General features: G+C 53.2%; 58 protein-coding genes (2 of these 58 running past the window's edge). 21 read left to right on the top strand and 37 right to left on the bottom strand.

From position 1 onward, the window contains the following. On the top strand, positions 1-86 hold the 3' end of the coding sequence (locus tag WKJ04_RS08600; RefSeq protein ID WP_337841658.1) for a RidA family protein. Its footprint begins 259 nt before the window's first position; the window shows 86 of its 345 coding nt (coding positions 260-345); its start codon lies off the left edge, out of view; its stop codon occupies positions 84-86. 19 nt (positions 87-105) lie between these two features. Here the strand turns inward: WKJ04_RS08600 and WKJ04_RS08595 are convergent, their stop codons facing one another. From WKJ04_RS08595 to WKJ04_RS08575, 5 genes are all read right to left on the bottom strand, one after another. Then, positions 106-873 (bottom strand): alpha/beta hydrolase-fold protein, encoded by a 768-nt coding sequence (locus WKJ04_RS08595; protein ID WP_337880043.1) that lies wholly within the window; start codon positions 871-873, stop codon positions 106-108. Continuing rightward, positions 873-1031: a hypothetical protein gene (locus tag WKJ04_RS08590; protein ID WP_337880042.1), complete on the bottom strand. Its 159-nt coding sequence runs from the start codon at positions 1029-1031 to the stop codon at positions 873-875. Before WKJ04_RS08590 ends, WKJ04_RS08595 begins: the two co-directional genes overlap by 1 nt. Positions 1032-1105: 74 nt before the next feature. After that, entirely contained in the window at positions 1106-1459 is a 354-nt protein-coding gene (locus WKJ04_RS08585) for a hypothetical protein (RefSeq protein WP_337880041.1), read from the bottom strand. Between the two features lie 136 nt (positions 1460-1595). Further along, the gene (locus WKJ04_RS08580) at positions 1596-2864 is read right to left on the bottom strand and encodes an amidohydrolase family protein (protein WP_337880040.1); all 1269 of its coding nucleotides are present in this window, start codon (positions 2862-2864) and stop codon (positions 1596-1598) included. After that, positions 2861-3118 carry an accessory factor UbiK family protein gene (locus tag WKJ04_RS08575; protein WP_337841663.1) on the bottom strand — a complete coding sequence of 86 codons (258 nt, stop codon included), beginning with the start codon at positions 3116-3118 and terminating at the stop codon, positions 2861-2863. The genes WKJ04_RS08580 and WKJ04_RS08575 overlap by 4 nt, the downstream gene beginning before the upstream one ends. Positions 3119-3228: 110 nt before the next feature. Between WKJ04_RS08575 and rep the strand changes: the two genes are divergently transcribed. Next, positions 3229-5244 (top strand): DNA helicase Rep, encoded by a 2016-nt coding sequence (gene rep, locus WKJ04_RS08570; RefSeq protein ID WP_337880039.1) that lies wholly within the window; start codon positions 3229-3231, stop codon positions 5242-5244. Here rep and WKJ04_RS08565 read toward each other — a convergent pair. After that, on the bottom strand, positions 5218-7797 hold the full coding sequence (locus tag WKJ04_RS08565) for a diguanylate cyclase (RefSeq protein WP_337880038.1): 2580 nt from the start codon (positions 7795-7797) through the stop codon (positions 5218-5220). The genes rep and WKJ04_RS08565 overlap by 27 nt on opposite strands. Positions 7798-8028: 231 nt before the next feature. Then, positions 8029-8427 (bottom strand): c-type cytochrome, encoded by a 399-nt coding sequence (locus WKJ04_RS08560; RefSeq protein WP_337880037.1) that lies wholly within the window; start codon positions 8425-8427, stop codon positions 8029-8031. Between the two features lie 518 nt (positions 8428-8945). On the opposite strand from WKJ04_RS08560, the gene polA reads away from it, so the two are divergent. Further along, positions 8946-11732: a DNA polymerase I gene (polA, locus tag WKJ04_RS08555; RefSeq protein WP_337880036.1), complete on the top strand. Its 2787-nt coding sequence runs from the start codon at positions 8946-8948 to the stop codon at positions 11730-11732. Between the two features lie 749 nt (positions 11733-12481). Here polA and yihA read toward each other — a convergent pair. Then, positions 12482-13117 carry a ribosome biogenesis GTP-binding protein YihA/YsxC gene (gene yihA, locus WKJ04_RS08550; protein WP_337841668.1) on the bottom strand — a complete coding sequence of 212 codons (636 nt, stop codon included), beginning with the start codon at positions 13115-13117 and terminating at the stop codon, positions 12482-12484. Positions 13118-13299: 182 nt separating this feature from the next. On the opposite strand from yihA, the gene WKJ04_RS08545 reads away from it, so the two are divergent. Continuing rightward, entirely contained in the window at positions 13300-13926 is a 627-nt protein-coding gene (locus tag WKJ04_RS08545; RefSeq protein WP_337841669.1) for a c-type cytochrome, read from the top strand. Between the two features lie 122 nt (positions 13927-14048). On the opposite strand, the gene WKJ04_RS08540 is transcribed toward WKJ04_RS08545, so the two are convergent. After that, complete coding sequence (locus tag WKJ04_RS08540; protein ID WP_337880035.1) at positions 14049-14807, bottom strand: FKBP-type peptidyl-prolyl cis-trans isomerase; 759 nt, start codon at positions 14805-14807, stop codon at positions 14049-14051. A gap of 98 nt (positions 14808-14905) precedes the next feature. On the opposite strand from WKJ04_RS08540, the gene WKJ04_RS08535 reads away from it, so the two are divergent. Together WKJ04_RS08535 and WKJ04_RS08530 are read left to right on the top strand one after the other, a co-directional pair. After that, positions 14906-15889 (top strand): hypothetical protein, encoded by a 984-nt coding sequence (locus WKJ04_RS08535; protein ID WP_337880034.1) that lies wholly within the window; start codon positions 14906-14908, stop codon positions 15887-15889. Beyond that, positions 15886-16113 carry a SlyX family protein gene (locus WKJ04_RS08530; RefSeq protein ID WP_337880033.1) on the top strand — a complete coding sequence of 76 codons (228 nt, stop codon included), beginning with the start codon at positions 15886-15888 and terminating at the stop codon, positions 16111-16113. Before WKJ04_RS08535 ends, WKJ04_RS08530 begins: the two co-directional genes overlap by 4 nt. A gap of 17 nt (positions 16114-16130) precedes the next feature. Here the strand turns inward: WKJ04_RS08530 and WKJ04_RS08525 are convergent, their stop codons facing one another. Further along, positions 16131-16331 carry a YheV family putative zinc ribbon protein gene (locus WKJ04_RS08525; protein ID WP_337841716.1) on the bottom strand — a complete coding sequence of 67 codons (201 nt, stop codon included), beginning with the start codon at positions 16329-16331 and terminating at the stop codon, positions 16131-16133. Positions 16332-16420: 89 nt separating this feature from the next. On the opposite strand from WKJ04_RS08525, the gene WKJ04_RS08520 reads away from it, so the two are divergent. The 3 genes from WKJ04_RS08520 to WKJ04_RS08510 all read left to right on the top strand — a co-directional run bounded on the left by WKJ04_RS08520 (position 16421) and on the right by WKJ04_RS08510 (position 19015). After that, positions 16421-18325 (top strand): ATP-binding cassette domain-containing protein, encoded by a 1905-nt coding sequence (locus WKJ04_RS08520; protein ID WP_337880032.1) that lies wholly within the window; start codon positions 16421-16423, stop codon positions 18323-18325. Continuing rightward, positions 18318-18794: a TIGR02444 family protein gene (locus WKJ04_RS08515; protein ID WP_337880031.1), complete on the top strand. Its 477-nt coding sequence runs from the start codon at positions 18318-18320 to the stop codon at positions 18792-18794. The genes WKJ04_RS08520 and WKJ04_RS08515 overlap by 8 nt, the downstream gene beginning before the upstream one ends. Positions 18795-18886: 92 nt before the next feature. Next, positions 18887-19015, top strand: coding sequence for a DUF3149 domain-containing protein (locus WKJ04_RS08510; protein WP_337841675.1), 129 nt, complete (start codon positions 18887-18889; stop codon positions 19013-19015). A 7-nt stretch (positions 19016-19022) separates the two neighbouring features. Here the strand turns inward: WKJ04_RS08510 and WKJ04_RS08505 are convergent, their stop codons facing one another. Together WKJ04_RS08505 and WKJ04_RS08500 are read right to left on the bottom strand one after the other, a co-directional pair. Next, positions 19023-20606: a GMC family oxidoreductase gene (locus tag WKJ04_RS08505; protein ID WP_337880030.1), complete on the bottom strand. Its 1584-nt coding sequence runs from the start codon at positions 20604-20606 to the stop codon at positions 19023-19025. Continuing rightward, on the bottom strand, positions 20603-21112 hold the full coding sequence (locus WKJ04_RS08500; protein ID WP_337841677.1) for a hypothetical protein: 510 nt from the start codon (positions 21110-21112) through the stop codon (positions 20603-20605). The genes WKJ04_RS08505 and WKJ04_RS08500 overlap by 4 nt, the downstream gene beginning before the upstream one ends. Before the next feature lie 51 nt (positions 21113-21163). Between WKJ04_RS08500 and WKJ04_RS08495 the strand changes: the two genes are divergently transcribed. Both WKJ04_RS08495 and WKJ04_RS08490 read left to right on the top strand, forming a co-directional pair. Continuing rightward, positions 21164-22192, top strand: a complete 1029-nt coding sequence (locus tag WKJ04_RS08495; RefSeq protein ID WP_337880029.1) for a hydrolase — start codon at positions 21164-21166, stop codon at positions 22190-22192. After that, positions 22186-22431, top strand: a complete 246-nt coding sequence (locus tag WKJ04_RS08490) for a YheU family protein (RefSeq protein WP_337880028.1) — start codon at positions 22186-22188, stop codon at positions 22429-22431. The genes WKJ04_RS08495 and WKJ04_RS08490 overlap by 7 nt, the downstream gene beginning before the upstream one ends. On the opposite strand, the gene cysQ is transcribed toward WKJ04_RS08490, so the two are convergent. Together cysQ and nudE are read right to left on the bottom strand one after the other, a co-directional pair. Then, positions 22428-23255 carry a 3'(2'),5'-bisphosphate nucleotidase CysQ gene (gene cysQ, locus WKJ04_RS08485; RefSeq protein ID WP_337880027.1) on the bottom strand — a complete coding sequence of 276 codons (828 nt, stop codon included), beginning with the start codon at positions 23253-23255 and terminating at the stop codon, positions 22428-22430. The genes WKJ04_RS08490 and cysQ overlap by 4 nt on opposite strands. Then, on the bottom strand, positions 23242-23820 hold the full coding sequence (gene nudE / locus WKJ04_RS08480; RefSeq protein WP_337841681.1) for an ADP compounds hydrolase NudE: 579 nt from the start codon (positions 23818-23820) through the stop codon (positions 23242-23244). Before nudE ends, cysQ begins: the two co-directional genes overlap by 14 nt. Positions 23821-23881: 61 nt before the next feature. Here nudE and yrfG point away from each other — a divergent pair, with 61 nt between their 5' ends. Then, positions 23882-24547 carry a GMP/IMP nucleotidase gene (gene yrfG / locus WKJ04_RS08475; RefSeq protein WP_337880026.1) on the top strand — a complete coding sequence of 222 codons (666 nt, stop codon included), beginning with the start codon at positions 23882-23884 and terminating at the stop codon, positions 24545-24547. Here the strand turns inward: yrfG and WKJ04_RS08470 are convergent. Genes WKJ04_RS08470 through gspC form a run of 12 tightly spaced genes read right to left on the bottom strand, consistent with a single transcriptional unit; the run spans position 24533 to position 35709 of the window. Next, complete coding sequence (locus WKJ04_RS08470) at positions 24533-25285, bottom strand: type II secretion system protein N (protein WP_337880025.1); 753 nt, start codon at positions 25283-25285, stop codon at positions 24533-24535. The two genes, yrfG and WKJ04_RS08470, sit on opposite strands and share 15 nt — an antisense overlap. Further along, complete coding sequence (locus tag WKJ04_RS08465; protein WP_337880024.1) at positions 25285-25746, bottom strand: type II secretion system protein M; 462 nt, start codon at positions 25744-25746, stop codon at positions 25285-25287. Before WKJ04_RS08465 ends, WKJ04_RS08470 begins: the two co-directional genes overlap by 1 nt. After that, on the bottom strand, positions 25743-26933 hold the full coding sequence (gene gspL, locus WKJ04_RS08460) for a type II secretion system protein GspL (RefSeq protein WP_337880023.1): 1191 nt from the start codon (positions 26931-26933) through the stop codon (positions 25743-25745). The genes WKJ04_RS08465 and gspL overlap by 4 nt, the downstream gene beginning before the upstream one ends. Then, on the bottom strand, positions 26930-27910 hold the full coding sequence (gene gspK / locus WKJ04_RS08455; protein ID WP_337880022.1) for a type II secretion system minor pseudopilin GspK: 981 nt from the start codon (positions 27908-27910) through the stop codon (positions 26930-26932). Before gspK ends, gspL begins: the two co-directional genes overlap by 4 nt. Beyond that, on the bottom strand, positions 27910-28509 hold the full coding sequence (gspJ, locus tag WKJ04_RS08450; protein ID WP_337880021.1) for a type II secretion system minor pseudopilin GspJ: 600 nt from the start codon (positions 28507-28509) through the stop codon (positions 27910-27912). The genes gspK and gspJ overlap by 1 nt, the downstream gene beginning before the upstream one ends. Further along, entirely contained in the window at positions 28502-28867 is a 366-nt protein-coding gene (gene gspI, locus WKJ04_RS08445; RefSeq protein WP_337880020.1) for a type II secretion system minor pseudopilin GspI, read from the bottom strand. Before gspI ends, gspJ begins: the two co-directional genes overlap by 8 nt. After that, on the bottom strand, positions 28864-29514 hold the full coding sequence (gene gspH / locus WKJ04_RS08440; RefSeq protein WP_337880019.1) for a type II secretion system minor pseudopilin GspH: 651 nt from the start codon (positions 29512-29514) through the stop codon (positions 28864-28866). The genes gspI and gspH overlap by 4 nt, the downstream gene beginning before the upstream one ends. Continuing rightward, a complete protein-coding gene (gene gspG / locus WKJ04_RS08435) occupies positions 29514-29948 on the bottom strand; it encodes a type II secretion system major pseudopilin GspG (protein ID WP_337841690.1) in 435 nt (144 codons plus the stop codon). Before gspG ends, gspH begins: the two co-directional genes overlap by 1 nt. Position 29949: 1 nt before the next feature. Beyond that, on the bottom strand, positions 29950-31170 hold the full coding sequence (gspF, locus tag WKJ04_RS08430; RefSeq protein WP_337880018.1) for a type II secretion system inner membrane protein GspF: 1221 nt from the start codon (positions 31168-31170) through the stop codon (positions 29950-29952). After that, positions 31170-32672, bottom strand: coding sequence for a type II secretion system ATPase GspE (gspE, locus tag WKJ04_RS08425; RefSeq protein ID WP_337880017.1), 1503 nt, complete (start codon positions 32670-32672; stop codon positions 31170-31172). Before gspE ends, gspF begins: the two co-directional genes overlap by 1 nt. Next, positions 32672-34774, bottom strand: coding sequence for a type II secretion system secretin GspD (gene gspD, locus WKJ04_RS08420; RefSeq protein ID WP_337880016.1), 2103 nt, complete (start codon positions 34772-34774; stop codon positions 32672-32674). Before gspD ends, gspE begins: the two co-directional genes overlap by 1 nt. A gap of 29 nt (positions 34775-34803) precedes the next feature. After that, on the bottom strand, positions 34804-35709 hold the full coding sequence (gene gspC / locus WKJ04_RS08415) for a type II secretion system protein GspC (protein ID WP_337880015.1): 906 nt from the start codon (positions 35707-35709) through the stop codon (positions 34804-34806). A 171-nt stretch (positions 35710-35880) separates the two neighbouring features. Between gspC and hslR the strand changes: the two genes are divergently transcribed. The 3 genes from hslR to WKJ04_RS08400 all read left to right on the top strand — a co-directional run bounded on the left by hslR (position 35881) and on the right by WKJ04_RS08400 (position 38863). Beyond that, positions 35881-36279: a ribosome-associated heat shock protein Hsp15 gene (gene hslR, locus WKJ04_RS08410; protein WP_337841695.1), complete on the top strand. Its 399-nt coding sequence runs from the start codon at positions 35881-35883 to the stop codon at positions 36277-36279. A 20-nt stretch (positions 36280-36299) separates the two neighbouring features. Further along, positions 36300-37148: an Hsp33 family molecular chaperone HslO gene (hslO, locus tag WKJ04_RS08405; RefSeq protein WP_337880014.1), complete on the top strand. Its 849-nt coding sequence runs from the start codon at positions 36300-36302 to the stop codon at positions 37146-37148. A gap of 176 nt (positions 37149-37324) precedes the next feature. Beyond that, complete coding sequence (locus WKJ04_RS08400) at positions 37325-38863, top strand: phosphoenolpyruvate carboxykinase (RefSeq protein ID WP_337880013.1); 1539 nt, start codon at positions 37325-37327, stop codon at positions 38861-38863. Positions 38864-38893: 30 nt separating this feature from the next. On the opposite strand, the gene envZ is transcribed toward WKJ04_RS08400, so the two are convergent. The 3 genes from envZ to WKJ04_RS08385 form a co-directional block, all read right to left on the bottom strand. Then, positions 38894-40216, bottom strand: a complete 1323-nt coding sequence (gene envZ, locus WKJ04_RS08395; protein WP_337880012.1) for a two-component system sensor histidine kinase EnvZ — start codon at positions 40214-40216, stop codon at positions 38894-38896. Then, on the bottom strand, positions 40217-40942 hold the full coding sequence (gene ompR / locus WKJ04_RS08390; protein ID WP_337841699.1) for a two-component system response regulator OmpR: 726 nt from the start codon (positions 40940-40942) through the stop codon (positions 40217-40219). A gap of 97 nt (positions 40943-41039) precedes the next feature. Beyond that, positions 41040-41243 (bottom strand): hypothetical protein, encoded by a 204-nt coding sequence (locus tag WKJ04_RS08385; RefSeq protein WP_337841700.1) that lies wholly within the window; start codon positions 41241-41243, stop codon positions 41040-41042. Between the two features lie 273 nt (positions 41244-41516). On the opposite strand from WKJ04_RS08385, the gene greB reads away from it, so the two are divergent. The 3 genes from greB to WKJ04_RS08370 all read left to right on the top strand — a co-directional run bounded on the left by greB (position 41517) and on the right by WKJ04_RS08370 (position 45786). Further along, positions 41517-41999: a transcription elongation factor GreB gene (greB, locus tag WKJ04_RS08380; RefSeq protein WP_337841701.1), complete on the top strand. Its 483-nt coding sequence runs from the start codon at positions 41517-41519 to the stop codon at positions 41997-41999. Continuing rightward, on the top strand, positions 41996-43366 hold the full coding sequence (locus WKJ04_RS08375) for an aldehyde dehydrogenase family protein (protein ID WP_337880011.1): 1371 nt from the start codon (positions 41996-41998) through the stop codon (positions 43364-43366). Before greB ends, WKJ04_RS08375 begins: the two co-directional genes overlap by 4 nt. 110 nt (positions 43367-43476) lie before the next feature. Beyond that, positions 43477-45786, top strand: a complete 2310-nt coding sequence (locus tag WKJ04_RS08370; protein ID WP_337880010.1) for a Tex family protein — start codon at positions 43477-43479, stop codon at positions 45784-45786. A 56-nt stretch (positions 45787-45842) separates the two neighbouring features. On the opposite strand, the gene WKJ04_RS08365 is transcribed toward WKJ04_RS08370, so the two are convergent. From WKJ04_RS08365 to bioH, 3 genes are all read right to left on the bottom strand, one after another. Beyond that, entirely contained in the window at positions 45843-46703 is an 861-nt protein-coding gene (locus WKJ04_RS08365) for a putative metalloprotease CJM1_0395 family protein (RefSeq protein ID WP_337880009.1), read from the bottom strand. A 7-nt stretch (positions 46704-46710) separates the two neighbouring features. Continuing rightward, complete coding sequence (locus tag WKJ04_RS08360) at positions 46711-46980, bottom strand: flagellar basal body rod C-terminal domain-containing protein (RefSeq protein ID WP_337880008.1); 270 nt, start codon at positions 46978-46980, stop codon at positions 46711-46713. Between the two features lie 102 nt (positions 46981-47082). Next, positions 47083-47841 (bottom strand): pimeloyl-ACP methyl ester esterase BioH, encoded by a 759-nt coding sequence (gene bioH, locus WKJ04_RS08355; protein ID WP_337880007.1) that lies wholly within the window; start codon positions 47839-47841, stop codon positions 47083-47085. 33 nt (positions 47842-47874) lie between these two features. Between bioH and WKJ04_RS08350 the strand changes: the two genes are divergently transcribed. Continuing rightward, positions 47875-48639 carry a ComF family protein gene (locus tag WKJ04_RS08350; protein WP_337880006.1) on the top strand — a complete coding sequence of 255 codons (765 nt, stop codon included), beginning with the start codon at positions 47875-47877 and terminating at the stop codon, positions 48637-48639. Here WKJ04_RS08350 and WKJ04_RS08345 read toward each other — a convergent pair. Beyond that, positions 48573-51116: a M14 metallopeptidase family protein gene (locus WKJ04_RS08345; RefSeq protein ID WP_337880005.1), complete on the bottom strand. Its 2544-nt coding sequence runs from the start codon at positions 51114-51116 to the stop codon at positions 48573-48575. The two genes, WKJ04_RS08350 and WKJ04_RS08345, sit on opposite strands and share 67 nt — an antisense overlap. A gap of 126 nt (positions 51117-51242) precedes the next feature. On the opposite strand from WKJ04_RS08345, the gene nfuA reads away from it, so the two are divergent. Both nfuA and WKJ04_RS08335 read left to right on the top strand, forming a co-directional pair. Beyond that, entirely contained in the window at positions 51243-51821 is a 579-nt protein-coding gene (gene nfuA / locus WKJ04_RS08340) for a Fe-S biogenesis protein NfuA (protein ID WP_337880004.1), read from the top strand. A gap of 57 nt (positions 51822-51878) precedes the next feature. Next, the gene (locus WKJ04_RS08335) at positions 51879-52889 is read left to right on the top strand and encodes a polysaccharide deacetylase family protein (protein WP_337880003.1); all 1011 of its coding nucleotides are present in this window, start codon (positions 51879-51881) and stop codon (positions 52887-52889) included. A 24-nt stretch (positions 52890-52913) separates the two neighbouring features. Here the strand turns inward: WKJ04_RS08335 and WKJ04_RS08330 are convergent, their stop codons facing one another. The 4 genes in view from WKJ04_RS08330 to WKJ04_RS08315 are tightly spaced (at most 19 nt apart) and all read right to left on the bottom strand, a layout consistent with a single transcriptional unit that may run on beyond the window. Further along, positions 52914-53549, bottom strand: a complete 636-nt coding sequence (locus WKJ04_RS08330; RefSeq protein WP_337880002.1) for an SCO family protein — start codon at positions 53547-53549, stop codon at positions 52914-52916. A gap of 19 nt (positions 53550-53568) precedes the next feature. Then, positions 53569-54474: a heme o synthase gene (cyoE, locus tag WKJ04_RS08325; RefSeq protein WP_337841718.1), complete on the bottom strand. Its 906-nt coding sequence runs from the start codon at positions 54472-54474 to the stop codon at positions 53569-53571. Further along, positions 54425-55447, bottom strand: coding sequence for a COX15/CtaA family protein (locus WKJ04_RS08320; protein ID WP_337880001.1), 1023 nt, complete (start codon positions 55445-55447; stop codon positions 54425-54427). The genes cyoE and WKJ04_RS08320 overlap by 50 nt, the downstream gene beginning before the upstream one ends. Further along, positions 55447-55755: the 3' portion of a hypothetical protein gene (locus tag WKJ04_RS08315; RefSeq protein WP_337880000.1), read on the bottom strand. 189 nt of this gene lie beyond the right edge of the window; only the last 309 of its 498 coding nucleotides appear in the window; the start codon falls outside the window, past its right edge; the stop codon is at positions 55447-55449. Before WKJ04_RS08315 ends, WKJ04_RS08320 begins: the two co-directional genes overlap by 1 nt.

Below are 55755 nucleotides of genomic sequence, written 5' to 3'. Positions count from 1 at the left end.
GTCAGGCCCCGGCCCGCGCTACCGTCGAGGCCAGACTGGCCGATCCGCACTGGAAAGTCGAGATTAAAGTGGTAGCGGCACTCTGAGCGCTCTGCGACAACAAAACTAGCCGTGGTTGCCGCTGTCTGTGACCGGAAATAAATCCAGCAGCAGATCGTCCAGCAAAGGTTGCCAGTTGCGCCAGTCATGGCCTTGTTCAACCTTGACCCTGGTCAGCTGATGCCCCTGCTGCTGCAGCAGTTTCATCAGTGCGGTGTTCGCATTCAGATTGTCGTTGCGGCTGCCAACCGAATAAAACAGCCGCATCTTCGGGCCTTGCCGCTTTTTGTATTCTTGCCTGAGCACTTTCAGATGCTGAGAATTGGCCGGCGACTGCAAGCCATACAAACCAAAGTACTCCGGCAGCATTAAACCAAAACACAAGGCGTTCGTCGCGCCGAAGGACAATCCCATAATGCCGCGTTCTGCGCGGGACGGCTGAATGCCAAGCTGAGCTTCCACCTTGGGTATTAACTCGTCGCGATAAAAAGCTGCATAGCGGGTATTGCATAAATACTGCTGATGACGTCGGTCCAGTGTCCGCTGATCGGGGTCCCTGCTGTCGACAAAAACCACATAAAGAGGAACAATTTGTTGCTTCAGAATCAGCTGATCCAACACAGCCATCATCTGGCCTTGCTGAAGATAAGCCGCGCCGTCTGAGACATAAAGAATATGCTGCACTGAATCACCGGCTGGTACCTCAGGCCGGTATAGCCAGTATTGCAGCGGATAGTGCAGTGCCTGACTGTCGATACGAAAAAGCTCAGCCCTGTCCGCTTGCGCTGCCAGGGCTGAGCTCCACAGCATGAGCCAAAGCCAGCTGCGTTTCATCAGATCTTGCAGGCACCGCCTGCACAATCGTCACCACCATCCTGCAATTCTGCCAGTTCCGCCAGCTGCGCTTGCTGCTGCTTGTGCTGTTCCGCGTTGGTTTTCTGTTCCGCGGCGTCAAAATCCAGGTGGTCTAAATCAAAATCAAAGTCACTCATTGTCCGTCCTCCACTGCTATGCATGGTCAGTGGAGTCACTTTAACGGACTTTCAAGTCAGACCCAAGGCTGTTTTTAGCCAAAAATACGTTGCAGTTCAGCCAGACGCTCTTCCTCAGACATGGCTTTGAGCTGCTGGATCACTGACGGGGTCAGCTTGCGGATTGAACCACGGCTGAACTCGCGGATTTGCTGTTCAGCAGAGGTCTCAGTGACCGGGCTTTTTGATGCGCTCAATAAGGCTTTACACTCTGCTTTGGCTGGTACAAAACCCAACTTATCGGCGTAAGCGCTCAACAATTGCTTGCTGGCATCCTGACGAACCAGAGTGCAGTACTCCTGGTTGCTGTACTGGTACTGTTGCTCAACAGTCACAGGTTTGGTTTGTACAGACATACTGAATAAAGCAGCAGTGAATAAAACAGACATGGTCGGCTCCTATGGGCAGTTCGTTTAACTGCGCGCATTTTGAGCAGATTATGTGACAGTCCAGTGACAGATAGCGGAGAAAAAACAGCACAGAAGCATTAGTTTAACTAATGCTTCTGTCATTCTGGCGAGTCGGTTAAATCACCAGCTGGCCTGCTTTCACCACCGCAGCCGGCTGTTCAAGCAATTTGATTTGTTGCAATGGGTCGGCCTTGATGGCGACAAAATCCGCAAAGGCGCCAACTTCAATCACCCCTACATTTTGCTGGCCCTGCTCATTTTTCCAGTTCAGCAAAGTACCAGCGTTTAAGGTGGCCGCTTGAATAGCCTGCAGCGGCGTCATGCCCCATTGCACCATATAGGCAAATTGGCGGCCATTCAGCCCATGCTGATACACCCCGGCATCAGTGCCATACGCCATTTTTACTCCGGCTTTCACCGCCTTCTGGAAATTCTGCCGTTGGATCAGGCCAACTTTTTTCTCTTTTTCCAGTGACTCCGGCAAAATACCGGCCTTTTCGCCTTCGGATAAAATAAAGTCGCTGACATAAACGTCCATCACCAGGTAGGTGCCATGTTTCTTCGCCAGTGCGATCGCTTCATCATCAATAAAACTGCCATGTTCTATTGAGTCCACCCCAGCCTGAATAGCACGTTTAATACCCTGCAACCCGTGGGCATGCGCGGCGACAATACGGCCTCTGTCATGGGCCTCTTCCACCAGCGCCGTCATTTCCGCCAGATTGTACTGACTGGCGTTGACGTCGGTATTTTTTGACAACACACCGCCAGTGGCCGTGAACTTGATCACATCCGCACCGTATTTGATATTTTCCCGCACCTTGGCGCGGATCTCATCCGGTCCGTTGGCCACACCGCCACTGCTGGCCCGGTAAATATGCGGCAGCAGGTTGTTGTCACAGTGACCACCGGTAATGCAGATAGTACGGGCGGCCGTGCGCATACGCGGTCCGGCGATTTCACCTTCATCAATAGCGTCACGCAAAGCCACATCAGAGAAACCGCCTGCCCCCAGGTTACGCACCGTGGTAAAACCTGCTTTTAAGGTGGCTTCGGCTGCCTTGACACCATAAATAGCTTCACGGGCCGGTGTTTCTGCCAAAGCCCGGTAGCCGTGTTTATTGGGGTCCGAGGTCAGGTGCACATGCATGTCAATAAAGCCGGGCAACACATGGTAGTCAGACCAGTCCAGCACTGGCACGCCAGCTGGTGCCTGCCCGGCGGGCACTATGGCACTGATGCGGCCCTGCTCAACCAATACGGCCTGGTTTTCTTGGTATTTTCCGCTACGTACGTCCAGTAACTTCCCCGTCAGGATCACCTGTTCCACTGCGACAGCCTGCCCTGCCAGCACCAACAACCCTGGGGCCACCCACTTCATCATTCCGCTTTTCCTTGTTGTGCCGCCACTAACTCAGCCACCTGCTGCTCCAGTTGCTCCAGTTTGGCGCGGGTGCGCGCCAGTACCTGGGTTTGCACATCAAATTCTTCGCGCGAGACAAAATCCAGCTGACTGAGTTTTTGCTGCAAGGCCTGCTTTATTTTGCCTTCAATATCATCGGCCATTTCCCGGACTTTTGGCGGGATGCTGTTCCCAATCTGGCGGGCCATTTCTTCAATTTTTTTTGGATCTATCATGATCGTTCTCCTTTGGTTGCCTTCATTCTACGACCAGAACTGCAGAACGCGAATGAAATCTGCCGCAAAAAAAAGATAGAATAACAGGCCAAGCAGAGGACCCGACCCAAGTGAAGCTTAATCCCCAACAAAACGAAGCCGTTAAATACATCAGCGGCCCTTGCCTGGTGCTGGCTGGCGCCGGTAGCGGCAAAACCCGGGTGATCACCAACAAGATTGCGTATCTGATTGAAGAATGTGGGCTGGCGGCCAAACATATAGCGGCGGTCACCTTTACCAACAAAGCGGCCCGGGAAATGAAAGAGCGGATCAGCCACCAATTGCCCCGCCCTTTGCTGCGTGGCCTGACGGTCTCCACGTTCCACACCCTGGGGCTGGATATTCTGAAAAAGGAATACAAAGCCATTGGCTACAAAGCCAACTTCACCCTGTTTGACGATCAGGACAGCATGGCACTGCTCAAAGAACTGACCGAACAGGAATTCCAGGGGGACAAGGATCAGCTGAAACTGCTGATGGGGAAAATCTCCAACTGGAAAAACGATTTGTTATTGCCAGGCCAGGCGCTGGCTCAGGCACAAGACCCGCAAAGCATCAGTTTTGCCAATTATTACCAGCAATATGCCCAGCAACTGCGTGCCTACAATGCACTGGATTTCGATGACCTGATTATGATGCCAACGCTGCTGTTTGCCGCCAACGAACAGGTCCGCCACAAGTGGCAACAGAAAATTCAGTACCTGCTGGTGGACGAATACCAGGACACCAATACCAGCCAGTACGAGTTAGTGAAGTGGCTGGTTGGTGAGCGCCAACGTTTTACTGTGGTAGGGGACGACGACCAGTCGATTTACTCCTGGCGGGGTGCCAAACCACAGAATCTGGTGCTGCTCGGCAAAGACTTTCCAAACCTGAAAGTGATCAAGCTGGAGCAGAACTACCGCTCGGCAGAGCGTATTCTGAAATGTGCCAATATTTTGATCGCCAATAACCCGCATGAATACGACAAAAAGCTGTTCAGTGAACTGGGTTATGGGGTGCCGTTGCGGGTCCTGCCTACCCGCAATGAAGAAGATGAAGCTGAAAAAGTAGTGGCCGAAATTATTTCGCACCGCTTTGTCAACCGCACCCAATACAAGGATTATGCCTTGTTATATCGCGGCAACCACCAGGCCAGGGTCTTTGAAAAAGCCCTGATGACCAACCGTATCCCTTACAAAATTTCCGGCGGCACCTCGTTTTTTTCCCGCAGTGAAATTAAAGACATCATGGCGTACCTGCGTTTGCTGGTGAATCAGGACGATGACAATGCGCTGCTGAGGGTTGTGAATGTGCCGCGGCGGGAAATAGGCGCGGCGACGCTGGAAAAAGTCGGCAGTCTGGCCAATGAAAAGCACATCAGCCTGTTTGCGGCCTGCTTTGAACCTGAACTGGCGGAACGTCTGCCGGCCCGCAGCCTGACTGCTGTCACCAGTTTTGCCAATTGGATCAACCGGCTGGCTGATCAGGCGCAACGCAGCGATCCGAAGGAAGCGGTGCGGGATTTGATCCGGCAAAGCCATTATGAAGCCTGGCTGTTCGAAACCAGTGCCAGCGGCAAAGCCGCTGAAATGGCACTGAAAAACATCAATGAGTTATACCGTTGGGTCAGTGAAATGCTCGATGGCAAAGACGATGAAGAACCTCTGAGCTTAAGTGAAGTGGTCACCAAACTGACGTTGCGTGACATGATGGAACGGCAGGAGCAGGAAGACGACGCCGATCAGGTGCAGCTGATGACCATGCACGCCTCCAAAGGCCTGGAATTTCCTTATGTGTTTATTGTTGGTATGGAAGAAGGCTTGTTGCCGCACCAGAGCAGCATTGATCAAGACAATGTGGAAGAAGAGCGCCGGCTGGCCTATGTCGGCATTACCCGCGCACAACGCGAGTTAGTCTTCACTTATGCGCGCGAACGCCGTCAGTACGGCGAAATCGTCAAACCTGAACCCAGTCGCTTTCTGGAAGAACTGCCCGCCGACGATTTGGAATGGGTGAAACCTGGGGTCGTGAAATCGGAGCAGGAACGGCAACAAACCGGCCTGGCTCACCTGGACAGATTACGCCAGTTGCTGAAAAAACCCTGACTCCTGCGCTGCCAGTTCAACTGGCTGGTCAGCAAAATAATAGCCGCCGGCCTGCGCCATCAGTTGTTGGATCTCAACCTGGTCTGCAGTGCCTGCTATCAGCTTAAACTGACGGCTCTGTGCCAGTTGTTGCAGTACCTGCAGCAACTGACGGCGGCTTTCGCTGCGTGGCAGACTGCGGCTGAAGGCGGCATCCAGTACGACAAAATCAAAGGGATACTGCACCAATAAGCCCAGGGCCGCCACTTCCGCGGCAAACTGATCCAGCGACAGACGTACGCCCAAACGTTTTAGCTGATGCAGATTCGCCAGCTGTGTCGCAGACAAACGCAGTAAATCTGCTTCGGTAAAGCCCAATACCAATTGATGCAAAGGTAACAGGGACTGCTGCAGCTGTAAGGTTAACTTATCCAGCAGTAAATGATTGCTTAACCAGGCTGAATTCAGGCTCAGGCATAACACAGCACCTTGCTCAATAGCGTCTGACTGCCGGGTCAGCTGTTGCAGCAGCATCAGTTCAATATCCGGCATCAAACCGGCCTGAGTGGCCTGACGGCTCAGCTCCTGTTGTTGTTCAGCATCGGACTGCAGCCAGCACAGACTGGCCTGGTAGCCCACCAGTTGCGATTGATCCCCAGCCATCATAGGACGTAACTGCGGCCTGAACCTGCGTTGTTGTACGGCCTGTTGCAGGGCCTGTTCCTGCCCCAGTTCCTGCAGCATCTGTGCCCGCATGCTGTCATTGAAAATCACAAAGCGGTTACGGCCAAAAGATTTAGCCTGGTACATGGCCGCATCGGCATCACGCAGCAATTCATCGGCATGCTGGTACCAGTTCTGATAACAGGCAATGCCAATACTGGCACCGGAACACACCTGGTTGCCTTCCAGGTTCATTGGCTGGCGTACAGATTCAATTAAGCGCTCGGCCACTTCTTCGGCGTCTACTTCATGCTGAATTTTACCCAGCAGAATCACAAACTCGTCCCCACCCAGCCGGGCCACCAAATCGTGCTCACGCACCGCCTGCTGCAAGCGACGACTGACTTCAATCAGGAACAAATCACCAATGTGATGGCCAAGTGTGTCGTTGATTAACTTAAAACGATCCAGGTCGATAAACAACAAGGCAAAGTTGGTGGCCGAATCACGGTTGCGGTACGAAAAGCGCTGCTTGAGCTGCATCAAAAACATCTGCCTGTTGGCCAGGCCTGTTAATGCGTCATGATTGGCTTCAAAGAACAGTTGCTCTTCAGCTTTTTTGCGCTCTTCCACCTGCAGACGCAAAAACAAATTGGTCTGGCGCAGTTCACGGGTGCGTTCAAAAATACGCTTTTCTAAGTCTTCGTGGTGTTGCTTTTGCTGTTCAGTCGTCAGCTTACGGCTGATGGCCACCGCTATATGCTGCGACACAAATTTCAGCAACACCAGTTCCTGCTCACTGTAATGATGGCTGTTGTCATAGCATTGCAGCGCAATCACCCCCAGGATCTGGCTGCCTATCTGCAGCGGAGCGCCCAGCCAACTGGTACACATGGGCTGATAGCCTGGGCTGCTGACTTGCCGCTCCACTTCACCGGATTGCATCAGTTGCTGCAGCTGCGCTTGTGTGATTAACCGGGCTTCACCGCAACGAATGACATATTCGGTCAGCCCTCGCTGTAAAGGCCGCTGTTGCTGCGCCGGGCTGTACTGGTCCAGATAAAACGGGAAGTGCAACTGCTGTCCGTCTTTGTCCAACAAAGCGATATAACAGTTTTCAGTCCGTAACAACCCACTGAGAATGCTGTGAACTTCCCGATAGAAGCTTGACATATCCGAGCTGGCCGCGGTCAGTTCGGAAATTTTATACAACGCAGCCTGCAGCTGTTCCGCATGGCTGCGTTCACGAATTTCATGTTGCAAGGAGGCGTTGGTGTTCTGCAGTTGCGCCGTACGCTCACGCACTGTCTGCTCCAGCAGTTCGCGGCTGCGCACCCGGTCAATGGCGGTGACTGTATGGATAGCAATATGGCTGATCAGCGCCCGATCATGTTCGTTATAGCCGGTATCTGCCTGATAACTCTGAATCGCCATCACACCAATAACCCGCTCACCACGGCATAAAGGCACGCCTAACCAATGCTTGGATGGTGAGCCCTGTGCTTGGACATGACCGGCCGCAACCAACCGTTCAAATTCAGTTTCATCACACAATAAGGCTTTGCCTTGCCGGGCAACGTACCCGGTCAGGCCTGTTGCAAAAGCTTCGGAAGGTGCATCTGGCAAGATCTGCTGATCTTTTTCATCCGCAAAGTATTCCAGCCGGAATTGGTTGTCCTGATCAATCAGCACCACATAAAAATTATCTGCACGTAACTGTTGGTTCAGTAGCTGATGAATAGCAGGATAAAACTCGCGCATTTCCTTAATACCAGACGCCAGCTCAGACAGGTGCAACAAAGCGCCCTGAATACTGTATGCCCGCTTATAGCCAGACAGCAGCATACGCATACGGCGTAACTGACTGTGCCAGACTGCAGGAATAACGGAGCTGAGCTTTGAGTCCTTCAAGGTGTTCTCTGTATTCTTATTATTAGTTGCGGCGAGTGCCAGGCGGCTGCCTCTATTATGCACAAAGTCTGAACAAATGGAACGCCTGATTTTTACACTGAACCAATCAGATGCAACAAAGTTGGGCCTTGCTCAGAATCAAAGACCATACAACCGCTGATGTCCGAGACCAGCAGAGTTGGCGCAATAAAAAAAGCCGCAACTGAGGCGGCTTTTTTTGCAGCGTAAAAATTATACGCCGTCAGTCATGAATTTAATGGCTGCAGCCAACTCTTCGTCAGAACAGTCGCCACAGGTACCGCGTGGTGGCATGGAACGAATACCTTCCACAGCATGCTTCAGCAACACATCCATTCCTTGCGCCAAACGAGGCTTCCAGGCCGCATCACCTTTTTTCGGAGCATCCAGAGCACCAGTGCCATGGCAGGCAAAACAAGCGCCCTGATAAACCTGTTCGCCAGAACGTGGGCCTTTCGGGCCTGTGTCTGCTGCAGCTTCGGCACCAGCCAGATACACCTGACCTACAGGCTCCAGACGTTTCTTCAGTGCGTCATTATCGGCTTCCTGAGCTACTGCATTGACCAGGGCAGCAGAAGTGATCAGGGCAAGGGCGAGCGTTAATTTTTTCATCTGTGGATCCCGTTCAAAGCCTTGTTAGTTTTGGGGCATTATAGCGTTGCCAGCCTGACCAGTGGAAGCCCCTGTATTTGTTGGGGTTTCATTTGCGACGAAATACATGCCAATTCTTTGAGCAAAATCATTATAACGAGGTATTTCTTTCACTCTTTTTTTATCTAAAAAAAGTTCTGCTCAGGCCTATGCAACGATGATGATTGTGGTAGTCTGTTTGTCCGGTTTTGGCCTTACCCCACCTCCCACTTTGACAGGGTCGCCAGCTCCGAAAAAATATTCACAATTGGATGTATAAGAAAAACAATAAGGGAATAAGCAGTTTAACCCTTCTTTTTCTTTTAAAAACAAACACATACAAATAACCTATCAGTGTCTGTTACGGCAAACGCTGTATAAACCCTATTGTCTTTCCACAAAGTTATCCACAGATTAATCAGCTTTCCATACCCGCATGAAGCTGGCTCCGATCCTGATGTTATGGCATGCTAACTAAAATGTTTTCAGGATAATCCGTTATGGCCTCAGTCCCACAAAATCCACTGATCCTGGTGGATGGTTCGTCGTATTTATTCCGTGCCTATCACTCGCCACCACACCTGACCAACTCCCGTGGCGAAGCCACCGGCGCCATATATGGTGTGGTCAATATGCTGAAAAGTTTGTTGAAGCAATACCAGCCGGACGAAATGGTGGTGGTATTTGATGCCAAGGGGCCAACTTTCCGCAACGACATGTATGCCGATTACAAAGCCAACCGGCCACCAATGCCAGATGATCTGCGTAGTCAGATTGAACCTTTGCATAAAATTATTAAGGCCATGGGTTTGCCTTTGCTTTGTATCAGCGGTGTTGAAGCTGATGATGTGATTGGCACTCTGGCGGTGCAATACAGCCAGCAGGGCCGGCACGTCCTGATATCCACCGGCGATAAAGACATGGCGCAGCTGGTGACGGACAAGGTCACGCTGATCAATACGATGACAGATACCCTGTTAGATCCGGACGGCGTGCGCGAGAAGTTTGGTATAGCCCCAGACCTCATTATTGATTATCTGGCCCTGATGGGTGACAAAGTCGACAATATTCCAGGTTTACCCGGTGTCGGTGAAAAAACAGCCTTAGCCCTGCTACAAGGCATAGGGTCGATTGAACAGCTGTACCAACGCCTCGATGACATCGCCGCTTTGGGTTTTCGGGGCAGTAAAACCATTGCCGACAAAATGCGTGAACATCAACCACAACTGGCATTGTCTTACCAGTTGGCCACCATCAAAACCGATGTGGAGCTGGACCTGAATGAAGCGCAGTTAAAAATCACCAGCGCAGATTTGCCAACTCTGGCCGAACTATACAAAGACTGTGAATTCAGACGCTGGCTCAGTGAAGTGTTGTCTGCCCAGGAAAAATCAACAGGTCCTGCACAAGCCAGTTTATTTGGCGACGCCGAAGCACAACCCGAATTGCCTGCGACAGAGCAATCCGCTACGGCCACCCCAGCCTATGGCTGCATCCTGACACAGGACGCCTTTGACCAGTTACTTCAGCGGCTGCAGCAGGCCGAGCTGGTCGCTTTGGATACTGAAACCACCAGCCTGGATTATATGGTGGCTGAACTGGTCGGTATGTCTTTTGCGTTTGCGCCGGGTGACGCCTGTTATCTGCCGTTGGCTCATGATTACGTTGGTGCGCCGGAACAGTTAAACCGTGCGCACGTCCTGTCAGCACTCAAGCCCTGGCTGGAAAACGCCAAAGCAGCCAAGGTGGGTCAAAACCTGAAATACGATATGAGCGTATTGGCCCGTTATGGCATCGAACTGCAGGGCATTCAGTTTGACACCATGCTGGAGTCTTATGTGTTTAACAGCACAGGTTCACGTCACGACATGGATTCATTGGCACTGAAGTATCTGGGCCATAAAACCATCAGCTTTGAAGACATAGCCGGCAAAGGCGCAAAACAACTGACGTTCAATCAGATAGCCATTGAGCAGGCCACAGCTTATGCTGCTGAAGACGCCGATGTCACCTTGCGCCTGCATCAGACATTGTGGCCACAGCTGGCAGAAAATACCGAACAAGCCAAAGTGCTGACCGAGATCGAGGTTCCACTGCTCAGTGTGTTGTCACGCATGGAACGCCAGGGCGTACGGATTGACCCGCAGTTGCTGCAGCAGCAGAGCCAGCAACTGGCCGAACGCATTGGCGAACTGGAGCAACAAGCTTACCAATTGGCAGGTAAGGAATTTAATCTGGCCTCCCCCAAACAGCTGCAAGAAATTCTGTTTGAACAAATGGGCTTGCCGGTGATCAAAAAAACGCCGGGAGGCACCCCATCCACCGCAGAAGAAGTGCTGGTGGAGCTGGCTCATGACTACGAATTTCCCAAGTTGATTATGGAACACCGGGGTCTGAGCAAGCTGAAATCTACTTATACTGACAAGCTGCCATTGTCGGTGAATGCCGAAACCGGCCGGGTTCATACCTCTTATCATCAGGCGGTCGCGGCAACCGGGCGCTTAAGCTCCACCGAACCTAACCTGCAGAATATTCCAATCCGCAGTGAAGAAGGCCGGCGTATCCGCCAGGCCTTTATTGCCCGGGATGGTTACACCATTCTGGCAATTGACTACTCGCAAATTGAATTGCGGATCATGGCGCATCTGTCCAGAGATCAGGCGTTGCTGAATGCCTTTGCCCAAGGCAAAGATATTCACCGGGCCACAGCAGCAGAAGTTTTTGGCGTCAGTCTGGATGAAGTCAGCACCGAGCAGCGCCGCCGCGCTAAAGCCGTGAATTTTGGTCTGATTTATGGCATGTCCGCTTTTGGTCTGGCCCGGCAACTGGATATCAGCCGCTCAGAAGCCCAACAGTATGTTGACCTGTACTTTGAACGTTTCCCTGGTGTGCGGAACTATATGGAGCGCACCCGGGCTCAGGCACATGACCAAGGTTATGTCGAAACTTTATTCGGCCGCCGTCTCTACCTGCCGGAAATCAATGCCCAGAATATGGCCAGAAAAAAGGCCGCTGAGCGGGCTGCTATCAATGCCCCTATGCAAGGCACCGCCGCCGACATTATCAAAAGGGCGATGATTTTGGTGGACCAGTGGCTGCAACAACAACAGCAGCAGCATGCACTAATGATTATGCAGGTGCATGACGAACTGGTGTTTGAAGTGAAAACCGAACAACTTCAGCCAATTACGGCCGAATTGGTAAAGCTGATGGAGTCTGCCGCCAGTCTGGACGTGCCTTTGCTGGCAGAAGCCGGTTTTGGGCCGAACTGGGATCAGGCACACTAAAAATATTTTTACCGAACCAGTGAACTTCACGGCTCCGCCATTATCTGAACAGATGTGTGAATGCCCATTCCTGGTATGTTGACCTTCCGCCCCGGTATATCCGGGGCTTTTTTATGCCAGCCCATCCTTGCAGCTTTTTCAACATCCTTCGCCTGATTTTGCTTGTGTTAAGCCGTTCCTGCTGAGTAATTGGGTTACATTTCAGCTGTTTCGCATGCTAAAAACAGAAATTCTGTAGTTTAATTACAAACTTCGCCTTGCTTTTTTATTCAACAGTTGTAGAATTCAAAACGTAGGGTACAGAGGTAAGATGTTCTATCTTTCAGCACTAACAGGCAGTTTTGCCGAGTTAATGACCAGAAAGAAAGGCTTTATTAGCCGCCCCACTGCTTGCAGTGGGGCGTTTTTTTTGTCTGTCGTTCGCTAAAATAACGAAATTATGAAATAAAATTAGATTTTCTAGAGCAAATACTTCAAACATGAAAAATTCTGTGTATAATGCAGATGTCTTGTCAAACAAGACACCCTGTTGATTTGAAATTATTGAATAGCTTCTCCCCGTTTGCTATGACCGGCCCCATAAAGGCCGGTTTTCTTTATTTTGCGCACTGTAAATCTGAAAACTTACCATGCCCCCGACAACGTGTGTCTTGGGTCACTGTTTGGCTGCAGATTACAAAGGATTGAAATTCCGGGAAGAAAATACTGATATCCACAGGGGCCTGAAGCCCCTGTGGATTGAGCTGTGCTCAGAGGCTTTGGGTCTGCCCTTCCAGGCCCTGCGGGTAAAACCAGTGATCCAGCACCTGCTCCAATTCTGTCAAACCTAACTTGGTTAACGAACTGAACACCTGCACTGTGACATCCCCCATAAAGGCTAATGACGCTTCCCGCACTTCCAGCAACACTTTTTTTCGTGGTCCAGGGCTTAACTTGTCCGCTTTGGTCAGCAGTAATAAGACTGGCAATTGGCTTTGCACCGCCCAATGGATCAGATCCTGATCCAGGTCTTTGAGCGGGTGGCGAATATCCATCAGCACCACCAAACCTTTCAGGCTGTCGCGTTTCACCAAATACTCACTTAAAGATTTTTGCCACTTCAGTTTGACCTCCAGTGGCACCTGGGCATAGCCATAACCAGGTAAATCGATCAGGCGCTGGTTCTCTCCCAGCGTAAAAGTATTAATCAGCTGAGTCCGTCCCGGGGTTTTACTGGTACGGGCCAGACTTTTTTGCCGGGTCAGTGTATTTAACGCACTGGACTTGCCTGCATTGGAGCGACCGGCAAACGCAACTTCAATGCCAGTATCCGCTGGTAATGCTTTAATGTCTGGGGCGCTGGTCAGAAAACTGGCTTTCTGATAATTGATTAAGGCTTTGTACACAGCCTGCTCCGATAGAAAATTTTGCGTTAGTGTAACGGATCCTGCCGATCCACAGAAGCATTACTCCACTTTATGGGATTCTCAGTACGCCAGAATCGTGTAAAATAGGCAAAAATTATAAGGTCATTCACAACTTGGTTGCCAGCTTGCTGGTGGGTCATCGCGGACAGAGACGGAAAAAAATGAAAAAATTCGCACTTCCACTCACGCTATTTTTAGGTCTAGTGGGTTCAGCTTATGCATTGGACGGCAATGCAGAAGCAGGAAAAACCAAATCAGCTACTTGTGCTGCCTGCCACGGCCCGGATGGTAACAGCCCAACCGATATGTATCCCAAAATTGCTGGTCAGCATGCAGGTTATATTTTTAAGCAGTTAAAAGAATTTAAGCTGGGTGCAGAAACCGGTGGCAAACAAGGCCGTAACAACGCTGTGATGGCCGGTATGGTTGCAGCTTTGTCTGAGCAGGACATGAAAGACCTGGCTGTCTATTACTCTGGCCAAACCATGAAGCCTGGCAGCACTCCTGAAGATGTGGTGGCTAAAGGTGAAAAATTATTCCGCTCTGGGGATAAAGCACGTGGTATTGCTGCGTGTATTGCTTGTCACGGTCCACGGGGTGTCGGTCACAGTCTGGCGGGTTTCCCAAAAATTTCGTTCCAGCATGCCGCTTATATCAAAACTCAGCTGGAATCCTTCCGCGGTGCCACTCGTGCCAATGATATGAATGGCATGATGCGTGATGTGGCTAAAAAGCTGACCGACGAAGACATTGAAATCTTGTCCAAATACCTTGGTGGTCTGCATTAAGAGTGCAGCGTCAGTCAGAAAAGCCAGTCTCTGCACTGGCTTTTTACTAAACATCAAAAAATAAAATTCAGCATCAAAAAAGCCTGCATCAGTGTGCAGGCTTTTTTGTTTATTCATCCGGCTTATTTGCTTTCTGCCGGGGTTTCAGCTTTTGGCTCTTCTTCACCAATGCCTAACAGCTCAACGTCAAATACCAACACGCTGTTCGCCGGGATAGTGCCCATATCGCGCTCACCGTAGGCTAAATCGCTTGGGATAGTGAACTTGAACTTGGAGCCAACGCTCATCAGCTGCACACCTTCAGTCCAGCCTTTGATCACCTGATTCAGCGGGAACTGTGCCGGGCCACGCTCTTTGGAACTGTCAAACTCAGTACCGTCAGTCAGTGTACCAGTGTAATGCACACGCACCACATCCGTCGCTTTTGGTTTTGGACCATCAGCAGCTTGCACTACTTCATACTGCAGGCCAGATTCTGTCACTGTTACGCCTGGTTTCTTAGCATTTTGTTCCAGGTAAGCTTTCCCTGCAGCAATGTTTTGCTCGGCCTGAGCTTTCGCCAGTTCAGTTTGTTTCTCACGGGCAGTTTGCTCTAAAGCCATCATTACTTTCTGCACTTCTTCTTCAGTCAACTGCGCTTTACCTGCCAGTTGGTCCTGAATACCACGCAGAATCACGTCAGAAGCCAGAGGTAAACCCAGCTTCTCATGCTCTTTGATAGTGCTGTCGATAAAACGGCCAGCTGATACACCCAGGCTGTACGATTGTTTGGCTGCGTCTGTGTCCAGAGTCAGGGGTTTTGGTTGTTCTGCTTCTTTGTTGCAAGCAGATAAAGTGAAGACGGCTACCGCAATCAGCGATACCTTAGTCATTAAGCGCATGTAGTTCTCCGATAAATTACGCAGGTTGAGCTGCCAAAAGTATGTTTTAATAAGTCTAAAGGTGTGAAACCACGGTCCTATACTAACGGTTTGTGCGAATGACGTTAACCCATGGTGCGAAATATCTGTCGCTTTTCTTGGTCATTGGTCTGCTTGGTTGTGACAAAGTTCAGCCAGAGCCCGTCCGACAGGTCCTGCACAGTGAAAATCCCTCTTATGCCGCCAGTATTGACCAGGCGGGCAACAAGGTTGCTGTATCCTCTGTCGACAGCGGCGTGACCGTCTGGGACATTCATAGCGACACCGCGTTATACAAGCTGAACCATCAGGGGCAGGCCGACAATCAAATCCTCGCATTGAGTGTCAGTCCGGATGGCAGCTCACTCGTCACGGCAGACAGTCAGAATTTTGCCCTCTGGCAGATGAGTGACGGTAAAAACCTTGGTTTCTGGTCCATCAAGGATGCCACAATCCGTGATCTGGCCGTGGCGGATAATGGCCAAAGTCTGCTGATTGGCCAGAGTGATGGCAAAATACAGCATGTCACCCTGGCGAGCGGACGACGGCTGGAGTTTCTCGGTCATACTGAAAATGTTAACTCAGTGGATTTGTCTGCCAATGGCCGTTTTGCACTGACCGGGGCCAATGATCATCATGCCTATTTCTGGGATACCGGCAGCGCGCAGATCATATACAGTTTCCCGCACCCGAATCGGGTGACCAAAGTAGTACTGGACCAACAGGGCCGCTACGCTTTTACCGCAGGCAGTGAAGTCACTGCGTTTATCTGGGATCTAAAAACAGGCAAACAAATCAGCCAGTTGAAACTGTCCAGAGCGCAAATCATTACCGCAGCCCGATTTAGCCCGGATGGCCGTTATCTAGTGACAGGGTCGCCGTCCCGTGCCTTGGCGCTGTGGGATGTGCAAACTGGTGAAAAAGTCCAGCAATGGCAGGTCCGGGCCATTCTGAACAGCAGACCGGCCAGTGCTGTGGTACATGCAGTGGCCTTTTTATCCAACCACCAGATCCTCAGTGAAAGTTCCAGTGGCGTAGCCGAAGTATGGGAGATCCACAAATGACACAAGCCGACACCAATGAACTGCAACAGCAGATCATTGATTTAGAAAGTAAACTGGCATTTCAGGAAGACGCCGTGCTGGCGCTGAACAATGAACTGCTGGAGCACCAGAAACGCATTGAAAAACTGCAGCGACAGGTGTTGCTGCTCGCAGAAAAACTGAGCCGCAGTGACAACAGCGATATTCTCAGGCCAGAAGAAGAACCACCACCGCCGCATTATTAAGCAACTTTGCTGGCCTCTTATTCGGGTTTAAACACCCCGATCACCTGTTCAGCAGGACGCGCCTGCTTAGCAACCTGCTGTTCAGGCTGTACCATCTGGTAATGGCACTGCACACATTCCACCTTTTCCACATTGTTTTCCTGAAACAACATCATGGTGTCGACGGCTTTGCATTCAGGGCAGGTTGCGCCAGCAATAAAACGTTTTTTCTTCCGGATTGTCGTGTTCATACTCTACAATTCGCTTTTTTGTCAGATGTCTGATGGTTGGCCTGCGCTCAGGCCCAGTTTGTTCGGGACCCCGTTTTATGATCCAGCTGCACCAACTTGAACTTCGCCGCGGCATTAAATGCCTGTTGAAGGATGCTAATCTTACCGTATTTCCCGGCCAGCGCGTCGGAATAATTGGCGCCAATGGCTGCGGCAAATCCAGTTTGTTTGCACTGCTGCAGCATAAGCTGCAGCCGGACGCCGGGTCGGTCAATATTCCGTCCAGCTGGAGCATCGCCACAGTAGCGCAGGAAACACCAGCTCTGAACATCAGTGCCATGGATTATGTGCTGCAGGGGGACAGCCAGCTGTACCCCTTATTGCAGCAACTGAAAGTGACAGATGGTTCTGTTGACCTGGCCGCAGTGCACCATCAAATTGAAGCGCTGGACGGGTACCGTGCCGAAGCCAAAGCTGGCACTTTGCTCGATGGCCTGGGTTTTTCCGGCGCAGCCCAGCAACACCCTGTGAAGTCATTTTCCGGTGGCTGGCGGATGCGGCTGAACCTGGCCCGCGCCCTGATGCAACCTGCCCAACTGTTGCTGCTGGATGAACCGACCAACCACCTGGATTTAGACGCTGTACTCTGGCTGGAAAAATACCTGGCCGGTTATGACGGCACCTTGTTGCTGATCAGCCACGACCGGGATTTCCTCGACGCTGTGGTCGATGGCACTGTGCATATCGAACACCAGACCCTGACCCTGTACAAAGGCAACTACAGCGCCTTTGAGCGTCAGCGGGCTGAACACCTGGCGCAGCAACAATCGAACTACGAAAAACAGCAGCGTCAGGTGGCGCACCTGCAGCAGTTTATCGACCGCTTTAAAGCCAAAGCGACCAAAGCCAAGCAGGCGCAAAGCCGGATCAAAGCGTTGGAGCGTATGACCTTATTGGCACCGGCCCATGTCGACTCCCCGTTCAAGTTTGAATTTTTACCACCACGCGCTTTACCCAACCCGCTGCTGAAACTGGAAAACGTCAAAGCCGGTTATGCGGACACCAGCATATTGCAGCAAATTAATTTCCAGTTATTGCCTGGCAGCCGTATCGGCTTGTTGGGCCGCAACGGCGCCGGTAAATCGACGTTGATTAAACTGCTGTCCGGCTCTTTAGCTCCACAGGCGGGTGAGCTGTGGTACGCCAGCGGTGTTTCTATCGGTTATTTTGCCCAACACCAGCTGGAAACACTGCGGCCGCAGGATTCCCCCTTGCAGCACCTGGTCAGGCTGGCACCGGAGGCCACCGAACAGCATCTGCGGGATTTCCTCGGTGGTTTTGGTTTTCATGGTGACAAAGCGCTGGAAGCCTGTGCACCTTTTTCTGGTGGCGAAAAAGCCCGACTGGTGCTGGCCTTGTTGGTGTATCAGCGCCCGAACCTGCTGCTGCTGGACGAACCGACCAACCACCTGGACCTCGACATGCGCGAAGCCATAGTGATGGCACTGCAAAGCTTTGAAGGTGCTATTGTGGTGGTGTCGCACGATCGGCATTTACTGGCCAGCACCACAGACGAGTTTTATCTGGTGGCGCATGGCAAAGTGGCCCCTTTTGCCGGCGATCTGGCGGATTATTATCAGTGGCTGCAGCAGGACCAAAAAGCCAGCACCGAACCCAAGGCCGAAGCCGCTGGCAGTGCGGTGCAACGTAAAGATCAAAAGCGGTTGGAAGCTGAGCTGCGTAATCTGCTGCGGCCACTGAAACAAAAAATTGAGAAGCTGGAGCAACAACAAGACAAGTTGCAACAGGCGCTGACAGCCATTGAGCAGCAACTGGCCGATACCAGCCTGTACGACGCCAGCCGCAAAGCCGACTTAACCCGTCTGCTGACTGAACAGCAACAGCAGCAAAAAGCACTGCAACAAACCGAAGAAGACTGGTTTGCCGCACAGGAAGAGTGGGAACAGCAAAATGAGGCCTTCTGGGCACAAAACAATGGATAAAGACCAGTTCTGGCAGTTCAGCCTGGCCTTGTACAGCCCCAACAAAGAGTTGTGGCTGCATTGGCAGGACCAGTACGGACTGAACATCAACCTGGCGTTATTTCTGCTGTTTTTACACCGGCAGCAACAGCCGCTGTCTGAAACAGGCTTAATGTCGCTGCAACAACAGTTGCAGCAGTTCAGTCGGCAGATCACTCAGCCGTTGCGCGTTGTGCGCCGCGCTGTGCCAACCCCCTGGCTGGATCCAGCGGTCCAGACGCCTTTTCGCAAGCAGTTGCTCCGCTCTGAGCTGGCGGCAGAACAACTGGAGCAGCAGCTGTTGCTGCAGCACTACGCAGAGTTGCCTGACGCTGACGTGACTGCTCCCAAAGCTGAGCTGTTGACCCGCTACCTGCAGTTATTACAGGCCCCGACCTTGCAGCTGCAGCCGTATATTTTTGATCTGTATCAACAAGCGGCCGCCCTGTAACTGCCACCTGTGGCAGATTTTGATCTACATCAGTTCAGCCATGCTTCTTCTTCATTAAGCTGGGTTTGTATCCACAGCGAAGGAGCACGACCATGTCTGTCTGGCAACAATTTCTGCAAGACCCAGTCATTTTTATCTCATTCAGCGGCTTGGCGCTGGTGATTGGACTTTGTCTGTTTTATGCAGCTTATTTCTTATACAAAACCAGCCATAACGAATAGTGCCGGCTCAGCCTGCGGCCAGTTGATGGTGCAGCTGTTCCAACTGCCATAAAGTCAGCGCAAAAATGCTCAGCTGCGGGTTGGCCCCGAGACTGCTGGGCAGAATGGAGCCATCCAGCACTGACAGGTTATGTAATTGATGGTGACCACCGTCTGGGCGCACCACCCCTTTGGCCGGGTCTGTGCTCATACCGCACCCTCCCATCACATGGGCGCTGGCCAAAATGCTTTGGTAGGGCGCCAGCTGCAGACCGGCAATAGCGGCTTTGGCCTGCGCCCAGCTGTGATAGTGCTGCGCCTGCTGATGCATAGGCAACACCGCCTTGGCTCCTGCAGCAAACTGCAGCTCCGCCATGGCCAGCAGAGCCCTGCGGGCGCCTTGCCACAGGTAAGGTGTCAGTGGGTAATGCAACAAGGGTTCGCCTGCGTTGTCCAGACGTACTTCGCCGCCCTGGCTGTCCGGGTGAAAGCCATCCCGCAGCAAAGCAATACACACCTGCAACTGGTTAAACTGCCGCATCAGCGCAGCATGCGACTCTGCGTGGCCAATCAGCTTTGACGCCATCAACACAGGGTGTACAGGGGCTGCTTCCAGTTTAAACCCCATCTGATCATCCTCTGGCCAGACAAACTGGTCCGAATAGACCGACTGAGGAGCCCCACTATGGCCAAAAATGGGTTCGTCATACAAAGCGCCGGAAATCAGGCTGGGGTGCAGACAGGTGCGTTTCCCCAGTTGCCGGTACGGGTCGGGCGCTTCGGAACGAAGCAACAAGGCTGGAGAGCCAATAGCCCCGGCCGACAGAATAAAATGCCTGGCCTCGAATCGCAGTACAGGGCTGGCTTTGGCTTTGAAATACTGATCGACCGGCACGGCCTCCAGCGCCTGCACAGCGGAGCCAGACCAAACCAGGCGCCTGGCACTCAGATGGGTGATCAACAGAGCACCATGCTGCATAGCCGCAGGCACAGCAGTGACCAGCATCGACTGTTTGGCGTTGAGCGGACAACCCATACCGCAATAACCCAAATTGGCGCAGCCTTTGACATTGCGGCTGATCAGGCTGTAATGCCAGCCCAGCTGTTCACAGCCCTGGCGGAGTTTATCGTTATTGGCATTGGCGGGTAGCGCCCAAGGCTGAATATTCAGCCGCTGCTCGGCCTGTTGAAAATAAGGTGCCAGCTGGGCGCTGCTAAATGGCAAATCAAACTGCGCACGCCAATAGTCCAAGGTCGGTTCCGGTGTGCGAATAGAAGTGGTCCAGTTTACCGTGGTGGAGCCACCTACAGTGCGGCCCTGCAAAATGCTGATGGCCTGATCGGCCGTTTTACGGCCTGCGCCATCCTGATACAGCGCCGGATAAGCCCAACGTTCCTGTTGCTGAAACTGGCCACCTTCCAGCAAGCCCCCCATCTCCAGCAGTATCACCTGCAGACCCGCGCGGCTCAACTGCTCTGCGGCCGTGGCCCCGCCCGCTCCCGAGCCAACGATAACGACATCGGCCTGCAGTGTCTGTGTTTCGGTCAGGCTGCGGGCATCCAGGTAACGCCAACCCGCAGCTATACCGTCGGCGATTCGATTTTTGCTCACAGGCTGGACTCCGGGTTCAACAGCGGGGCCTGATACTGCAGCGCGTGCCACGTTGCCGGGTTGCCATAATAAGCCGCCAGTAACAGTTCTTTGCAGCCAGCATAAGCCTGCTGCAGCAGGTGCAGGTAGCTGTTGCGCCAGCTGTCCAGCAGCGCCAGCCGATCGCCCAGAGGCAAGTGGGCCAACGACAACCAGTGCCCGGTCAGTGCCAGCCGGAGTAAGTCTGTCTCCAGCACCACAAAAAGTTGTTGCAGCTGTTGCTGTTGACTCTGTGACAGGTAAGGCAGATAGTCCAGCACGGCCTGACGGCTGTGTTGCAGCTGCTGCGTTGCCAGAGCCGGCTCGTCCGGCAAAGCACCAAGCAATAAGGCTGGCAGCAATGCATCTACGACCAAAGTCGCCGTGTCGTCACTGCCTTCGGCCTGCTGATACTGGTATACTGCCAGGCCTGTGCTGGTCCCCACCAGCAAAGCCAGGGCGCTGAAAAGAAACTGGCGTCTGTGCATTATTGTTCTGGTCCGGCCAGGAAATCGAACCTAGATTGTTGAGTAGTCACCTTGAATTTGCAAGCCCAGCCCGTTTCGGTGCAACATCCACCACCTTTTAAGCCAGCCTGGTGGCTGCGCAACTGCCATCTGCAAACCATAGCCGCCAAATACCTGGCGCCGCGCCGTCAGGCACCAGCCTTCAGTGAAATGTTGGCACTGCCGGATGGGGATCAGCTGGAACTGAGCTGGACTGAGGCGCCGGCTGTGCGCCCTGACACGCCTTTGGTCATTGTATTGCATGGCCTGGAAGGCAATATCCACAGCCATTATGCGGCAGGTATGCTGGCGGCTTTGCAGCAGCAGGGCTTCACGGCGGTATTGATGCACTTTCGCGGTTGCAATGGCCAGCCCAATCGCCTGCCGCGGGCTTACCACTCTGGCGATACCGCTGATCTGGCGTATTTGATTGCCCAGCTGCAACATCAGTACCCCACACGCCCCTTGGCTGCTGTTGGTTTTTCCTTAGGCGGTAATGTGTTAGTGAAGTATGCTGGCGAGACAGGTTCGGCCTGCCCACTCAAGGCTCTGGTCGCTGTTTCAGCGCCACTGGCGTTGGCGCCCAGTGCAGATCGGATCAATCAGGGCAGCAGCAGAATCTATCAACACTATCTGTTGGGGCGACTGAAACGCAGTATGCTGGCCAAACTTAAACGCCATACAGACTTTCCTTTGCCAATCACGCCACAACAAATTCTCAGCCTGCGCAGTATCCGCCAGTTTGATGATGTACTGACAGCACCTTTGCATGGCTTCAGCAACGCCGATGACTATTACCGGCAATGCAGCGGCAAGGCGTATTTAAAACAGATCCAAAAGCCTACCCTGCTGATCCATGCCGAAGACGACCCGTTTTTATCCGCCGCTGTGGTACCCAAAGCGGACGAAATGCCACCCTGGGTGTCATTAGTGTTGTCCAAAAGGGGCGGTCATGTCGGCTTTGTCAGCGGCGCTATTCCGTTGAAGCCACGTTATTATCTGGACCAGCATGTTCCGGCTTATTTACAGCAGTTTTTCCCACAGGTGGTCGCCCCATGTTAATTCCGTACCAGCAGCTGGACAGCAACACGCTGGATAATCTGATTGAAGCTTTTGTGCTGCGCGAAGGTACAGATTATGGTGAACAGGAAATGACACTGGCCGGCAAAGTCAGTCAGATCCGCCAGCAAATCGAGGCCGGACTGGTGGTGATTGTCTATTCAGAACTGCATGAAAGTGTCGACCTGCTGACCCGCCAGCAATGGCTGGTGCGTGTGTCTGAGCAGAACTGTGGCAGTTAAGTCAAAGTGCGGGTGGCACTGTGGGCGCGGATCAGGCTTTGCCAGGGCTGCTCAGCGCGGCCCAGCACCATAAAATCCGGGTTCGCCAGGGTTTCCCGTTGGTTGTAGCTTAAAGGCATAAACTGGCTGTCGAGAATTTTGCCGCCAGCCTCTTCGACAATAATCTGCACAGCGGCGGTATCCCACTCGCCTGTAGGGCCCAGACGCAGGTAACAGTCTGCCCCACCTTCAGCCACTAAGCAGCTTTTCAGTGAACAACTGCCCAAAGCAACAAACTCCGGCTGCACCTGTTCGTTCAGTAAATGCTGAATGGGTGCCAAAGGTTGACGCCGACTGACTGCGATGCGCAGCGGCTGGCCGGTCTGATGCTGACGCACCTGAATACGTTTGATCAGCGAGCCCTGCTGTTTAAAAGCGCCGTGCCCACGACTGGCGTAGTACCAGGTGTGTTCTTTTGGCCAATAGATCACCCCCAGTACAGGCCAGCCATGTTCCACCAGCGCGATACTGACAGCAAAGTCACCGCTGCGGGCCACAAATTCCTGAGTACCGTCCATCGGATCAATCAGCCAGTAACGTGGCCAGTCCTGCCGTTGCTTCAGCGGCAACAAATGCATTTCTTCTGACACCACCGGAATATCAGGACTGAATTCAGCTAACGCATGCAGGATCAGGGAATTGGCGGCTAAATCCGCCGACGTGACCGGGCTGGCATCCGGTTTTTGTTCATGCTGGTAATCTCCGCTCTGGTAAATGGACCAAAGCGCCTCTCCGGCACGTTGTGCTGTTTGCTTAACAGGTTCTATTAACCTACTTAAAAACATCCTGATGAGTATCCAGATAATTCCGGGCGAGATATAAAGCAGCCACACTGCGCGCTTCGGTGAAATCCACCTGCGCCAGCAGTGACTGCATCTGTGACCAGTGCCAGCTGACCAGCTCCAGAGGTTCAGGCTCATCGCCCTGCAACCTGGACGGTGCCAAGTCCAGCGCTAACACCAGATGCATTGTAGCATTAAAGTACCCCGGAGCTAAGGCCAGGGTTTTCAGTTCAATCAGTCGGTTGGCTTTAAAGCCAATTTCTTCCTGCAATTCGCGGTTGGCCGCTTCCAGTGCTGTTTCCCCCGGGTCTATCAAGCCTTTGGGAAAGCCCAACTGGTAATCGTGGGTGCCGGCACAGTATTCCCGTACCAGATAAAACTCGTCTGCACTGGCGCAAGCCACCACCATCACAGCACCGCGGCCCGAACCTTTCATGCGCTCATAGGTGCGCAGTTCACCATTACTGAACTTCAGCTCCAGCTGTTCCACTTTGAACAGCCTGCTTTCAGCCACCAGCCGGCTTGCCAGAATTTCAGGTTTGACTTTCGCCGGGTCCTTCTGCGTCATCAGACTGCCTCTGTTACAATGAGCGACCGTTCTACTATAAATGGAAAGGCTGAAAAAACCTATGCTGGACTGGAGACAAATAGATACGGTGCTGTTGGATATGGACGGCACCCTGCTCGATTTGCATTTTGATAACTACTTCTGGCTGGAGCATCTGCCCGAACGCTGGGCCGCAGAAACCGGACAGACCGCGGACCAGGCCAAGGCACAGCTGAAAGCTGAATACGACCTGTTAATGGGCAAACTGGAATGGTATTGCCTGGACTACTGGGCCAACCGCACAGGATTAGCCATCACAGAGCTGAAACGGGAAATTCAGCATAAGATCCGTATGCGGGACGACAGCCCGGCCTTTTTAACCGCGCTGCGGCAGGCGGGTAAGCAAGTGATCCTGGTGACCAATGCCCATCCGGACAGCCTGTCGCTGAAAATTGAGCAGACGGAACTGGCCAGTTACATAGATACCCTGGTGTCTGTGCATGAGTTTGGTTACACCAAAGAACAGCAGCCACTGTGGCAACTGCTGCAGCAAAAGTATGGCTTTGACACGGAGCGAACGCTTTTTGTTGACGACAGTCTGCCAGTGCTGCGCTCCGCTCAACAGTTTGGCATCCGGCATTTGCTGGCCATCACCAATCCGGACAGCCAGCAACCCGCCCGCATCATCACAGAGTTTCCGGCTATTGATAACTATGCCGTGTTGCTGGATGACTTAACGGCTGCCTAAGCGCACCGGGAAACGGCCTTGTGCATCAGCTTTGCCAACAAATTGCATGGCCTGGTGCACATCCTGCGGCATGGAGCTGTCCGGTTTGATAAACCCATCCAGCCGGTAACGCCCGGCCGGGCTGACCAAAGCAGTCACCTCCAAATGCAGTGGTGGACTGGGTTGGGTCACCAGCTGCAGCTGGTTATCAGCACAGCTCAACTGGCCATCCAAAGTTCCTAAACCTATCCAGCCCGTTGGTGGCTGCACTTTTGCATCCAGCCAGCTCACCAGCCCCTGTAACTGCTGGCAACCTGCAGTTGACCATTCAAGCTCAGGAATTTTCAGTAAGACGGCACCGTCCAGCCCCACTGGCAAAGGCAGTTGCAATGCAGGTTGCAGCAAAGACACCGGCAGACGTGCCTGCAACTGACGCACTTGCATGGAGTCAAAGCCGAACCGCAGTTCTGTTTTCAGTGAAGGCAACTGAGTCTGGCGTGGCTGCCCTGCTTCCAGCGTGAGCGCCAGTTTACCAGTGAAAAGCAACCAGGGGTTTAGCTGCCATTTCAGATCCGACAGTGTCAGACCCTGCACGGATAACGCTTGGACCTGCCCTTGCCACACAGTGCCTGACACGGGGCCCAACTGTACAGAGGCGGGCAAAGGCACTAATTTGAGCCACAAAGCCGCTGGGCTCAGCAGCAACACAAAAGCCAGATACAACGCCAGGATCACCAGGCCGGTTTTTATTTTTTTCATCAACTTTCAACCACTAAACGTCGCACTCTGACCAGGCCCGCCTGGTCGGCTTTGCTCAGGTCCAGCTGCACTATTGACACTTTGTGTTGGTACTGCAGCTCATGCAACCAAGTCAATAATTGATCAAAACTCAGGTCATTCAGCATCACCTGCATTTGTTCATTTTGCGGCTGCATCCGGCTGACCTGAATATTATGTTTGCGGGCGCTGGAACTCAACAAATCGGTCAGGCTGCCAGCCGGGGCGGTTTGGGCGGAGGCGACCGGAAAACTCTGCACCTGAGTCAGCTGTTGCTGTACCCGCACCAGATCAAGCTGCTGCTGGTTCAGGCTTTGATGCAGCGGCTGCCACAACAGATAATAAAAAACAGCGACCAGAACAGCGACGGCCGCCACCATCAACAGCTGTTGCTCCCGGCGTTGCAACGCCGACCAGCGAGCCAGAAGTTGTTGCTTCGTCATGATTTGACCCTCACCGACACAGTACCAACCACTTTGTTGCCTTCATTGCTCAGTGCGCCTTGTTTCACCTCAAAGCCCTGTTGCTCCAGCCGGGTTTTCAGGCTGTCAAACCGTTGAAAACTGTCAGCCTGTGCCTGGAAACGCAGCTCATTACTTTTTTGGTCGTAGCGCAGACTATCCAGACGGACCTGCTCTGTCGCGGCCAACTCCCGCTGCACATCCTGCAATAAGCCAAACAAACTGACATCTTTGCCCTGACCAGCCCCGACAGTTTTGCGTGCCAGTGCCCGGCTGATATCCCGGGTCGATTCACCGGGAAAACGGCTTTTATACAACTGCACCAGCTGCGCACGTTGTTGTTGCAGCTGATTACCTTGCTGCCAGACCTGCAACCCGACTGAGCTCAGGTAAATCAGCGCACAGGCAGCGGCAGACAGCATCGACGTTTTCCAGGTCAGCCAGATTTTGCTTTGTGGTTTTTTCGGCTGATAGGGCCCCTGCAACAGACTGAACGGCTGCTCTGGCAACTGAGCGGCCAGCAGGGCCAGCGGCAATTCAGGTTCTGCCAACTGCACCTGCTGGAGTATCTGCTCCGGCCAGGGGCTGTAACTGGTGATCAGCTCAATGTCGGCCAGTGCCAGGTAGTCGGCCCACCAGCTGCTGTCAATGCTGGTAGCCTGCCAGTCCGACTGGCGCACTAACCATTGACCCGCCAGCTCTATGGCACTGGCGGCCTGCGCAGAGAGTGGCAATAGCAACGCATCGGGCAGCATACGGCTGGCGGTGAAACCGGCGGCTGTCAGTTGGGCCAGCCATTGCTCCAGTTGCACTTTTTTACACAAGGCCACCTGTTGCCAATACTGCTGTTCCTGCTGCACACAAGGCCCCAGCGCCAGAAACAACTGATCGATATCTTCGGCATGCTCTTCTTCCAGCATATAAGGCAAAGCCTGCAGCAGCTGGCGATTGGGCTTGCCCGGCAACGCCACTTTGGTCATCACCACGTCGGCAGCGGGCACCAACGCCACTACCGGCCTGGCACCAAGCCGCTCTGCCAGGGCGGGCAGTTCGGAGCTGTCTTTCAGCTGGCCTGAGGCGATGACCTCGGAGCTGGCCGCCGACCAGACCAACCACACCACCGCCTGGTCGGGCCGGCTGTTCAGCCGGATTATTATTTGTTCTGTCACCACTGGCCTCCAAAACGCCGGGCTATCACTTTTACTTTTTGTTGTTCATCTATGTGCAACACAGACGCCAGATTAAACAGGCTGTCCTGGTAGGTCACTGTACTTTCCAGCACAAAATAATTGGTTTTTAACACAAACAAGGCTTTGACCTCATCTGGTATGTTTTTGCCCTGCAGTTGCTGGCTTTGCCAGACTTCGTCCAGAGTTGTAAAACCTTGTTCCGGCCTGCTGCCAATTAAATCCTGCGCCGCCCCTTCATCCAGCTCCGGAATAAACGCACTTAACAGCACCGCCTGCTCCGAACTCAGGGTATTGATATTTAACTTGCTGTCACGCAGTTTTGGGATCACACAGACAAAGGGCCGCACCTGTTCATAATCCGACGGCGTCATATCCAGCATCACCCGCAATTCAGAGACCGAGCCCATCAGGCTATTGGCCGTGTAATAGGGCAACTGCAGTCCGGCGTAATCATCCTGCTCTGCCCCACCTGCCGTCTGTAACAAAGAATCCGCATCCAGCCAGTCGCTGACCCGGGCCACCAGGTATTCAGAGGGCATCGACAAATCCGTGGCTTTTAAGTCCAACAAACGTTCAAACGCCTGCTGCGTGGTACTTTTACCTGTCCCTACCTGAGTTTCACCGGCAGGTCGTTGCAGGCTGTTCAGGTTAAAGCAACTTTGCAAGTCAATCAGTTTGCCCGTGATACTGCCATCATCCACCGGGAAGGTGGCGCCCAGCTTGGCCCAGTCCTGCGATAAGTTGGTGGTTTCTTCGCTGACTACTGTACGTTTGATTAACTGAATAGCCGCCTGCTCTGCGGCTATGGCATACCAATACGCCTGCTGCTGATGCTGGCGGTTAAACTGTCGCTGCAACTGCAACTGCAGCCGGCCACTCATCTCCACAGCGATGACCACCACCAGCGCCAGGATCAGCATCACCACCACCAGTGCTACACCCCGTTGTTGCCGCATCAGGTCAGGCCATCCACTAAGGTATAAAAACGCTGAATCTCACCCAGACTTTCGTGGGTAATGGTCAGCCGTATGGCTTTAGGCAGACGCTCCGCATTCCATTGCTCTTTCCACTCCTCGTCCTGCAGGTATTCCAGCTTAAAGCCTGTCACCTGGTCCAGCAGTGGCTGCACTTTCGGCTCTGTGCCTGTCACCGCATCCGGGTACAGACTGAATAAACGTTCTATACGGCCTTCTTTTAAACGATAAGCGACGGCCTGAATTTCACTGCGGGGCAACACCATACCCGGATTACGCCAGCCATGATGCACAAAAGCCAGTGCATCTTCTTCACTGTCAAACAGCAGTTTTTCACCGATCAGCAGTGCCTTTAACGGCTCTTCACCGTCAACCCGGATTTGCCGGGCGCTGATTTGCGCCAGATCCCGCTCCAGCAAATTAAAAAAACGCTGCAACTGCACCAACCGCAGTTCTGCGTTGCGGGCAGCAGCATCCGTATCCAGCACCGATGACAACACACTGGCGGAGGCAAGGCCAACAATGGCAAAAATAGCCACTGCCAGCAGCATTTCAATAAAGGTAAAACCCCTGCTACGCATCGGGTTTTCCCACATAAGTCTGCAGCTGATAAATCACCCGCTCTGGTTCATCCGCCAGGCTGACTTTTACCACTACCGCACTGAAATTGGCGTCAGCAGTTTTGCGGATTTCCTGTCGCCAAAGCCACAGCCGGTTCGCCAGCTCGACCGTTTTTTGTTCGTTTTTCAGTGGCCAGCTTTTTTCCAGAAACACCGCATTGAGCTGATTTTCGGCAACATAACCCGCATAGGTTTGTTCTTCCAGCATGCCGATGGCTCGCACATGCTCTGATGTGGCTTTCATTGCCGCCACACCGGCGGTGGCAAAAATGGCCACTGCTATCAGCAGCTCCAGCAAGGTAAAACCACGGGAGTTCATGGCCGCACCGTATCAGGTTCAGTCCGGCTCAGTGGAATACTGTACTCGCCTTTGAGCGACTGATACCAAACCGGGTCGTCGGTGTCGTCCGACAACACCAGCAAAAAGGGGCTTAAATCACCGGATGACAAAATATAGACCTGGGGCAGCAAAGGTTTTTCTTTGGCATCTGGCGGAGTTTTTTCCGTAGTTTTGCCGTCGCTTCCGGTTTTCTCACCGGTTTCTTCGTCCTGTTCCATCAACTGCTCCAGCCATTGCTGTTGCTGCTCACGAAACTCTTCCTGCCCCATAATGCTGTCTTCGGCAAAAGGCAGGCCATCCAGTTGCAATTCGACCGTCAACTGTTCAGGCCAGGCGTGAAACTGCATAAACCTGGGCTCAGCGGCACGTTGCCAGCGGGTACCGTCATGCCAGAGAAATTCATAGCCTTTGTCATCCAGCAACAGGCCAAAATCCATTTGTTTCATTACTGCGGTTTCTGACACCGTCTGGACCAGTTGCTGCAAACGTTCAGTCTCACGCTGCAACACTTTTTCCCGTGGTTCCAGCACAAAATTCACCACCACAAAAGACGCCAGTAAGCCCATCAGCACCATGACCAACATCACTTCGATCAGGGTAAAACCCTGGTGCTGCAGGCGACGCATCAGTTTTGCTGCTCTTCCGAATCCAGGTTCCAGTTGCCAATATCATCTTCGGTACCGGCAACCCGATCCGGCCCCATCGAAAACACATCAATGCGGCCCATTTCACCTGGGCTGACCAACTGATACTCATTATCCCACGGGTCTTTTTGCATGCGCTTGATAAAGCCGCCTTCAGGGAAAGAACGGGGTACCGGTTCAGAGGTGGCCTGGGTCACTAAGGCCTGTAAACCCTGCTCAGTGGTCGGGTAAAAGCCATTGTTCAGTTTGTACAGGTCCAGCGCATTTTCTATCTGCTGAATATCCACTATCACCTTTTGTTTCGCGGCTTTTTCCTGGTTTCCCATTAAGTTGGGCACCACCATACTGGCGATAATGCCGAGAATGACGATCACCACCATGACTTCAAGCAACGTAAAACCTTTTTGCTGTTGCATCCTAACCTCCTACTAAATTGTTTAATGCCAAAATAGGCTGCAATATTGCCATGACGATAAATAACACTATGCCGGCCATGGACACGACCAACACAGGTTCAAACACTTTCAGCGACACAGTGACCAGGGTTTCAAATTCCCGGTCCTGGGTGTTGGCCGCCCGCTCCAGCATACCATCCAGCTGACCACTTTTTTCCCCGCTGGCGATCATATGCAGCATCATAGGCGGGAACAGTTTGGTCTGCTCCAACGCAGAACGCAGCGACGCCCCTTCGCGCACCTTGGCGGTGGCTTCACCTATCGCCTGACGCATATAGGTGTTTTCCAGCACGTCGCTGCTGATGCGCATCGCTTCCAATAAAGGCACGGCACTGGCGTTGAGAATACTTAAAGTACGGGCAAAACGGGCTGTATTGAGGCCACGGCTGACTTTACCGACCAGACCCAGCCGTAACAGACGCCGATCCACCTTCAGCTGGAAAGCTGGCTTGCGCAGCGCCCGTTTAAAAGCAGCAATGGCCAGAATAATCAGCCCCAGCACCAACAGGCCGTAGTCGCGGACAAAATCACTGGCCGCTATTAAGAACAGGGTTGAACCCGGCAGGCTCTGGCCCATATGTTCAAATTGCCCGACAATTTTGGGCACCACAGCCGCCAGCAACACGCTGATCACGCCAATAGCCACCAGCGTCAGAATGGCCGGATACAACAGCGCCTGTAAGATCTGGCTGCGCATATGCTGGCGTTGTTCGGTGTAATCGGCAAGCCGGTTCAGCACCGCATCCAGGTGACCGGATTTTTCGCCAGCCGCCACCATCGAACTGAATAAGTGGTCAAACACATAAGGGAACTCGGCCAGGCCTTCGGCCAGGCTGTAGCCTTCCACCACTTTGGAACGCACTGCCATCATCATGCTCTTCAGTCGCGCTTTGTCACATTGTTCTGCCACTGCATAGAGGGCGTTTTCAATCGGCAGGCCGGCTTCGACCAAAGTTGCCAGCTGACGGGTGATCAGGGCCAGCTCCGAGGCTTTCACCCGTGGTTTAAACCAGCCTGACCCGGCTGACAGCAGTTTTTCCTGCCTGGCAACCAGTTCCAGGCTGAGCGGCGTCAGCTTTTGTTCACGCAGCAGCTGGCGGGCGTGACGGGCGTTGTCGGCTTCCATCACGCCTTTGGTTTTACGGCCTCTGGCATCCAGCGCCTGGTAATCAAAAGCCGCCACTAGGCATCCTCACGTGTGACACGCAGCACTTCTTCCAGCGTGGTTTCACCGGCCAGCACTTTGCTGAACCCATCCTGGCGGATACTGGGGCTTTGACTGCGGATGTATTTTTCGATGGCCTGTTCGCCTTTGCCGTTGTGAATAAGCTCCCGGGTGTGTTCATCCACCACCAGAAGCTCATGGATACCGGTGCGGCCGCGATAGCCGGTCTGGTTACAGTGTTCACAGCCGACGGCACGGTAAATCAGCGGCGCGTCTTTTTTGGTGACCGCCAACAGAGCCCGCTCTTCTTTGTCCGGTTCATGGGCTTCTTTGCAATGCGGGCATAAGGTCCGTACCAGACGTTGGGCCAACACCCCCAATAAACTGGACGACAGCAGGAAAGGTTCCACCCCCATATCTTCCAGACGGGTAATAGCACCAGCGGCAGTGTTGGTGTGCAATGTGCTCAGTACCAGGTGACCGGTCAGTGACGCCTGCACCGCGATTTGCGCTGTTTCCAGGTCTCGGATTTCACCGACCATCACCACATCCGGGTCTTGCCGCAATATGGCGCGCAGGCCACGGGCAAAGGTCATATTCACTTTGCTGTTCACCTGGGTCTGGCCTATGCCTTCCAGCTCGTATTCAATCGGGTCTTCCACCGTCAGAATATTGCGGTCTTTGGTGTTGATTTCGGTCAGGCCGGCATACAAAGTGGTACTTTTCCCCGAACCTGTTGGGCCTGTGACCAGAATAATGCCGTGTGGTTTTAAGATCAGACGGGAGAAGGCTTGTTGCACCGACGCTGTCATGCCCAGCTTGTTCAGGTCCAGATGGCTGTTGTTTTTATCAAGTAAACGCAGCACCACCCGTTCGCCGTGGCTGGATGGCATGGTCGATACCCGCACATCCACAGCCCGGCCAGCGATGCGCAGACTGATACGGCCATCTTGCGGCACCCGCTTTTCGGCGATATCCAGTTTAGCCATTACCTTAATGCGCGACACCAACAGGCTGGACAGTTTACGGTTCGGTTTGAGCACCTCACGCAATACGCCATCGACCCGGAACCGCACCACCAGGTTTTTCTCAAAAGTTTCGACGTGAATATCGGAAGCGCCCAGTTTAATGGCTTCACCCAGCATGGCGTTAATCAGCTTGATAATGGGTGCATCGTCTTCGTTTTCCAGCAGGTCTTCGGTTTCCGGAATTTCATCCGCCAATGACGCTAAGTCCACCTCGTTGCCGATGTCTTGCATAATCTGCTGCGCTTCGGTGGAATCGCGCTGATAGGAGGCCTCCAACAAAGCTTCAAACTCGTTGCTGCTGAGCTTCTGCACCACAAAAGCCGTGCCCAGTAAACGCCGGACTTCCAGCAGTGCGGCTGGTGCTGTGTTTGGGTTGACATAAAGCACCCAACCTTGTTCCTGCGCCTGCAGCAGCACCCCAAAACGTTTGGCAAAACCAAAAGGCAGCCGTGTTCTTGGGGTGGCCAATGGAGCTTGTTCAACCTCTGCCATCAGGGTTGCTCTCCGCCGTTCTGGGTTTTTTTCAGCCGTTCAGCCTGATCCTGCGCTTTTTTCTTTTCCAGGTATTCGTCAAAGCTTGGCGGAATAATCAGGGTGGAATCAAACTCCGGCATGGCCGGGGTTTCGGTATCCGACATCAGTTTGATGCCCTTTTCGCCCTGTGCCAGTTGGGCGGCACGCACGTAATTGTATTTACGCTGGCTGATTTCATTCACCAGCGCATCGTCGCGCATAATAGTCGGTTTGATAAACACCATCAGGTTACGTTTGCGTTTGCTGGAGGAGGTGGAGCGGAATAAAGCACCCAGCACAGGGATATCGCCCAAGAGCGGCACTTTGGCTTCGCTTTGCTGTACATCTTCGTCAATTAAACCACCCAGCACCACAGTGGCGCCATCATCGGCCAGCACTGTGGTTTTAATTTCACGTTTGGAAACAATAGGGTTGCCTTCAATATCCCCGTTACGGCCCGACACTTCCTGCTCAATGGTTAATTTAACCGCATTGCCTTCGTTAATTTGCGGCGTGACTTTCAGCTTGATCCCCACTTCAATCCGGTCCAGCGTGGTAAAGGGGTTGGTGCCGCCCTGGCCTGGGCTGGTGGTGGTTTTCACCGGAATTTCTTCACCGACAATAAAAGAGGATTCCTGGTTATCCAGGGTCGTGATCGACGGCGTGGCCAGAATATTGGAATTACTGTCGCTTTTGACCGCCTGCAAAATAGCGCCCCAGTCGTTTTTCACCACGCCCAGCATCATCCCTGTGGCACCCCCCAAGGCTTCGCCAAGTGCAGTGTAATCCCCATTGGAATCAGGAGTCGTTTGGGTGGTGGTTGTGCCCTCTGCATTAGTAGTAGTGGTCGTTGTTCCCTTAGTTACCCTAGCCGCGGCTGCACCAGCTGCCACCGACGTAATAGGCACCACGCCATTATTAAACTGAGTAAAACCGCCATCGGCACTAATCCACTGTACGCCCAGGTTAACCCCGGCATTGTCAGCCACTTCCACAATAATGGCTTCGACCAATACTTGCGCACGGCGGATATCGACCTGCCGGATCACATCTTCCAGCGAACGCAATACGTCCGGCTGCGCTGTGATCACCAAAGAATTACTTTCGACATGAGCTTCAATGCTGACATCGCGGTTGCCACGGCTGCGGGCACCCTGCTGGCCGCCGGCCGCCGTCCCCCCCTGTGCCTCAGCCGCGATAGTGGCGCTGACACCTTGCAGCACTTTGACTAAATCTTCGGCTTTGGCGTATTTCAGGTAATAAACCCGGGTATTGCCCTGGCTTTCCAGTTCGGCGTCCAGCCGCTGCACCAAAGACACCACCCGTTGCCGCGCCTGACGTTCACCGCTGACAATCACGCTGTTGGTGCGTTCATCGGCCACAATTTTTGGGATCAGAAACTCAGGGGTTTCACCTTTCCCCTGATTTTTATAGATATTTTCCAGAATACGCACCACCTCACCTGAGGAGGCGTAATTCAGTTTGATAATTTCCAGGTCCTGGTCACCGGCTTTGTCTACCCGGGCAATAATATCGACCAGCCGATTCACTGTGGCGGCCTGGCCCGTCATCATAATCACGTTGGACGGGTCGTAGTTCACCACGCTGCCGCCGCCGCTCTGGTCAACAAACTGACGCAGCAGAGGAGCCAATTCACGCACCGAGACGTTTTTCACCTGCACGACGCGGGTCACCATTTCATCGCCCTGAGCGCTGCTGTTATCCCCAACCACCGGGATATTGGCGGTTTTCGCATCTTTTTGCCGCACCACTTTCAGCACGCCGTTGTCCATTTCCACAATGGAGAAGTCGTACACTTCCAGCACATTCAGGAAAAACTGGTAATACTGTTTTTCATTCAGCATTTCATAGCTGCGCACATTGATACGGCCGCGCACCTGTGGGTCAACAATAATGGTTTTGTTCAGGTTTTTACCGACGATGTTAATAAACTCATTAATGTCGGTGTTTTTAAAATTAGGCTGGTATTCCACAGCGGCAGCAAAAAAGCTCAGCAATGCCAAAGCACCGGCACCTAACCAGCGCTGCATTTGCATACAGGAAAATCTGACTGACTTCATTGGGTTTAAACCATTCTGTAATGTAATTGTTATTGCGACAGACTAAAGACGATGTCCCGGGTCTGGCCGTCCCGTTCTATTTTTATGGAAGCCTGGGTCGCTTCCCGTAATTCACGCATGACCACCATCGCCTGCTGCATATCGTTTAGCGGCGTACCGTTAATTTCAACTGCAATATCATTGGTCTGCAGACCCATACGTTCAAATAAAGCCGGGTCTTTGCCCGGTGTCACCCGATAACCATACAATTTGCCATTGCGGTATTGCGGTGAAATACGGACATAGTCGAAAAACTTCATCGGCTCCTGCAACATTTCCTGCCGGGCTGCCGCCATATCTTCCGGGACTTCGACCAGTTGCGGTCCTTCCATGGGCTCAGGCAACGCCTGATAGGATTCCACCGCCTGATTTTGCTGCGCCATTTGCTGGTATTCCACGCCGTCCAGCATCAGGGTCTCAAAACGGCCACCAACATTCAACAGCACCCTGTCATCAAACACCTGACTTAAACTGGCACTGGTGCCTTCAATGCGATCGGACACCCCATAGGTCTGTTCAGCACCCTGACTGTCAATAATGGCGGAGCCGGCTTCAGGTTTGCCTTTCACGGCCACCACTCCGGTCAGTTTTAGATTCAGGCTGGTTTTAGGTGCGTCAGACGGCGCGGGAGCAACAACCTCAGGCGCAGCCTCCGCCTTGCCAAACAATTGTGCTGCTAATAGCGGCTGAATATCAACAGCAGAAGCCTGACGGACCTGAGCGGCACTCAGGGGTAACCCCGGTGTGGCGGGTGTGGGCCATAATTGCCAGGTGAGCTGAGCGGCCAGATAACAAGCCAGCAGCAGCAAGGCCGCCGTCAGACCTGTATTGACGCGGTTCTGAGGCACCCGGGACAACCAGGCCAGATAAGGGCGGACGGAAGCAAGCCAATTCATTCTTTAATAATTCTTTTACAAAACTCGGTTTATCTTACTCAGTTGTCTTAAGCGCAACAAGCCCGCTGTTTCTGGAAGGGTAAACGGGTATTCTACGCTAGGGCCGGCGCGCGATTTGTGGTAATTTGTGCCAGTACAACACTGGCGTTTTTCCAGCCAAAGGAGCAACGGATGTCTGAGCCTACCACAAATACATTACGATTAGATAAATGGTTATGGGCCTGCCGCTTTTACAAAACCCGCAGCCTGGCAAAAGACATGATCGAAGGCGGAAAAGTTCATTATAATGGCCAGCGTTGTAAAGCCAGCAAAACAGTGGAGCCCGGTGCAACCATTCGGCTGACCCAGGGGTCGGATGAAAAAACCGTCGTCGTGCTTGGATTGTCGGAACAGCGTTTGTCCGCCCCTTTAGCCCAGGCTTTATATGAAGAAACAGCAGAAAGCATTGCCGACCGTGCCAAACGAGCTGAATTGCGTAAACTGAACGCCTTATTCGCTCCGCATCCGGACACCAAGCCGGATAAAAAAATGCGCCGGCAATTGCTGCTGATCAAAGCTCAGCAATCCTGAACAGTTCAGACAGGTAGCCCATGAACAGAGATTTACTACAACGTTTTTTATTCAGTCACCGTGATGTGCGTGGTGAACTGGCGTATGTCAGTGACAGCCTGCACCAGATGCTGGCAAACCACAATTACCCATACCCGGTCAAACAACTGCTGGCCGAACTGGTGACAGCGACCAGCCTGCTGACCGCTACGCTGAAATTCGATGGCGATATTGCTGTGCAGTTGCAAGGTGATGGCCCTATCCGTTATCTGGCCGTCAACGGCAGTTCCAATCAGCAGTTTCGTGGCGTAGCACGGTTACAGGCTGAAATCGCGGGAGAGAGTTTCCGTGAGCTGATTGGTGAGGGTTTTATGCTGGTCACCATTACGCCCAAACAAGGCGAACGTTATCAGGGCGTTATTCCACTGGTTGGCAACAGCTTAAAAGAAACGCTGGAAGCTTATTTTGTTCAGTCTGAGCAGTTACCCACCCGCTTGTACCTGTTCAGCGACTTAACAGCCGAATCCAGTAAAGCAGCAGGTCTGCTGCTGCAAGTGCTGCCGGTCGACCCGGAAAAAGCCAAACAGGACTTTGACCATTTGGTGGTACTGACGGATACCATTACGGCACCTGAGCTGCTGGAATTGCCGGTCGAACAAATTCTGCACCGCCTTTACCACGAAGAAGATGTGGAACTGTTCCCGGCACAGCCGGTGCAGTTTGTCTGTGGTTGTTCGAAAGAAAAATGCGAAGCCGCCATTATTTCACTCGGCAAAACGGCTGTCGAAGAACATATAGCCGAAGGCAAGCTGGAAATCTGCTGCGATTACTGCAACACCACTTATCGTTTTGATGACACTGAACTGCAGCTCATTCTGGCAAAGTTCTGACCCCACACATGGCGGCCATGTAACCCGCCATGTAAACTTTCAAAAAAGCCGATAAAAAGCTATCAAATCCTCCTGCCAAGGGTCGTATAGACCGGTTAAATACAGTACAATCCCCGCCAGAATAGCTATAAAACACCTCAATAACCGACTTATGTACCTCAAGGAGTCACCCTACAATGACCTCTACAATTACTCGTCACATTGATTTAGCAGTGGCGGATTTAGTTGAGCATGCGATTCGCCGTGGCGAAGGTGTGTTGGCAGACAACGGCGCTTTAGTGGTAAAAACCGGACACAGAACCGGCCGTTCACCCAAAGACCGTTTTATTGTCAAAGAGCCAGGCACTGAAGCAGATATTCAATGGGGCAATGTGAACCAGCCCTTTGATGCCGCCAAATTTGACGCCTTGTGGGCCCGGGTCAGTGATTTTATTGCGACCAAAGAACACTTTGTGTCCCATCTGGAAGTGGGTGCTGACGCTGAACACTACATCCCCATGACAGTGACCACAGAAACCGCCTGGCAGCATATTTTCGCCAAAAACCTGTTTATCACCCCTGCGCACTGGAATAAAGCCGGCAAAGATCACTGGCAAGTTCTGAACGTCCCGTCCTTCAGCTGCGACCCGGAGCGTGACGGTACCCACAGCGACGGCACTGTAATGATTAACTTCGCAGAGCGTAAAGTGCTGCTGGCCGGTATGCGTTATGCCGGTGAAATGAAAAAAGCCATGTTCTCTGTACAGAACTTCCTGTTGCCCGCCAAAGGCGTGCTGCCGATGCACTGCTCTGCCAACGTTGGGGAAGATGGCGACACCACCTTGTTCTTCGGTTTATCTGGCACCGGCAAAACCACCTTGTCCGCCGACCCGAAACGTTTTCTGATTGGTGACGATGAACACGGCTGGGCACCGGGCAGCGTCTTTAATATTGAAGGTGGTTGTTACGCCAAATGTATCGACCTGTCACAGAAAAACGAACCGGTGATTTGGGACGCCATCCGCTTTGGCACCATTCTGGAAAACGTGGTGCTGGACGATAACCGCACGCCAGATTACAAAGACGCCAGCCTGACCCAAAACAGCCGCGCCGCTTACCCACTGGCTCATGTGGAAAAACGTGTGCTGGAAAACCGCGCCGGTGAACCTAAAGCTGTTGTGTTCCTGACCTGTGACGTCAGCGGTGTGTTGCCGCCTGTGTCTGTGCTGTCCGAAGAAGCGGCCGCTTACCACTTCTTAAGTGGTTACACCGCCAAAGTAGGCTCGACCGAAATTGGCTCCACAGCCGCCATTGAATCGACCTTCTCCACCTGTTTTGGTGCGCCGTTTTTCCCACGCCCGGCTGGCGTATACGCTGAATTGCTGATCAAAAGGGTGCGTGAATTCAATTCCAAAGTCTATCTGGTGAACACCGGCTGGACCGGCGGCCCACATGGGGTTGGCAAACGTTTTGATATCCCGACCACCCGCGCCATTATTGACGCCATAGTGTCCGGTGAGCTGGCCGCCGCTGAAACTGTGCACCTGCCACAGCTGAACCTGAATGTCCCGCTGCAAGTCACAGGGGTGGACAGCACACTGCTGAACCCACGTGACACCTGGGCCGATAAAGCGGCTTATGATCAGTACGCGGCCAAACTGGCGGCAGAATTTGCCAATAACTTTAAGAAATACGACGTGTCGGATGCTATCCGTAACGCCGGTCCTAAAGTGTAACAGCAACCAAGAATGAACTCAGGGACCGGGCTAAACTCCGGTCCCTTTTTCTTGTTTCAGCGGAAAGTACACTGTAACGACCAGGCCACCATAAGCATGGTTATGCATGGTGATTTGCCCTTGGTGCATATCAACAATTTTTTTAATAATGGCCAGGCCCAACCCTGAACCGCCGCTGCCCCTGGCTATGTCGCCCTGCGCAAATGGTTCCAGCATACGCGCCATTTCCGGCTCCGGAATACCAGGGCCGTGGTCGCGTACCTGTACAAACACCCTTTTGCTGGCCCGTTCCAGCCCGGTGCTGACTTCAATGGCACCATCTGAGTACTTCAGTGCATTTTCGATCAGATTGGTCAGTACCCGTTTCACCGCAATACGCCGCAGTGGGACCAGCGGTAAATGGTGGTCGAGGTGCGCATTGATCTCGCGTTTCTGCAGACGATCAGCGCTGATTTGTTCAGACACCAGCGCATTCAGGTCATCATTTTGCAGGTTTTCTTCTTTGTGGTGGCGAATGTAATCAATAAACTGGTCGATAATGGCGTTCATATCGTCAATATCGCTGGCGATGCCATCGCGGATCCAGTTGTCCTGCTCACTAACCATTTCGCTGGCCAGTCGGATACGGGTCAGGGGCGTGCGCAAATCATGCGACACCCCGGCCATCAACAGGTTACGGTCTTGTTCCAGTTGCCCTATCCCTTTGGCCATATGGTTAAAAGCCCGGGTCACCGCCACTATTTCGGTGGAGCCCTGCTCAGGTATAGGCTCAGGAATTTCGCCCCGCCCGACTTTTAATGCCGCCTGCTGCAAGGCCTGCAAAGGTCGGTTCAGCTGTCGGGCAAAAAGCCAGCCACCCGCCACACTTAAAAAGCCAATCACCAGCACATAAATTTTCAGCGGAGAAAAATCAGTTTCATCCAGCCCTGTTAAAGGCACTTTGACCCAATACTGTGGCGCCTGGGGTGGTTTCACCCAAAAGGCATAATTGTTTTGTTGGGCAATACGGACTTCCGCAGGCCCGCCCAGCTCATGCGACATTTCTTCGGAAAAATACTGGTAATAACTGGCGTCGTTTAAGCCATGTTGGAGGGCTGTGGCATCTGTGTACACTTCAATACCCGTCGCTTGCTGAAAGCGCCGGGTCAATTCTTCAGACAACAAATGGTCACGATGGTCCACATCAATAAACACGACTTTGATTTGTTTGGCGATCAGATGATTAATTTGCTGGTAGCTGGGTTTAATCACGTAATAAACCACTGAAAGGTAAGACACCAGCTGGTTGATCAATAACAGAATGCCAATCAGAAAAACGGTCTGGCCAAAGGCACTGCGTGGGATCAGACGCATCTAACTGACAGCGCCGTCCGGCACAAAGACATAACCCAGGCCCCAGACCGTCTGAATATAACGTGGGTTGGCCGGGTCATCTTCCAACATGCGGCGTAAACGCGACACCTGGACATCAATGCTGCGTTCCATCGCGGAATAATCGCGGCCCCGGGCCAGATTCATCAGTTTGTCACGCGACAACGGCTCGCGTGCATGGCTGACCAGCACTTTCAGCACAGCAAACTCCCCGCTGGTCAGTGGCATCAGCTCGTCACCCCTGTGCATTTCACGGGTGGCTAAATTGAAGGTGAAAGGACCAAACTTGACCAGGGTTTCTTCCTGGGTTGGCGCACCAGGTAACTCTTTGGACTTGCGGCGCAGCACGGCACGGATACGCGCCAGCAGTTCACGCGGGTTAAAGGGTTTTGGCAGGTAATCGTCTGCACCCATTTCCAGGCCAATAATACGGTCCACTTCATCACCTTTGGCGGTCAGCATAATGATAGGAATTTCATTGTCCTGCTGACGCAACTTCCGGCAAATGGACAACCCATCTTCGCCCGGCAACATCAAGTCCAGTACCAGTAAATGGAAATGTTCGCGCTCCATCAGCCGTTGCATCTGTTCATAGTTGGCCGAAGTCCGCACTATATAACCCTGCTCGACCAGATAACGCTCCAGCAAAGCCCGCAACCTCATATCGTCGTCGACCACTAAGATCTTGGTGGTTTCCTGTCCTAACATAAATCCCCCTCCACGCCACCAGACCACTATAAACGAAAAAACCCGTCACAGTAGCGGCTGTGACGGGTTCATGTGTTACAAAGTTTGTCGGAACGACTTAATTTGTCTGCACTTTTTCAACTTTTTTCAGCGGTGGATTCATCCATACCACGTGACCGGTATGCGCACTTAACCGGGTCGAATTTTGCTGTTTTTCTAACTGTTGCTGGTCAATCTGGTACGCGTAGTTGGCTGACGAGCTGCAACCACCGAGGATCAGTGCTACTGCAAGGACCAGCAGACCTGTGATTTTTGCTTTCATAGTGGTCTCCTTTTATCTGAACACAAGTTCACTATAGCCAGCAACGCGCCAAACGCCTAGCATATTTTTGTTACACCTAAATGACAGCAAAAGATTATTTTTAAATAAGTGTGGAAATTTACGCAACAACGTGAATTTAAAGAGAAAATATTTTCAACTTTCGTATTCCCTTGTCATGCAGCGGAAATAATTCAAAGAAAAATCAAGGCTCTCTGTTCAGCGCGCTGCAGAATCGCTATAACGTCAGGGAATAACAACTCTCATCCAATTGGTATGAAAACAGAATTAATCACCCGTGAAGGCTATGAAGCGCTGCAACAGGAACTGAACCAGCTGTGGCGGGAAAAACGACCAGACACCACAGCCAAAGTGGCCTGGGCAGCCAGCCTCGGCGATCGCAGCGAAAACGCCGATTATCAATACAACAAGAAGTTGTTGCGGGAAATTGACCGACGGGTCCGTTATTTGCGAAAACGGCTGGAAGTGTTAAAAGTGGTGGACTATTCACCACAACAACAGGGTAAAGTGTTTTTTGGTGCCTGGGTGGAAATAGAAAATGACGAGGGTGAGCAACTCTGCTTTCGTATTGTCGGGCCGGACGAAATTTATGGCCGGAAAGATTACATCTCTATTGATGCGCCTATGGCCAGAGCGCTGATTAAAAAGCAGATAGACGACGAAGTTCAGGTGAATACCCCGGCAGGCCCTAAGACTTGGCTGGTGAATAAAATTTGGTACCCACAGGAGCAACAATGAATCCGTATCAAACCCCATTTCAGCAGCAGCAACAGTACTTTGCGTCAGGCGCCAGCCGCTCACTGCAATGGCGACGTCAGCAATTACAGGCGATGCGGCAGATGCTGCAGAACCATCAGCAGGAATGGCAGGAAGCCTTGCAACACGATCTGGGTAAAGCACCATTTGAAAGCTGGCTGACTGAAATTGCCTACCTGGATGCCGAGATCCGTCATACCCTGAAGCAGTTAAAAAAATGGAGCAAAGCCCGGCGGGTCAAAGCCCCCCTGATGCTGTGGCCCTCAATGGCTTATGTGCAGCCCGAACCTTATGGGGTCATGCTGATTATCGGTGCCTGGAATTACCCGCTGCAGCTGGCCTTGGGGCCTTTGGTGCCCGCTATTGCAGCTGGCAATATGGCCCTGATCAAACCCTCTGAACTGTCACCAGCCACCTCTGCTTTAATAGCCCGGCTGATCCCCCGTTACCTGGACGCACAGGCGGTGCAGGTGGTGGAAGGGGGTGTGGCTGAAACCACAGCCCTGCTGGAGCTGCCTTTTGACTACCTGATGTACACTGGCAACGGCCAGGTTGGCAAAATAGTGATGCGTGCCGCGGCCGAACATCTGACGCCTGTCACCCTGGAGCTGGGCGGCAAAAGCCCGGTGTATGTGGACGCCAGTGCCAATATCCCACTGACCGCGCAGCGACTGGCCTGGGGCAAGTGGCTGAATGCCGGCCAAACCTGCATTGCACCGGACTATGTGCTGGTGCATAAAGATGTCGAAGCGCAGTTGATTGAAGCGTTGCAGCAACAGATCAAACAGATGTTTGGCGACGACCCGCAGCAAAGCCCGGATTATGGCCGTATTGTGAACAGCCGCCATTTGCAGCGTATTTTGGGTTATCTGCAACACCAACCCCAGGTGCTGGGTGGCAAAAGCGATGAAGCTGACCGTTACATCGAACCGACTTTGGTGCTGGAGCCCGCCGCCGACAGCCCGCTGATGCAACAGGAAATCTTCGGCCCAGTGCTGCCAATACTCAAAGTCAGCCACTATGAGCAGGCGCTGGAGTTTATCCGTCGCCGGGAGAAGCCTCTGGCCGCTTACCTGTTCAGCGCCGACAGCCAGCAGCAACAACAGTGGGTGGACCGAATCAGCAGCGGCAGCCAGTGCATTAACGACGTGATCCTGTTTATGGCTGTGGCTGAACTGCCGTTTGGTGGTACAGGCCCCAGTGGCATGGGCCAGTATTCAGGCAAAGCAGGTTTCGACCAGTTCAGCCATTTAAAATCTGTACTGCGCCGTACCTTCCTGCCAGAACCTCCTCTGCGTTTCGCCCCTTATCAAAGCTGGAAACAGCGTGTGCTGAGCTGGTTGCGTTAAGCGACCAGCGCAATGGCATTGGCAAGCTTTGTGTAAAAGTGGACAATGCCTGCACCTGAACTGACCAAAGGCCATGTTGTAGCGGCCTTGACCAAGGATGTATTGATTCTATGTCAATGATTACCAAACAAATTGCAGCAGAAATTGCCGCCAAAGCCGAACAGGTGGCTGCCGCCATTCAATTGCTGGATGAAGGTGCCACAGTGCCTTTTATTGCCCGTTACCGCAAAGAAGTGACAGGCGGACTGGACGACACCCAATTGCGGACCCTGGAAAGCCGGCTGACCTACTTGCGTGAACTGGAAGATCGCCGTCAGGTGATCCTGAAAACCATTGCCGAACAAGGCAAACTGACTGCTGAGCTGGAGCGCGATATTCAAAGCGCCGACAACAAAACCCGTTTGGAAGACTTGTACCTGCCTTACAAAGCCAAACGCCGTACCAAAGGCCAGATCGCCATCGAAGCCGGTTTATTGCCACTGGCAGATGCCCTTTTGGCCGATCCGGAATTAAGCCCTGAGCAGGAAGCCAGCCGTTATTTCAATGCCGAAGCTGGGTTTGCCGACACCAAAGCTGTGTTGGATGGCGCCAAATACATTCTGATGGAACGTTTTGCCGAAGATGCGGCACTGCTGGCGAAACTGCGCCGTCATTTGGGTCAGTATGCCGTGCTGAAAAGCACTGTGATCGCAGGTAAAGAGCAGGAAGGCGTGAAGTTCCGTGACTACTTTGCCCATAGCGAAAACCTGAAGTCGGTGCCGTCACACCGGGCTTTGGCCATGTTCCGCGGCCGTAACGAAGGCATTTTAAACCTGCAGTTGCAACCTGATGCCGATGAAACCACAGCCCATGCCAGCTGTGAGCAGATGATCGCCAGCCACTTTGACCTGCGCCAGCAAGGCCGGCCGGCCGATGATTTCCTGCGCACCGTGGTGCAATGGACCTGGAAGGTGAAACTGCACCTGCATCTGGAAAACGATTTATTGGGTGAGCTGCGTGACATGGCGGAAGAAGAAGCCATTAAAGTGTTTGCCCGGAACCTGAAAGACCTGCTGATGGCGGCCCCTGCCGGCCTGCGCCCGACTCTGGCTTTGGACCCGGGTTTACGCACAGGAGTGAAAGTGGTCGCTATTGATGAAACCGGCAAGCTGCTGGACACCACCACTGTCTTTCCGCATGCGCCACAAAACCACTGGGACAAGTCAGTCCGTACCCTGGCCGCTTATTGCAAACAGTACAAAGTGGAACTGATTGCCATTGGGAACGGCACAGCGTCACGGGAGACCGACAAACTGGCTGCGGAAGTGATTAAACTGCTGCCTGAGCAGGCCATCACCAAAATTATGGTGTCTGAAGCTGGCGCATCCGTATACTCGGCGTCTGAACTGGCAGCGCTGGAATTTCCGGCCCTGGATGTGTCGTTGCGTGGTGCTGTCTCCATCGGCCGTCGTTTGCAGGACCCGCTGGCTGAGCTGGTGAAAATTGAGCCCAAAGCCATAGGCGTCGGTCAGTATCAGCACGATGTGAACCAAAGCCTGCTGACCAAATCACTTGATGCGGTCGTTGAAGACTGTGTAAACGCCGTCGGGGTCGACCTGAACACAGCGTCAGTCCCTCTGCTCGCCCGGGTGGCCGGGCTGAACAAAACTCTGGCGCAGAATATTGTGGTGTACCGCGACACCAATGGCCGCTTCGCTCAGCGTAAAGATTTGCTGAATGTGGCGCGCCTTGGCCCCAAAGCGTTCGAACAGGCCGCTGGTTTCTTACGGATTAGCCAAGGCGCCAACCCACTGGATACCTCCGCCGTTCACCCGGAAGCGTACCCCCTGGTGGAAAAAATTCTGGCAAAGTTCGGCAAACCCGTGGCTGAACTGATTGGCAACAGCAGCTTTTTGCGCAGCCTGAACCCGGCTGAGTTTGTCGATGAACGTTATGGTTTGCCGACTGTGGAAGACGTGATCCGCGAGCTGGATAAACCCGGCCGTGACCCGCGTCCTGAGTTTAAAACGGCACAATTCAAAGATGGCGTGGAAACCATGGCCGATCTGAAGCCAGGCATGCTGCTGGAAGGGGTGGTGACCAACGTGACCAACTTCGGTGCTTTTGTCGATATTGGCGTGCATCAGGATGGTCTGGTACACATTTCCTCTTTGACTGACAAATTCGTCTCAGACCCGCATCAGGTGGTCAAAGCCGGCGACATTGTCAAAGTAAAAGTGCTGGAAGTTGAGCTGGACCGCAAACGTATTGCGCTGACCATGCGGATGGACGAACAACCTCAGGCTAAAGCGGCCACCGGCAAAGAGCCGGGCAACCGCGGCCCTGCAGTGAAAGCCGCCAAAACACCAAAAGCCATGGACAACCCCAATGCAGCTATGGGCAATGCCTTTGCTGCTGCGTTCGCCAAGCTGAAAAAGTAACAGCTCCCTAATGAAGAAGGCCGCACTCAGCGGCCTTTTTTGTGAAAACCAAACAGTCAGGCGGTTTGCAGCAAAGGACGTTCACTGGGAATGGTTGAACGTGAATAAAAGCCTGCAATCACTTCTGAACGCAGTTGCATCAACGGCTCCTGCAAGGTTTTCGACACTTTCGACCTGTACACAGGACCATTTTCTGAGTCCGGCACCGTGTAAGGGTCTGAGGTTTCTTCAGTGTCAGGCTGACTGGCTTCCCGGTAGTCCTCATGCGTTTCACTGACCAAGTCGGCCCGGGCTTCCTGCATCCGGCGGCTTGCTTCTGCGGCTATGGCCCGGTCAGCCCCCGAAGGTTCAGCCGGAGCCAAAGCCGCGGCTTTCACCTGCTGCATTTTGGCAATGGTGGCTTGAGGATCATTCGGAATTTCGGAAATATCGATGGGGACTTCACCGCCTACAGCATACCGCTGACCATCAGGACCTGTTTGGTACTCATAGCTGGGGGAACCGGCATATTGCCCCCCTACAGCCGCATGGGCCTGTTCATGTGCCCGCACTTCCTGATCCCTGGCTTTTAATTCAGCAACTTCTTTTTTCTCCGCCTGCTGCTGCCGTTTTTCTGCATCAGACTGCTGCTGAGAAGATTGCTGTTTGCCTTCTTGATCCTGGTCTTTTGGATCTTTGCCTGTAACGGCCTGTTCGTAATCGAGGCCTTTGGTTTTGCTGTCTTCCTGATAGGAGAGCTGGGTCTGACGGGCATCCCGGCCTTTATCGTCGGTCTGGACACCTTTTTCGGCGGCAGAACGTTCCATCTCCCGCACTGGTTCTATCACTTCGCGGCGCGCGTTGTCGCGCCGGACCAAATCAGTGGCCGGATTACCCACATACAAAGGTACGTTTGGATAATTCGAAGTGAGGATCATTGGTTAGTTACACCCGGATATCAATAATAGAACCCAATACCTCATCGGCGGTTTGCACCGACTTCAGATTGGCTTCCGCCTGATCCTGCGCTTCGGTCAAATCAACCAGGCTTTGTTCCACCGACACAGCGCTGACAGGCTCGGCCGGAGTTTCCAATTGCTGCTGGTTGCGGGAGGCGGCAGTTTGCTGGTTAATGTTAATAGTCGCTTCAGTGACTCGGTCTGATGCTCGCTGGTAGCCCTGTAAACCACTGGAAAAAGCTGAACTGATTTCCATCACAAGCCTCCGTTAATGGATAAAGTGCTTAATTATTGGCCAAAACCAATAAAAACGGAAGCAGAACGGCAAGTTTTTGCCGTTTTCTGTAGAAAAAACACTCTAATCTTCGACAGCAAGCAGCTTAAGTACCCAGGAGAGGAAATAATCAGGATGGGAAATAAAAGGTGCGTGCGAGGCTTTGTCCAGTAAGGTCCAATCGGCATCAGGCCGAAGCTGCTGAAGCAGAGGCAGCACAGCAGCGGGCACTAAGGAATCCAGCCGGCCATACAGGCCAAACACTTTGTGCGGCAAAGCAGCAAGCTGCTCGCGGGCATCGAGTTCAGCCAGCCAGTGCAGTCCTTGCTCCAGGCTTGGCGCGGTGGGTAATGGCAAACTCAGCACCGCCTGACGCAACTGCTTAATATCCTGACGTGCTGAGCTGCTGCCCATGGCCTGGATAGCAAGAAACCGTTCCACAGTCCCGGCCAAATCCTGTTGCAACGATTGTGCAAACTGACGCATTACAGCCCCTTCCATACCTGGCCAGTCGTGCCCTTTCAGAAACTTCGGGCTGCTGGCCACCAAACCCAGGGTTTTTACCTTTGCCGGGTGACGGCTGGCCAGCAACAGTGCCAGCAGCCCGCCCAAAGACCAGCCGACCAACACCGACTGCTGCGGGATCTGGCTGGCCAGTTGATCCAGCACCAGTTCAAGCTGATAAGGCGCAGGAGCCTGACTTCCGCCAAACCCCGGAATATTCAGCGCCAAAACCGGCTGCTGTGGCGGAAGCTGCGGCAACAGCTGACTCCAGACCTGTTGGTTCAGGCCCCAGCCATGCAGCAATACCAAAGTACTGGTGTTTGTCGGTGATTCCACCATACTTGAACTCTCTTTCGTTTGGAGATGGACAGGATGTCCGCGATTAATCTCTGGCTCAGCCGCTTCGCTCACCAGTTACTGCCGTCTGTCTGTTTATGGTGCCAACAACCTCTGGCCCCAGACGAACCTCAGCTGTGTAGCTATTGCCAACAGCACTTACCCAGACTGGACGCCAGCCTGACCCAGCAAAACTCACTGCTTTTGCCACCCGTGCAAAAGGGCTTGTCACAGGCCCGTTTTGATGCCTTGTATACGTTAACCTGGTACCAACAGCCTTACCGGCATTGGATCCAGCGCTGGAAGTTTCAACAGGGGCTGGCTGAAGGCGAGTTATTATGCCAGTTGCTGGCAGAAAAAGCCGCAGCCCTCTCGCAGAACCCGGCTATAGTGGCGGACGCACTGGGTTTTGCGCCCGCGTCCGCAGCCAGACTCAGGCAACGGGGTTTTAATCAGGCACAATTGCTGGCTCAGGCGATAGCCAGGCAATGGCAGAGGCCCTGTCTGGCGTTATTTCACAGCCCTGCATTGATCCCCCATCAGACCGGGCTAAAGCGCAAAGAACGGCTAGCCAATCTGGCCGGTAAAATTCAGCTGAACAGCGGCGATTTGCCAGCCCATATTGCGCTGGTGGATGACGTGGTGACCACGGGCGCAACAATGGACTGGCTGACCCGGCTGTTAAAAAACGCCGGGGTGCAGCGGGTGGATGTCTGGAGCCTTGCGGTCACTCCTTACTCGGCAGCCTCATCGTCACCATCGTCGTCAGCCGAATCGGCGCTGAACATTTTGCCCAGATAAAGCGCATTGATCAGCAACCGGCTGGAACCGACAAAATAACCACGGAATACCGGATTATCTGTCATACCTATGACTCTGCCCTGCCCAAGGTTATGGGCGACCAGGGCCGCACCTTCAGCAATACGATCCACGTATTCAGCCGTGGTATACCCCGCCAGCTGAGGTTTATCGCTGTACAAAGCCACATTGGTAAAGGCCTGCTGCATCGGCATCAGCAGGAAGGTGCCGTTTTTAAACACCGGTAGCTCAGAACGACTCAGCCCAAAACTCAGAGGATGCGTCAGATCCAGTTTGGTCTGATAAATGGCACCCGCGATACGGCGTTTACCTGCCAGTTTTTCTTTATCACCATAAGCTGCCCCTTCGTCACTGACCAGCGTCGCCATTTCTGCCGGATTCCAGGCTTTGGCTTTAAGCAGGCCTGCCCGGCTCAGCCAGGCAGCTCCGCCTTTGTGACCCCAAAGCACACCACCTTGCCGCGCCCATTGCTGCAGCAGTTGTTGCTCATCAGCCCCCCATCCCCGGTAACTGCCGTCCGGCAAGATAATATGGCTGTAATGGTGTAAATCGACCCGGCTTAAGCGTTGCGGCTCAATCAGGCTTGGCGAAAGACCCGCCAGTTGCTCCAGGTTAAACCAGACTTCACCGGCTTCCGTAGAATTCACATCCGGCCCGGCCACCAGCAGCACATTGGGTTTAGCCACAGGCACAAAACCATTACTGCCCAAATCCTGGCCCTGCCCCGTTAAACCCGATGTCACTGCATAAACCGGTAAATTGATTTGTTGCAAAACGTGGCCCAGCCGTTCGAACCAGTCGGTTTGCGTCTGCAGACCGGCAGCCACCACCATGGCACCGGCTTTAAAGCTGCGTTCACCCTGTTTGGTTTGGGCAACAAAATCTTTGCTGGCCGCCCGCAACACCAACCCCTGCTTTAATAAAGCCTGTGTCAGTTGAGGGGCTTTTTGGTCAGCCCAGTCGAACGCATAAGCATAAGCACCTGCCACCGGAGCCACTGCCACAGAGGCTGCGGCCTGCCAGGCATGTTCAGCCACAGCCGGGCTGCGGCCAGTTCTGGCAAACTCAATATTAAAGGCATAAGGTAAAGTCCAGGCCGACACGTCGTAAAAGGTATTGTCCGGGAAATTGGTTTCAGTGCTGAAAGCCGCTTTCAACAGCAGATATTGCGCCTGCTGCAACGGCAGGTAATAGGCCTGGCCTGGCTGATAGGTCACCCCTTTGTGTTGCCACTTTTCAGTCAGCGCAAAGGCTTTAATCTGGTGTCTGGCCAGCAGGCTCAATAAAGCATCCAACCGACTGGCATCCCGGTCTTCCGCAATGATATAGCCTTTGTAGGCTTCGTCTGCCGCTAACCGCTCTGACTCGCGAAAAAACGCCTGCTGGTAATTTTGCAGCGTTTTTTTCTGGCTCAGTGCACCACGTAAAGTTGATAAGGAGGTAGTGAACTGATTGTCGATGGTGGTGGCAAAACTCAGAGGCCCGTTGATACTGTCTTGCAGATGACCCCGGCTGCTGGCCTGCTCAAACAGAATGCCGACTGAACCATTCACGTCAGGGTAGGTTGAGCCTTTACCCACATAAAAATCATCAAAGCTCTCTTCGGTGTAATACAGTTTGCCCTGTTCATCAAAAGCCTTGGCATGGAATTTCGCAATCTCCGCGGTGAGTTGCTGGTTGCGGGCCGGCGTCAGCGGGTAAGTGCGGCTTGGAATACCTGGCTGGAAAAAGTAACTGCTGTTCGGGCCCATTTCATGGAAATCCCCCATGACTTCAGGGCGCCATTTGTAAAACTGGGCAATGCGGGCCTGACTTTCCGGATGCTGCAAGGGCAGCCAGTCACGGTTTAAATCAAACCAGTAATGGTTAGGCCGGCCATTGGGCCAGGGTTCAATATGTTCCCGGCTTTGTGGGTCAGCCACCGCGGCTTTGCCTTTGTGCATATTGGCCCAGGTAGCAAAACGCTCATGGCCGTCCGGGTTTAAACTTGGCTGAATCAGGATCACCGCATTTTTCAGCCAGTCCTGAACTTCGGCATCCTGACTGGTCAGCAAATGGTGCGCCACCCGCACCGCCGCATTGGGGCCGCTGCTCTCATTGCCGTGTACCCCGTAACCCAGCCAGATCACCAGCGGAATATCACCGGAAAGCTCGGTGCCCGCACTGAGTTGTGCCAAATGCTGCTGGCGGATTTGCTCCAGCCGGGCCAGGTTTTCAGGTGCAGACACTATCAGTTGCAGCAATGGTTTGTGTTCATGGGTATGACCAATCACCTCCAGACGGGCTTTGTCAGAGCCCGCTGCTAACTGCTGAAAATACATCTGAATTTGATCGTGGCGTAAATGCCAGTCGCCGGACTGAAAACCAAAAAATTGCGCAGGACTTTGTGGCTGTGCCATTGCGATTTGGCTGCTGCACCCCAATAACAACGAACACAGTAATAGTTTGAGTTGTGGCATTGCTGCTCCCCTTCTTTTTGCGTTCACCTTAGCAATAAAGCTTTGCTGCCGACAAGCCGGGCTGGCAGGGGGGAAGGAACAGGAGTATCATAACCATTAACCTAGTAATTCAGTCAGGTACTACCGATGATCAAAATTTCCGAAACCGCTCAGGCCCACTTCAGTAAGCTGCTGGAAAAGCAGGCCGCCGGCACCAATATCCGGGTCTTTGTGGTCAACCCAGGCACTGTTTCCGCGGAGTGTGGCGTGTCTTATTGCCCGGCCGATGCAGTGGAAAGTACTGACATTCAGCTGTCATTTAATGGCTTCTTTGCGATAGTCGATGCCGAAAGCCAACCATTTTTAGTCGACGCCGAAATTGATTTTGTCACCGATCAGATGGGTTCCCAGCTGACGTTAAAAGCGCCCAACGCCAAAGTCCGTAAGGTGGATAACGACGCGCCGTTAAAAGAGCGGGTGCAGTATGTGATTGATGCCGAAATCAATCCTCAGCTGGCCAACCACGGTGGCCGGGTCTCCGTCGTCGAACTGACCGACGAAGGCGTCGCCGTGCTGCAGTTTGGCGGCGGCTGTAATGGTTGCTCCCAGGTGGATCTGACCCTCAAAGAAGGCATTGAAAAAGAGCTGTTAAACCGGTTTTCCGGTGAACTCAGTGGTGTGCGTGATGTCACCGACCACCAGCGTGGTGAGCACTCTTATTACTAATCTGTGTACAGCTCAAAAGGCCACTTGGTGGCCTTTTGTTATTTCAGGGAGCAAAACATGCTGAAATTTGCTTTGTTGTTACTGGGGACTTTGACACTGAGCAGCCAGGCCGCGGTGATTTTGCAATACCACCATGTCAGCACCAGCACGCCCCGTTCTACCAGCGTGACCCCGGCAGAATTCCGCAGCCATCTGCAATTTTTAAAAGACCAGCAGTATCAGGTGATTGGCCTGGACCAATTGCTGAACCAGTTGCAGTCTGGCCAGGAGCCTGCCGCCAATGCCGTGGTGATCACCTTTGATGATGGGTATGACAATATTTACCTGCAGGCGCACCCCATATTGCAGCAGTTTGGTTTTCCTTACACCGTCTTTCTGAGCCCGGCCCTGATTGACCGCCGCGAAGGGCCTGTGATGAGCTGGCAGCAGATCAAAAAACTGCAGGCTGATGGGGTGCTGATTGCCAACCACAGCTCGTATCACGATCATCTGGCCAAACCCAGACCAGGTGAAAGCAAGGCCGACTGGCGCCACAGGGTTAAACAGGACATTGAACTGGCGCAGCAGCAACTGGAACAGCAGCTGGGCATCAAACACAAATGGCTGGCTTACCCTTATGGCGAGTTCAGTGAAGAACTGGAACAGCTGGTCAGCCAGCTTGGTTTTATTGGCATAGGCCAGCAGTCTGGAGCTGTCGGGCTTGCCAGCAGTCTGACACGGTTACCCCGTTACCCTTCGTCCAGCCAGTACGCGGCACTGAAACACTTTGAACCTAAACTGAAAACACTGGCGATGCCGGTGAAAAAAGCACTGGCCGCGGATCCGGTCAAAGGCCCGAACCCGCCAACCTTACGCCTGCAACTGGATGTGACCGACCTGAACCCCAACCAGCTGAACTGCTTTAGCAATGGTGAAGCCATTGCAGTGAAGTGGCTGAATGCCGACAGCTTTGAAGCCAAAGCGAAAGAGCCGCTGCGCAGCAGCCACAAACGTTACAACTGCACAGTGCCGTCACGCAGCCACAAAGGTTATTTCTACTGGTATTCGCAGCCCTGGGTGCTGGACTAAACCACAACCAGCGACGCCGCTGAATCAACCTTCACTGCGTTCCAGCACCAACGGAAAGTCGGCCAATAAGATGTCACTGTCCACCAGCGGCAACTGCCCGGCTTTCATTTCAGGTTTAAACATGGCCACCACATCCGCTTTGGGGCCAATCAGTGCAATGCTGGCACTGTGATCGACCAGATAACGGCCTTCCTGCTGCTGCGGAATGGCATACATCAGCCCCAGCTGCCGGACAAATGGAAATAACGCCGGATGATCGGCGGTGCGGGCTTTTAAGGCTGGCTGGTTAAAGTGTTTCACGTACTGCGCCAACTGCGCTGGGCTATCCCGCTTTGGGTCGACCGACACGAACCAAATCTGTACCGGCGTGCTGGTCATTTGCTGCAGTTTCGGCAGCAGTGCCGCCAGTTTCGCCATGGTCATTGGGCAGATATCCGGGCACGAAGTGTACCCGACAAACACCAGGGTCCACTGACCTCGCAACGCGTCCAACCCCACAGTTTGGCCCTGCTCATCCAGCAGGCTGAAGTCATTCAGCGGCCTGGCTTTGGGATAAACCACCGCCTGCTGCGGCTGTCTGGCATCCTGCTGCATCTGCGACAACCAGACCCCGGCCAATAACGCCAGCACCAACAGCACCCATATCACATACTTATTCATCGTTATTCCTTCACCGCTGTTAAAAAGCTGGCCAAAACCAATAATGGTCAGCTAACAACAGCAGGAATAATACCATCAGATGCCAAATGGAGTACTTAAAGGTGGCCATGGCCGTGCCAGCACTCGCCTGATACTTCAGCTGCCAGGCATACCAGACAAACCCCAGGTTGATCACTGTGCTGCCTGCCAGATACAACACCCCGGTCATACCAACCAGGTAAGGCAATAAACAGACCAGGCACAACATCAGGGTATAAAGGAAAATAGCGGTTTTGGTGAACTCAATGCCATGCGTGACCGGCAACATCGGCATGTTCACCCGGGCGTAATCGTCCCGCCTGTGAATGGCCAGAGCCCAGAAATGCGGTGGGGTCCAGGTAAAAATAATCATCACTAACAAAAGCGCATGGGCATGTACCTCGGCCGTCATGGCTGTCCAGCCCAGCAGGGGCGGCATAGCACCCGCCAACCCGCCTATCACAATGTTTTGTGGCGTCGCCCGTTTTAAAAACATGGTGTACACCACCGCATAACCGAACAGACTGGACAAAGTCAGCCAGGCAGTCAGCGGGTTCACCGCGACAAAAAGCAACAAAAACCCGCTTAAGGCCAGAGTCAACGAAAACTGCACCGCCTGACGGCTGCTGATCCGGCCTTTGGCCACTGGTCTGTGGTAGGTGCGGGCCATCTGTGCATCAATGCGTCTATCCACCACATGGTTTAAGGCTGCTGCTGCTGCGGACAACAACCCTATCCCCACAGTCGCCGCCAGCATTAAACCAAGCGGCGGGAAATCTGGCCGGGCCAGCACCATCCCCACCACGGCGGTCAGCACCAACAGCGCCACCACTTTGGGTTTGGTCAGCTCCAGATAATCACGCCACTGATTGCTGGCCAGAGGCTGCAATGATTGAGTTTTCTGCATAGAGACTCTCCTTGGTACTGTGCAGCAGATATCCACTGCACACCAGACACATCAATAAATTGGCCGCGACAAAGTTATGCGCCACAGCATTGATCAGGGGCAAATGCAGCACGACGTTGGCAACGCCCAAACTGATTTGCAAGAACAGCAGCAGTCCAATCAGCAGCGCGAATGTACGAAGCACAGCGGCCCCCTGCCGCCATAACAACCAGGCATAACCGAGCACCACCACTGCAGTGACCAGTGCCCAGACCCTGTGCATCAAATGCACTGTGGCCCGCGCATCCAGACTCATGACACCAAACTCATAACTGTCGTACCCCAGGTGCAGCGAAAAGGCTTCGTCAAAGTTCAGCCTGTCCATCCAGCCCGGTTCACACAAGGGCAACTGAATACAGGACAAAGCGGCGTAATTGGCCGAAGTCCAGCCGCCCAAGGCTATTTGCCCGGTCAACACCAGCAACACGGGCCAGAACAGCTTTTTCAGTGTCTGACTGACCTGCCATACAGGCCTGGGCTGCAACTGCCACCAATGCAGGGCCAATAAAGACAACAAGCTAAAGCCACCCAATAAATGCGCCATCACTACCACTGGATGCAGTGCCAGCGTCACAGTCCACATGCCCAACGCCGCCTGAAACACTACCAGCGCCAGCAACAAAGCCGGTACCCGTCGCTGCTGATGCCGCCAGCCATTGATAAAAAGCACCAGGATCAGCAGCCCCAAAGTGCCGGCAAAATAGCGATGCACCATTTCATTCCAGGCTTTGCCAGCCTCCAGCGGCCGATCCGGGAATCGCGCTTCTGCCAGCTCAATATGGGTGTCCTGCTGTGGCACCTGCAAAAACCCATAACAGCCCGGCCAGTCCGGGCAACCCAAACCTGCGTCAGTCAGTCGGGTATAAGCCCCCAGCACAATCACGGCCATGGTCCACAGCACAGCGACAACGACCAGCATCTTTTGCAGCCGCATCAGAGCCCCCTTTCGTATTTCAGCAATTTATTCAGGTCGGCCAGAATGGCTTTTCCTGTTTGCACATTCTCCGGTCGTTGCAAGGCGACAGGGTAAGACAGCAACCCCAGTCCCTGAGCATCCACTAAAACCAGTTGGCCTGCGTATGCCTGAGCAACAGTTGGTAAATCAGCGTTTTGCATGGTGGCGGCGGTGCCAGCTCCAAGTTGCCACAATGCCAGGTAATCTTGCTTACGACCCAACGCCTGATACACCTGCTGTTGCAGATAAGCCGCTTCTTCACAGCGGCTGTCACAGTGTGGCTCAGC

Origin of the sequence: Rheinheimera sp., from assembly GCF_037442345.1 — a bacterium.
Classification (GTDB): domain Bacteria; phylum Pseudomonadota; class Gammaproteobacteria; order Enterobacterales; family Alteromonadaceae; genus Pararheinheimera.
This window is presented reverse-complemented; position numbering and strand designations above follow the sequence as displayed.

Excerpts from the sequence above, each read along its gene's own strand:
- WKJ04_RS08370 (WP_337880010.1), top strand. The coding sequence starts at position 43,477 with ATGTCAATGATTACCAAACAAATTGCAGCAGAAATTGCCGCCAAAGCC.
- WKJ04_RS08580 (WP_337880040.1), bottom strand. The coding sequence starts at position 2,864 with ATGATGAAGTGGGTGGCCCCAGGGTTGTTGGTGCTGGCAGGGCAGGCT.
- WKJ04_RS08330 (WP_337880002.1), bottom strand. The coding sequence starts at position 53,549 with ATGAATAAGTATGTGATATGGGTGCTGTTGGTGCTGGCGTTATTGGCC.
- WKJ04_RS08345 (WP_337880005.1), bottom strand. The coding sequence starts at position 51,116 with ATGCCACAACTCAAACTATTACTGTGTTCGTTGTTATTGGGGTGCAGC.
- gspG (WP_337841690.1), bottom strand. The coding sequence starts at position 29,948 with ATGCAACAGCAAAAAGGTTTTACGTTGCTTGAAGTCATGGTGGTGATC.
- gspK (WP_337880022.1), bottom strand. The coding sequence starts at position 27,910 with ATGCGGCAACAACGGGGTGTAGCACTGGTGGTGGTGATGCTGATCCTG.
- yrfG (WP_337880026.1), top strand. The coding sequence starts at position 23,882 with ATGCTGGACTGGAGACAAATAGATACGGTGCTGTTGGATATGGACGGC.
- WKJ04_RS08590 (WP_337880042.1), bottom strand. The coding sequence starts at position 1,031 with ATGAGTGACTTTGATTTTGATTTAGACCACCTGGATTTTGACGCCGCG.
- greB (WP_337841701.1), top strand. The coding sequence starts at position 41,517 with ATGAAAACAGAATTAATCACCCGTGAAGGCTATGAAGCGCTGCAACAG.
- WKJ04_RS08560 (WP_337880037.1), bottom strand. The coding sequence starts at position 8,427 with ATGAAAAAATTAACGCTCGCCCTTGCCCTGATCACTTCTGCTGCCCTG.
- WKJ04_RS08465 (WP_337880024.1), bottom strand. The coding sequence starts at position 25,746 with ATGACGAAGCAACAACTTCTGGCTCGCTGGTCGGCGTTGCAACGCCGG.
- gspE (WP_337880017.1), bottom strand. The coding sequence starts at position 32,672 with ATGGCAGAGGTTGAACAAGCTCCATTGGCCACCCCAAGAACACGGCTG.
- gspJ (WP_337880021.1), bottom strand. The coding sequence starts at position 28,509 with ATGCGTAGCAGGGGTTTTACCTTTATTGAAATGCTGCTGGCAGTGGCT.
- WKJ04_RS08385 (WP_337841700.1), bottom strand. The coding sequence starts at position 41,243 with ATGAAAGCAAAAATCACAGGTCTGCTGGTCCTTGCAGTAGCACTGATC.
- WKJ04_RS08535 (WP_337880034.1), top strand. The coding sequence starts at position 14,906 with ATGACGTTAACCCATGGTGCGAAATATCTGTCGCTTTTCTTGGTCATT.
- WKJ04_RS08365 (WP_337880009.1), bottom strand. The coding sequence starts at position 46,703 with ATGATCCTCACTTCGAATTATCCAAACGTACCTTTGTATGTGGGTAAT.
- WKJ04_RS08515 (WP_337880031.1), top strand. The coding sequence starts at position 18,318 with ATGGATAAAGACCAGTTCTGGCAGTTCAGCCTGGCCTTGTACAGCCCC.
- WKJ04_RS08585 (WP_337880041.1), bottom strand. The coding sequence starts at position 1,459 with ATGTCTGTTTTATTCACTGCTGCTTTATTCAGTATGTCTGTACAAACC.
- gspD (WP_337880016.1), bottom strand. The coding sequence starts at position 34,774 with ATGAAGTCAGTCAGATTTTCCTGTATGCAAATGCAGCGCTGGTTAGGT.
- nudE (WP_337841681.1), bottom strand. The coding sequence starts at position 23,820 with ATGACGCAGAAGGACCCGGCGAAAGTCAAACCTGAAATTCTGGCAAGC.
- nfuA (WP_337880004.1), top strand. The coding sequence starts at position 51,243 with ATGATCAAAATTTCCGAAACCGCTCAGGCCCACTTCAGTAAGCTGCTG.
- ompR (WP_337841699.1), bottom strand. The coding sequence starts at position 40,942 with ATGTTAGGACAGGAAACCACCAAGATCTTAGTGGTCGACGACGATATG.
- gspI (WP_337880020.1), bottom strand. The coding sequence starts at position 28,867 with ATGAACTCCCGTGGTTTTACCTTGCTGGAGCTGCTGATAGCAGTGGCC.
- WKJ04_RS08540 (WP_337880035.1), bottom strand. The coding sequence starts at position 14,807 with ATGCGCTTAATGACTAAGGTATCGCTGATTGCGGTAGCCGTCTTCACT.
- gspC (WP_337880015.1), bottom strand. The coding sequence starts at position 35,709 with ATGAATTGGCTTGCTTCCGTCCGCCCTTATCTGGCCTGGTTGTCCCGG.
- WKJ04_RS08400 (WP_337880013.1), top strand. The coding sequence starts at position 37,325 with ATGACCTCTACAATTACTCGTCACATTGATTTAGCAGTGGCGGATTTA.
- WKJ04_RS08575 (WP_337841663.1), bottom strand. The coding sequence starts at position 3,118 with ATGATAGATCCAAAAAAAATTGAAGAAATGGCCCGCCAGATTGGGAAC.
- WKJ04_RS08500 (WP_337841677.1), bottom strand. The coding sequence starts at position 21,112 with ATGCACAGACGCCAGTTTCTTTTCAGCGCCCTGGCTTTGCTGGTGGGG.
- polA (WP_337880036.1), top strand. The coding sequence starts at position 8,946 with ATGGCCTCAGTCCCACAAAATCCACTGATCCTGGTGGATGGTTCGTCG.
- bioH (WP_337880007.1), bottom strand. The coding sequence starts at position 47,841 with ATGGTGGAATCACCGACAAACACCAGTACTTTGGTATTGCTGCATGGC.
- WKJ04_RS08520 (WP_337880032.1), top strand. The coding sequence starts at position 16,421 with ATGATCCAGCTGCACCAACTTGAACTTCGCCGCGGCATTAAATGCCTG.
- hslO (WP_337880014.1), top strand. The coding sequence starts at position 36,300 with ATGAACAGAGATTTACTACAACGTTTTTTATTCAGTCACCGTGATGTG.
- hslR (WP_337841695.1), top strand. The coding sequence starts at position 35,881 with ATGTCTGAGCCTACCACAAATACATTACGATTAGATAAATGGTTATGG.
- WKJ04_RS08595 (WP_337880043.1), bottom strand. The coding sequence starts at position 873 with ATGAAACGCAGCTGGCTTTGGCTCATGCTGTGGAGCTCAGCCCTGGCA.
- cysQ (WP_337880027.1), bottom strand. The coding sequence starts at position 23,255 with ATGTTTTTAAGTAGGTTAATAGAACCTGTTAAGCAAACAGCACAACGT.
- WKJ04_RS08490 (WP_337880028.1), top strand. The coding sequence starts at position 22,186 with ATGTTAATTCCGTACCAGCAGCTGGACAGCAACACGCTGGATAATCTG.
- gspH (WP_337880019.1), bottom strand. The coding sequence starts at position 29,514 with ATGCGTCGCCTGCAGCACCAGGGTTTTACCCTGATCGAAGTGATGTTG.
- WKJ04_RS08335 (WP_337880003.1), top strand. The coding sequence starts at position 51,879 with ATGCTGAAATTTGCTTTGTTGTTACTGGGGACTTTGACACTGAGCAGC.
- envZ (WP_337880012.1), bottom strand. The coding sequence starts at position 40,216 with ATGCGTCTGATCCCACGCAGTGCCTTTGGCCAGACCGTTTTTCTGATT.
- WKJ04_RS08375 (WP_337880011.1), top strand. The coding sequence starts at position 41,996 with ATGAATCCGTATCAAACCCCATTTCAGCAGCAGCAACAGTACTTTGCG.
- cyoE (WP_337841718.1), bottom strand. The coding sequence starts at position 54,474 with ATGCAGAAAACTCAATCATTGCAGCCTCTGGCCAGCAATCAGTGGCGT.
- WKJ04_RS08470 (WP_337880025.1), bottom strand. The coding sequence starts at position 25,285 with ATGAAAAAAATAAAAACCGGCCTGGTGATCCTGGCGTTGTATCTGGCT.
- WKJ04_RS08320 (WP_337880001.1), bottom strand. The coding sequence starts at position 55,447 with ATGCGGCTGCAAAAGATGCTGGTCGTTGTCGCTGTGCTGTGGACCATG.
- WKJ04_RS08360 (WP_337880008.1), bottom strand. The coding sequence starts at position 46,980 with ATGGAAATCAGTTCAGCTTTTTCCAGTGGTTTACAGGGCTACCAGCGA.
- WKJ04_RS08350 (WP_337880006.1), top strand. The coding sequence starts at position 47,875 with ATGTCCGCGATTAATCTCTGGCTCAGCCGCTTCGCTCACCAGTTACTG.
- WKJ04_RS08510 (WP_337841675.1), top strand. The coding sequence starts at position 18,887 with ATGTCTGTCTGGCAACAATTTCTGCAAGACCCAGTCATTTTTATCTCA.
- WKJ04_RS08545 (WP_337841669.1), top strand. The coding sequence starts at position 13,300 with ATGAAAAAATTCGCACTTCCACTCACGCTATTTTTAGGTCTAGTGGGT.
- WKJ04_RS08530 (WP_337880033.1), top strand. The coding sequence starts at position 15,886 with ATGACACAAGCCGACACCAATGAACTGCAACAGCAGATCATTGATTTA.